The organism is Streptomyces sp. NPDC038200, assembly GCF_055600785.1.
On the sequence record NZ_JBVJYH010000007.1, the window covers coordinates 227,403 to 284,692 of the forward strand.

Genomic DNA, 57,290 nt, shown 5'->3' on the forward strand with positions numbered 1-57,290 from the left:
CGCGTTGGACTCCACGGACCGCAACAGGGCTGTGTGGTGGAGGCCGGCATGGAGACCAGCCAGAGCAACGAACCTTGTACGTCGCCGTCGTCGCCCGCGTCCGCGGCGGGTGACCCGGCATGCGACCTCGTGACGGTACCGGCCCGGCAAGGGCTGGAGGCGGTCGACATCCTGCGGCGGGGGGCCGCGGACGCGGTGGGGCCCGTGCTGCACGACGACGGCTGCGGCACCCTCCACTTCCTGGTGCCGGCCGGCACGGCCGCCTGCTGGGACGTGCCCGGCAGCACCTGCACCGAGACGGACGGCCGCGGGCTGCGGCTGAACCCCGAGCCGCCGGTGGAGGGCTCCGACTGGCTGCTGCCGCCGGGCGACGCCGACCTCGCCACCGATCCGGTGGTGCTGCGCCGGGCCCTGGGGGAGGCGGCCCGGCTGATCGAGGCGGCCGACAGCTGCCGCTGACGCGCGCCCCCGCGGCAGCTGCGAAAATGGGCGGATGGGCAGAACCAGGAACACCCGCCGCGGGTCGGCCGCCGCGGCCGTCGAGGAGCCGGTCGACGGCGGGCTCGCGCAGCTCGTCCCCGACCCGGACCGCGGCCGGGCCTGGACACTGCTGATCGACGGGGCACCCCAGTCGCACGTCGACCTCGACGACCCCGCGTACCTCTCCTTCGAGTACCAGCGCCGCCTCGGCCATGTCATCGACCTCGTCGCCCCGCCCGGCAGACCCCTGCACGCCGTGCACCTCGGCGGCGGCGCCTTCACCCTCGCCCGGTACGTCGCCGCCACCCGGCCCCGCTCCACCCAGCAGGTGATCGAACGCGACGCGAGCCTGGTCCGGCTGGTCCGCCGGGAACTGCCCCTGGACCCCGGCGCGCGGATCCGGGTGCGGGCGGTGGACGCCCGCGAGGGCCTGGCCAAGGTGCCGGACGGCTGGGCCGACCTGGTCGTCGCCGACGTGTTCAGCGGCGCCCGCACCCCGGCCCACCTCACCTCCACCGAGTTCCTGGACGAGGTCCGCCGCGCCCTGAAGCCGTCCGGTGTCTACACCGCCAACCTCGCCGACGGTCCGCCGCTCGCCCACCTGCGCGGCCAGATCGCCACCGCCGGCGCCCGGTTCGGCGAACTCGCGCTGATCGCCGACGCGGCCGTGCTGCGCGGCAAGCGCTTCGGCAACGCGATCCTGGCCGCCTCCGACCTCCCGCTGCCCCTCGCCGAACTCACCCGCCGTGCGGCCTCCGACCCGCATCCCGGCCGGGTCGAACACGGCAGGCGGCTCACGGACTTCGCGGGAGGCGCGGTCCCCGTGACGGACGAGGCCGCGGTGGCCTCCCCGGCGCCGCCGCCCTCGGTGTTCCGCTAGGGTCTTTCGTTTGGATCAGGCCGGATCAGGGAGCGGGGTCCGGTGCCGTGCATCGCAAGGCGGAGGAGGGCGCCATGGCAACCGACGACAACGCGGCGAGGCGCGGTGCCAGGGCCCGCGAGCCCGGCATGATCCAAACGAGAGGCCCTAGGACCCCGCTGCCGGCCGCGGACCCCTCACCGCCGGAACGACGCGCTCAGTAGGTCCCGACCTCGACCCGCGGCGGCCCGTCGTGCCAGGTGCAGAACACCGACACCCGGTCCGCGCCCCGGCTGAACTCCACCCGGATCCAGCTCTCCGTCTTCCACACCTGCATCGACCAGCCGGTGCCCGGGGTGGCCGAGACGAGCGTCGCATCGGCCGGCCCCAGGTCGAACACCGCCCGGCCGCCGTCGGTGTCGTAAGCCTTGACGTGACCGGAGGCGGCCGGGGCGGAGGTGGTGGGAGACGGGCCGGGGGCCGGCGGCCGGGAGGAGGCGGGGGCCGAGGGCCTGGAGGACGGGCTCCGCGACGGAGCCGGCCGGGGGGACGGCGGATCCGGCGGCTTCGAGCGCTGCGTGGCCGCGTCGGCGGCCCTGACCGGCAGGGCGCGCGGCGGGTCGTACGCCGTCCCCGCCATCACCGTGTGCACGCCCCACCACGACAGCGTGACCGCCGCTCCCGTCGCGAGCAGCCACGCCAGTACGTGTACGAGTCCTCTGCGCATCGGCGCCATACTGCCCCAGGGACACCCCGGTACGCACATGCCCCGAGTTGTCCACAGGCGCCCGCCCGGTGCCGTCCGCATGGCGTACGGTGCGGCGCATGGCAAGTGTGCTCGTGGTCGAGGACGACCAGTTCGTACGCTCGGCGCTCATCCGGCATCTGACCGACGCCGCACACACCGTGCGCAGTGTCGGTACGGCGCTGGAGGCGCTGCGCGAGGTCGCCCATTTCAGCTTCGACGTCGTCATCCTGGACCTCGGACTGCCCGATCTGGACGGCTCCGAGGCCCTGAAGATGCTCCGCGGCATCACCGACGTGCCTGTCATCGTCGCCACCGCCCGGGACGACGAGACGGAGGTCGTCCGGCTGCTGAACGCCGGGGCGGACGACTATCTCACCAAGCCGTTCTCCGTCGAGCACCTCTCCGCCCGGATCGCCGCCGTGCTGCGCCGGTCCCGTTCGGGCGGCGCGGAGACCCCGCCCTCGTCCGTGCTCCGCGTCGGCGGCCTCACCGTCGACCCGCTGCGCCGCCAGGCCGAACTGGACGGCGTCCGGCTCGACCTCACCCGCCGCGAGTTCGACCTGCTCGCCTTCCTGGCCGGCCGCCCCGGGGTGGTCGTCGCCCGCAAGGAACTCCTCGCCGAGGTCTGGCAGCAGTCCTACGGCGACGACCAGACCATCGACGTCCATCTGTCCTGGCTGCGCCGGAAGCTGGGGGAGACGGCCGCCCGGCCGCGCTATCTGCACACGCTCCGGGGCGTCGGCGTGAAGCTCGAACCCCCGCTGGACGGGGCGCCGCGATGAGATGGGCGCTGGTCAAGGTCTGTCTGGCGGTCACCACCATGGTCGTGGTCGCCTTCGCCGTGCCGCTCGGCCTGGTCGTCAAGGAGATGGCCCGCGACCGCGCCTTCGCGGGCGCCGAACGGCAGGCCGCCGCCGTCGCGCCCGCGCTGTCCATCACCACCGACCGCGACAAGCTGGAGCGGGTGGTGGCCTCGGCCGGCGCCGACGCCGGTATGGCGGTCCATCTGCCCGCCGCGGACGGCCGGGCCGCGCTCGACCTCGGCCGGCAGCGCGCCGCCGGCCGCGACATCCAGGCCGTCCGCGGACTCGGCCGCGCCTCCACCACCACCGTGCCCGGCGGCTCCACCCTGCTCCAGCCGGTCGCGCTCGGCTCCGGCGCGATCGCGGTGGTCGAGGTGTACGTCCCCGAGTCCGAGGTGACCAACGGCGTCGGCACGGCCTGGGCGGTGCTCGCGGCCGTCGGCCTCGCGCTGATCGTCGGCTCGGTCGCGGTCGCCGACCGGCTCGGGGTGCGCATGGTGCGCCCGGCACGGCGGCTGGTCGAGGGCGCGCACGAGCTGGGCGAGGGCAAGCTGGGCGCCCGGGTGCCGGAGGAGGGGCCCGACGAACTGCGGCTGGCCGCGGTCGCGTTCAACTCCATGGCCGACCAGGTGGTGCAACTCCTCGCCAACGAGCGCGAGCTGGCGGCCGACCTCTCGCACCGGCTGCGCACCCCGCTCACCGTCCTCCGGCTGAACACCGCCTCCCTCGGCGCCGGACCGGCCGCCGAGCAGACCCGGGCCGCCGTCGCCCAGCTGGAGCGCGAGGTCGACACCATCATCCGGACGGCCCGGGAGGCCAAGCCGCAGACGGCGCCCGCCGGACCCGGCGCCGGCTGCGACGCGGCGGAAGTGGTGCGCGAGCGCATGAAGTTCTGGTCCGCGCTCGCCGAGGACGAGGGCCGCACCTGGCGGGTGGCCGGCGTCGACCGGCCGGTGCGGCTGCCCGTGGCCCGCGCCGACCTGGCCGCCGGACTCGACGCGCTGCTCGGCAACGTCTTCCGGCACACCGCCGAGGGCACCGCCTTCGCGGTCGACGTGCACAACGCCGAGGACGCGGTGATCGTGCTGGTCTCCGACGCGGGCCCGGGCATACCCGACCCGGAGGCGGCGATGGCCCGCGGCCGGGGCTCCGGGACCACCGGCTCGACCGGCCTCGGCCTGGACATCGTCCGCAGACTCGCCGAGTCCACCGGCGGGGACGTCCGTATCGGCGCCTCGGTGCTGGGCGGCACGGAGGTGCGGATCTGGTTCCAGCTGGACGGCCGGGAGCCGGCCCGCCGGGGCCACCGGGGCGAGGTGCGCCGGCGCCGGCGCGGCAGACTGGTCTCGACCTTTAACCGATCCCGATCGCTTCCTTAAGCGCACCATAAGGTCTGCAACACCGGCCTCGAACGCGCCCTTTGTCCGAATCGGGCTCGCTAGCGTGCTGCCACACCCCACAGGACCCGGTACCCCTCCCGGAGATCCCTGTGCACCCCCAGTGAGCAGTGAAGGCAGGCACGCGCATGAGCACGCACCGGCGCAGGATCAGTGGCAGGAACAAGGCGATAGGCGGCCTGGTGGCCGCGGCCGTGGTCGGCGGCGCCGCGGTCCTGCTCACGGGCACGGCCAACGCGGCCGGTGTGAACGCCGCGTACACCAGGACCAGCGACTGGTCGACCGGCTACACCGCCCAGTACGTCGTCACCAACAACACCGGCCAGAGCGAGAAGACCTGGACGCTGGAGTTCGACCTCCCGGCCAACGCCCAGCTCAGCTCCCTGTGGAACGGCGAGTCGAGCGTCAGCGGCCGGCACGTCACCGTGAAGCCCGCCACCTGGGACACCGACGGCCTGGCCCCCGGCAAGTCGGTGACCGTGGGGTTCGTGGTGAGCGGCACCGGCGACCCGACGGGCTGTCGCATCGACGACGCCCAGTGCTCCGCGGACGGCGGTGCCACCCCCGAGCCGAGCGGCCGCCCGACCGAACCCCAGTCCCCGACGCCGACCCCCACCAAGACGTCCACCCCCACCCCCACCCCCACCAAGACGTCGTCCACCCCCACCCCCACCCCCACGCCCTCCCAGACCACCGGCAGCGGCACGACCGCCTCCGCCGGCTTCGCCCCCTATGTCGACACCAGCCTCTACCCGGCCTTCGACCTCCTCGGCGCGGCCGACGCGACCGGCGTGAAGAACTACAACCTCGCCTTCGTCACCGACGGCGGCGGCTGCACCCCCAAGTGGGGCGGCGTCACGGACCTCACCGCCGACGGCGTGGCCGCGCAGATCGGCTCGCTGCGCGCCAAGGGCGGTGACGTCCGGGTCTCCTTCGGCGGTGCCTCCGGCTCCGAACTGGCCACCACCTGCTCCTCCGCGGACGCGCTCGCGGCGGCGTACGGCAAGGCCGTCGACGCGTTCAAGCTGACCAAGGTCGACTTCGACGTCGAGGGCGGCGCGCTGCCGAACACGGCCGCCAACACCCGCCGTGCCCAGGCCATCGCCAAGCTCCAGGCACAGCACCCCGGCCTGGACGTCTCCTTCACCCTGCCGGTGATGCCCGAGGGCCTGACGCAGGACGGCGTGGGCCTCCTCGCCGACGCCAAGTCCAACGGCGTGAGGATCAACACCGTCAACATCATGGCGATGGACTACGGCGCCTCGTACAGCGGCGACATGGGCACCTACGCCGAGCAGGCCGCGACGGCCACCCAGGCCCAGGTCAAGGGCGTGCTGGGGCTGTCCGACCCCGCCGCCTGGAAGGCCGTGGCCGTCACCCCGATGATCGGCGTCAACGACGTCTCCTCCGAGGTGTTCAAGGTCGACGACGCCACCCAGCTGGTGAACTTCGCCAAGTCCAAGGGCCTCGGCTGGCTCTCCATGTGGTCCGCGACCCGCGACAAGCAGTGCGAGGGCGGCCCCAAGCCCACCGCCGACGCCACGTGCAGCTCGATCACCCAGGACAAGTCCGCGTTCTCGAAGGCGTTCGGCGCCTTCAACTGACCCGGGACCCCCACAGGGAACGGGGAACGAGCCCCGGCCGGTCCCGCCCCTCACCGGCCGGGGCTTGTAGCATCCGGGAACGGCACCGGACTCGGGGGGACGGATGATCGAACTGTCGGACATGATCCGCGAGTTGCGGCAGCAGCTGACCACGGCGGTGGCCGAGGGCACGGACGAGTCCGTGCGCTTCGAACTCGGCCCGGTCGAGATCGAGGCGACCGTCGCCGTCAGCCGCGAGGCGGGCGCGGACACCAAGGTCCGGCTCTGGGTGGTGGACGCCGGCGCGAACGGCAAGTACGCGCACGCCCAGACCCAGCGGATCACCCTCACCCTGAACCCCAGGCCCGCGGCCGGGGACGGAAGTCCCGCCCGCCCGCTCCTGATCGCGGGCGGCGAGGTTGACGGCGAGCGCTGAGCGAGGGCTGCGCCCCGAACGGGTCGCCGAGATCATCGCCGACCTGCCCGACGGCCGTCCCGGGCGGCGGGGCACGGGCTACCTCGTGGCGCCCCGCACCGTACTGACCGCCGCGCACGTCGTCGACGGCGCACGGACCGTCCGGGTCCGCTGCCGGGCCGACCGGCCCGGGGAACAGCAGACCCGGGCGACCGTCGCATGGCGGCACGAAGGCGTCGACGTCGCCGTGCTCACCGCGGACCGGGACCTGACCGACGGGCCACCGGTGGCGTTCGGCCGGGTCGGCGAGCAGGACACGGTCCTGCGCTGCACGGCGGCGGGCTTCCCCCGCTTCAAGCTCCGTACGGCGGCCGACGGTTCCCGCTTCCGGGACGTCGAGCACCTCGACGCGACCTGCGCCGTCCTCTCCAACCGGCGGGAGGGAACCCTGGACCTGCGGACGGCCGCGCCGCCGCCCGGCCCGCCGGCGCACGGCGCACCGACCGGGCCCGACCCCTGGGAAGGCATGTCCGGCGCGGCCGTCTTCGCCGGCGGCCTGCTGATCGGTGTCGTCGACCGCCGCCACCCCACCGACGGACTCCCGCGCCTGGCCGCTGGACGGGTCGACCGATGGGCCGAGGCCCTGTCGAGCACGGAACGATCCGCGCTGGAAGAGGCGTTGGGCCAGTCCCTGGACCCGCGCACCCTGCCCGACGCCGTCCCCGCCGACGGACACGACCTGGTCCAGCGGGTCCACCGGGCCCAGCTCGAAGAACTCTTCGCCCCCGAACGGCTGGAGGGCCGGGACACCGAACTCCGCGCACTCCTCGCGTTCTGCTCGGGCCCGGAACCCTATCTCCGGATCCAGGGACCCCCCTGGGCCGGGAAGACGTCACTGGCGGCCTGGTTCGCGCTGCATCCGCCCCGGGGCGTCGTCCCGGTCTGGTTCTTCGTCACCGCCCGCCGCGCCGGCCAGGCGGACGGCGACGCCTACACACAGGCGCTCGTGGAGCAGCTCGCCGCCCTCGCCGGGCGGGACCCGCTGCGCGGCGCACCGGGAGCGGTCCCCCCGGCCGAGGCCACCCTGCTGCTGCGAGAGGCCGCCGAGCGCGTGGCCCGCCAGGGGCGGACCCTGCTCCTCGTCGTGGACGGGCTCGACGAGGACCAGGCCCTGGCGGCCGACGGCAGCGCCACCAGCATCGCCGCCCTGCTGCCGCAGCGCCCCCCTCCCGGTGTACGCGTCCTGGTCACCAGCCGGACCGGCCCCGAACTTCCCCCGGACGTCAGAGGCGACCACCCGCTGCGCCACTGCCGGCTGCTGGAACTGACGGCCACCGCCGCGGCCCGGCACACCGAGCACGAGGCCCGGCACGACCTCGCCCGGGTGCTGTCCGGCGACACGTTGCAGCGCGACCTCGTGGGCCTGCTCGCCGCGGCACGAGGCACCCTCACCACTGCCGACCTGCGAGAACTGACCGGGGCCCGGCACTACGACCTCACCCGGAGGCTGGGCAGCGCGTTCGGCCGCGTCCTGCGGGTGCACGGCGGCGAGTCCCCCGAAGACGACGACACCCCCCATCTGTCCGGCCCCGGACACCTCTTCGCGCACGAGACCCTGCTCGCCACCGCCGTGCGCGTCCTCGGACCGGACGTGGACGCATACCGTCGGCGCCTGCACACCTGGGCCGAGAGCCACGCGCACCGCGGCTGGCCCGAGGACACCCCCGCCTACCTGCTCCAGCCCTACGGCCGCCTGGTGGCGCACCTGCGGGACCCGCAGCGGGCCACCGCCCTCGCGACGGACGACCGGCGCCGCGCCCGGCTGCGGCTCGCCACCGGCAGCGACGCCGCGTGCCTCGCCGAGATCGCGGCGGCCCGGCAGGTCGCGCGCGCCGCGGACCCGGACGACCTGGCCGCGCCCGCGATCCTCGCGGCCGTCGAGGATCTCGTGGCCCGGCGCAACGAGTCGCTGCACCCCGACATCCCGGCGGTCCACGCCCGCCTCGGCCGTGCCCGGCACGCCATCGGTCTGGCCCGCAGCGTCTTCGGCCCGCTGGACCGTGCCCGGGCGCTCGGCGCGGTGGCCGAGGTGCTCGCCGCACAGGGGGACCGGCGGGCCGTGGACCTGGCGGAGGAGGCGCTGCGGCTGACCCGGCAGGGGGTCGCGGAGGGCCGGCCGCACCGCGACTACGACATCACCGCCGCCCAGGGCCGGCTGGCCACCGTCCTCGCCCTGACCGGTCGTACCGAGGAGGCGCTGCGACGGATCGCGGAGCTGCCCAGGCCCGGCCTCACGCACGACGTTCCGGTGCTGGTGCGGGCGCTCGTCGCCACCGCCACGGCCGTCGAGGACCCCGAGGCGGCGACCGCCCTGCTGCGCCGCGCGGAAGAGGTCACGAGGACGCCGTACATCGAACTGCCGACGGCCGCCCGGGCCGTGGCACACGTCGCCGAGGGCTGGGCGGCCGTCGGCGATCCCGGCAACCGGGCGCGCCTGTACGACGCGCTGGCCGACAGCGCGTCCCGGCTGCCCCTTCGGGACGCGGAGACCTTCGCCGCGCTGAAGGACGTGCTGCGCCGGGCCCGCCCCGAAGCGGCGGAGCACGTCCGGCGGCTGGCCGAGGCCGACGCCCGGGAGCGGCTCGCCGGCCTCGGCCGCCATGACGAGGAGTGGCACGCGGCCTACGAGCTGGACGCCATCACGCTCGCCCTCGCCGTGGCCCGGCGGGACGAGGAGGCGGTCGAACGGATCGAGGCCGCGCGGGCCGCGGGAGCCGTGCGTATCGCCGGCATGTTCTCCCGCACGTGGACCGTCATCGCCGAACGGCGGGCCCGTGCCGGGCTGGCGGGCCCGGCCTGGACCGCGTTCCGGGCCGCCTGGCGGCACGGCGAGACTCCGCCCGAGGAGGAACGCCCGGCCGCCGCCCTGACGGCGCTGCTGGCCGGCGCCGGGGCAGCCGAAGAGAGCGAGACCCTGCTGCTCACGACCGAGGCCGACATCCCCGGCTGGGCCACGGCCGAGGCGCTCATCGCCCTCGCCGACCACCACGTCACCGGCGATCCGGAGCGTGCCCTGCGCCTGCTGCACCGGGCCGAGCGCGTCCCCGGGGCAGCCGGGGGCAAGACGCACGTCCACCCGCCGGCCCCCGCCGCGCTGGCGACGGCCCTGGCCGTGGCGGGACACCCGCACGAGGGCGAGGAACTCGCCGCCCTGCTCCCGCCGCGGCTGTTCAGCGGCCGGGGGCACGCCCTCGCGGTGATCGCCTTCACCGTCGCGGCCGAGGACCCCGACCGGGCGGTCCGGCTGGCCCTGCGGGTGGTCGACGAGGAACTGGCCGAGGGCGGACGGGACCCCGGCGCCCTGACGACGGCGGTGCGCGCGCTGGCCCACGCCGGAGCCGGGGAGCTGGTGCTGGAACTGCTCCGCGGACCCCTCGCCGGCGGGACGAGGCACCGGCTGGCCGGCTACGACGACCAGGAGGCGCGCGTCCTGGCCGCGGCCGGTCTGTGGCCGCACGCTCCCGACACCGCCCGGTACCTGGTCGACGTCGCGCTCGCCGGTCCCCGCGCAGGGGGAGTGCAGGGGCTCGTCGAACTGCTCGCCGCCATCGGCCCCCACGACGACGAGCGCGCCCGCCGCGTCCTGCGGGCGCTGCACCGGGCCGACGACCGGAACGTCCGCAACCCGTTCTCCGACGAACTGCTGAGGTGTCTGGTCACCGCGCTGGACGACCGGGAGGCGGCACGCCGGCGCCTGGACCGGGCCGTCGCCGCGGACCGGGAGCACTGGCCCACGCCGCCGGGGACGACACGGGCGCTCGTCCTCGCCGCGCTGGGCGACCACGCGGCGGCGAGCCGGATCGCCCAGGGGCGGGACACCGCGGCGGACCGTGCGCAGACCTACGCGGAACTCGCCGCGTACGCCGCCTGCGTCCCCGGTGCCGCCCAGTACACGGCCTCCTTCGAGCACGTCTGGTCCGGTCTGCCGACCGCCAGCCGTTTCCTGACCGCCCTCCTCCCGCCCCCCGGTGGTCCCGACCTCCCCCGGGCCCGGTCCCTCCTCGCCGAGGCCCTCACCCCGGAGGGCTGGCACCACGCCGTCCCGGTGCTCGCCGCGCTCGACCCGGGGGCCGTGCTCCGCGTCCGCGACGCGTTCCTGCGGTCCCCGGAGGGCGCGGCACTCCGCCCGGGTGCCGCGCCCGGCCCCCGCTAGGCGGTCTCCGTCGGCGCCAGCACCCCCGTCCGCGCCGTCTGCGCGTACCAGTGCGCGCTCGACTTCGGCGTCCGCTCCAGCGTCGCGTAGTCCACGTACACAGCGCCGAACCGCTTGCCGTAGCCGTAGGCCCACTCGAAGTTGTCCATCAGGGACCACAGGTAGTAGCCGCGCACGTCGGCACCGTCGGCGATGGCGCGGCGCACCTCCGCCAGGTGGCCGTGCAGATAGGCGATGCGCTCGGGGTCGTGGACGCGGCCCTCGGGGTCGGGCTTGTCGTCGTAGGCCGCGCCGTTCTCCGTCACGTACAGCGGCAGTCCCGGAGCCTCGCGCGCGTAGCGCATGAGCAGGTCGTACAGGCCCGTCGGGTCGATCGTCCAGCCCATCTCCGTGCGCTCGCCCGGGGTCTGGTGGAAGAGGACGTCGTCGGCGCCGGGCCAGGGGGAGTGGTCGCTGGCCCCGTGGCCGTCCGCCCGTGGGCCCCTGACCTCGCCGGAGACGGCCGAGACCAGCGCCGGCGTGTAGTAGTTCAGGCCCAGCGCGTCCAGCGGCGCGTTGATCGTACGGACGTCGCCGTCCCGGACGTAGGACCAGTCGGTCACCGAACGCGTGGCGTCGAACAGCGACGACGGGTAGGCGCCGTGCAGCATCGGCCCGTGGAAGACCCCGTTGGCCAGGTCGTCGATCCGGCGGGCCGCGTCCAGGTCGGCCGGGTCCTGGCTGAGGGGCCGTACGACCGAGGAGTTGAGGCTGATCGCGATCCGGTTGCGGGCCGGCATCGCCGTCCGGAGAGCCGAAGCGGCCAGTCCGTGCGCCAGGTTGAGGTGATGGGCGGCGCGCAGGGAGGCCGCCGGGTCGGTGCGGCCGGGCGCGTGCACCCCGGAGCCGTAGCCCAGGAAGGCGCTGCACCAGGGCTCGTTCAGGGTGATCCACTGCTCCACCCGGTCGCCCAGCGCCTCGCCGACCAGCTGTGCGTACTCGGCGAAGCGGTACGCGGTGTCCCGCTCAGGCCAGCCGCCCGCGTCCTCCAGCTCCTGCGGCAGATCCCAGTGGTAGAGGGTGAGCGCCGGCTTGATGCCGTGCGCCAGCAGCTCGTCGACCAGGCGGCGGTAGAAGTCCAGGCCCCGCTGGACCGCCGGCCCCCGGCCCGTCGGCTGCACCCGGGACCAGGAGACGGAGAACCGGTACGCGGTCAGGCCCAGCTCCGCCATCAGCGCCACGTCGTCGCGGTAGCGGTGGTAGTGGTCGACCGCGGTGTCCCCGGTCTCGCCGCCGGCCGTCCGGCCCGGCGTATGGCTGAAGGTGTCCCAGATCGAGGGGGTGCGGCCGTCCTCCCGCACCGCCCCCTCGATCTGGTACGCCGAGGTCGCGGCGCCCCAGAGGAAAGCGGGAGGAAAGGTCACGGACGAAACGGAGTCAGACATGGAAGCGCTCCCATGAACGGTCGGAACAACCGACGGACGGGTGGGGGAGAGAGGGAGAGGCAAGGGGAGAAGGGGCCGGGGCGGCGGTGACCCGGCCCCCGGGAAAGGGGGCGCGGCGGTGGGCCGGCCCCCTGGGAAGAGGCGGGCGGTCAGCCCTTGATCGCGCCCTGCATGATCCCGCCCACGATCTGCTTGCCGAACAGCAGGAAGGCGAGCAGCAGCGGCAGCGTGCCCAGCAGCGCGCCCGCCATGATCACCGCCTGGTCCGGGACATACCCGGTGCCGAGCGAGTTCAGTGCCACCTGCACGGTCGGGTTCTGCTGGTTCAGGGCGATGATCGGCCACAGGAAGTCGTTCCAGGCGAACACGAACGTCAGCAGGCCCAGCACCGCCATCGCGGGGCGCGCCGCAGGGAAGACCACGTGCCAGACGACCCGCAGACTGCTCGCCCCGTCCACCCGGGCCGCCTCGATCAGCTCGGTCGGCAGCGCCTGCACCAGGTACTGCCGCATGAAGAAGGTGCCGAACGCGGTCACCAGGCTCGGCAGCACCACCGTCTGCAGCTGGTTGGACCAGCCCAGGTCGGACATCCACAGGTACAGCGGTACGACGGCCAGCTGTGGCGGGATCATCATCGTGCCGATGGTCAGCAGCAACAGCAGGCCGGAGAACCGGAACCGCAGCTTGGCGAAGGCGAAGCCGGCCAGCGTGGAGAACAGCACCGTACTCACCGTGATGGTGCCCGCCACGATCACCGAGTTGAACATCGCGGTGCCGAGCCCGGCCTGGTCCCAGGCCGCCTGGAGGTTCTTGAACAGGTTGCCGCCGAACCACAGCGGCGGCGGGGTCTCGGCCAGCCGCCGGTCGGTCCGGGAGGCCGCGATCGCCGTCCACACCAGAGGTGCCAGCGAGACCAGCGCGAACACGGTCAGCACGACGTACGTCACCGGACCCGCGTGCAGCTGCCGGCCCGCGCCCGTACGGCCCCGGCGCCGCTGCTCCTTCCGCTCGGCCCGGGGAATGGTCAGTTGGGTCATTGGGACTTCCTCAGCCGTCGGGTGAGCAGCAGATTGACCGCGGCGATGATCAGCAGGATCAGGAACATCGACCAGGCGATCGCGGACGCCTTGCCGAGGTTGCCGATGATCCAGCCCTGGTCGTACATGTACAGGCCGAGCGTCTGGAACTGGTGCTCCGAGCCGCCCTTGGACCCGCTGACCCCGCCGAACAGCAGCGGCTCACCGAACAGCTGGGTCGCGCCGATGGTGGAGACGACCACCGTGAACAGGATCGTCGGCCGCAGCTGCGGCACGGTGACGTGCCGGAACTGCTGCCAGCGGTTGGCGCCGTCGAGCGCCGCCGACTCGTACAGATCGGTCGGGATCGCCTGCATCGCGGCCAGGTAGATCAACGCGTTGTACCCGGTCCACCGCCAGATCACGATGGACGACACCGCGAACTGCGAACCCCAGTCGGACTCCCGCCAGTTGACCGGATCCACCCCGAGGAAGTGCAGGATCCAGTTGACCATGCCGCCGTCCCACGAGTACAGCAGCGTGAACACCAGGGTCGCCGCGGCCACCGAGGTGGCGTAGGGGGTCAGCATCACGACCCGCCACATGGTCGAGCCGCGCAGCTTGTAGTTCAGCAGGTGCGCCAGCCCGAGCGCGGCCAGCAGCTGCGGCACGGTCGAGACGACACCGATGCTGAGGGTGTTCTTCAGGGCGTTCCAGAAGAAGTCCGAGGACCACAGGTTCTCGTAGTTGTCCAGGCCGGCCCAGGTCTGGTGGTCGAGGGACGACAGCTGCACGTCGTGCAGCGAGTACCAGGCCGTGTAGAGCAGCGGGACCAGCGTGAACGCACCGAAGAGGATGAAGAACGGGGAGACGAACGCGTACGGCGACGCCTTCATGTCCCAGCGGTACAGTCGGCTGCGCCAGGAGTCGGCGCCTGCCGGCGCACCGCGACCGTGAGCGCCCCGGGCCGCGCCCGGCGGGGTGCCGGGCGCGGCGTCGGCGCTCGACGCGGTGTGCGCGAGAGCCTCCTTGGGGCTGGTCACTGGCCGAGCACGTCCTTGATCTCGTTCTTCGCGGCGTCCCAGCCCTGCTCGGGCGACTTGCCCTTCTGCTCGACCTGGAGGATGCCGACGTCACTGATGGCGTTGTCGATCGGCTTGTCCTTGGGGCCGAGAGGCTGGGCGGGGATGGTCTTCGCCGAGTCGGAGAAGATCTGGGTGAGCGGCGCGTCGGAGAAGTACGCGGTGGTGTCGGCCTGCGGCTTCAGGCTCGCGTACACCGACGGGGTCGACGGGAAGCTGGCCTGCTTGGCGAAGACCTTCGCCTGCTGCTCCGGCGCGGTCAGCCACTTCGCCAGGGCGACGGCCTCCTTCTGGTGCTTGGTCGCGGTCGGCACCCCGAGGAAGGAGCCACCCCAGTTGGAGGCGGCCGGTGCCGCGGCCACGTCCCACTTGCCCTTGCCGGAGTCACCGGACTTCTGCTCGATGTAGCCGATCATCCAGGCCGGGCAGGCGACGGAGGCGAAGGTCCCGTTGGCGAAGCCCTGGTCCCACGTGGGGTCGAACTGCTTGAGTTTCGCCGACATGTCGCTGGTGGCGACGCTCATGGCGGCGTCCCAGGCCTTCTTCACCCCCTCGGACTTGTCCCAGACGACGTTGCCGTCCTTGTCGTAGTACCGCTCGCTCGCGCCGCCCACCGCCGCGTTGTAGACGGAGGAGGCCGAGTCCACGAACTTGGTGCCCTTGGGCGCCTTCTTCATGTACTGCTTGCCGACGTCGACGTACTTGGACCAGTCGCCCTTCCACATCTCGGCGAGCTTGGTCCGGTCGGTCGGCAGCCCGGCCTTCTGGAACAGGTCCTTGCGGTAACAGACCGCCATCGGCCCGGTGTCGGTGCCCAGCCCGATGAGCTTGCCGTCCTTGGTGGTGGCCTGGGCGTTCTTCCAGTCCAGCCACTGCGACTTGTCGACCTCCTTGCCGAGGTCCACGAACTTGTCGGCCTGGGTCTGCACGGCCTCGGTGATGTTGCCGATCTCGATGGCCTCGATGTCGTCCGTGCCCGCTCCGGCCTGGAGACGGGTGAGCACCTTCGGCCAGTACACGTCGGTACGGGTGGTGACGTTCTCCTTGATGGAGATGTCCTTGTGGAGCTTCATGTACTCGTCGTAGAGGCCGGCCTGCTTGTAGCCGAAGACGCCGAAGGTCCCGATGGTCAGCGTGATCTTGCCGTCGCCGCCACCGCCGCCGCCCGAGTTGTTCGACGAGTCGTCGTCCGAGTCGTTGGCGCAGCCGGCCAGCAGCCCCGTGGTCAGCGCGGCGACGGCCGCGAGGGCCATCAGTCGCTGGGACCGTCGGATGCTCGTGCGCATTGCGTCCTCCTGTTGCCTGACGTGCCGACCCCCCGGCCAACTGCATGGATCGGGCCCGTTCGTATTCGCTGCGGCTCGGGCGGGGAACGTGCGGGATGTGTAGGTGTCAGGTACTGTGGGAGCGCTCCCACCAGTGATGTGTTGAAGAGTCGTCGGTTCCCGGCGGGGTGTCAAGGGAGCGGACCGGGGTAAGTGCGTTCAGTTATCTGCCTGTTAACTGCCCTCGCGGACACCTTGGTACCGCTCGTCGTGCCGGTCGGGACTGTTAGATTCCAGCCAGAACAGGACACGGCGAGAAAGGCGGAGCCCATGGCAAGCCACGGAGGGCGGGGCCGGAGCGGAGGGCGGCCCACCCTCGAAGAGGTCGCCGCCCGGGCCGGGGTCGGGCGGGGCACGGTCTCCCGCGTGATCAACGGCTCGCCCCGGGTCAGCGACGCCACCCGCGCCGCCGTCGAGGCCGCCGTCGCCGAACTCGGCTACGTCCCCAACACCGCGGCCCGCGCCCTCGCCGCCAACCGCACCGACGCCATCGCCCTGGTGGTCCCCGAGCCCGAGACCCGCTTCTTCGCCGAGCCGTACTTCTCCGACATGCTGCGCGGGGTCGGAGCCGAACTGTCCGACACCGAGATGCAGCTGCTGCTGATCTTCGCCGGCAGCGACCGGGAACGGCAGCGCCTCGCCCAGTACCTGGCGGCCCACCGCGTCGACGGTGTCCTCCTGGTCTCCGTCCACGCCGACGACCCCCTGCCCGATCTCCTGACCCAGCTGGAGATCCCGGCCGTGATCAGCGGCCCGCGCTCGGCGGCCGAGTCGCTCACCTCGGTCGACTCGGACAACTACGGCGGCGGCCGCTCGGCGGTGGAGCACCTGCTGGGCCGGGGCCGCAGCCGGATCGCGCACATCACCGGCCGCCTGGACGTCTACGGCGCCCAGCGCCGCGTCGCCGGCTACCGCGACGCCCTGCGCGACGCGGGCCACCCGGTGGACGAACTCCTGATCGAGCCGGGGGACTTCACCGAGGAGGGGGGCCGCCGCGCGATGACGACCCTGCTGTCCCGCCATCCCGGTCTGGACGCGGTCTTCGCCGGCTCGGACGTGATGGCGGCCGGCGCCCGGCAGGTGCTGCGCGAGGCGGGCCGCCGCATCCCCGACGACGTCGCGCTGGTCGGCTACGACGACTCGGCCATCGCCCGCCACATGGACCCCCCGCTCACCAGCGTCCGCCAGCCGATCGAGGAGATGGGGCGCGCGATGATCGACCTGCTCCTGACCGAGATCGCCGACCGCCGCCCGGCGGCCTCGCGCGGCCTGGACCCCCGCAGGGCGGTCCTGCCGGCGGAACTGGTGGTACGGGCGTCGTCGTGACGGCGGGAGCGGGGCGGGCGCGAGCCCGCCCCGGGCCCCCGGGGGGTCCGGCTCGCCCCCGGCGGCGCGGAGGGAGTCGAAGCCCCGGCGCAGCGGCAGGTCACCGCGAGGGGACCGGGGAACTCGGGGGAACGCACCTGCCGGTCCCCGCCGCCCACCAGCGGAAACGCCATCAGCCGGTGACCCCGTCTTGCGACGGAGTCACCGGCTGATGACACAGGGTGAGTGACGGGACTCGAACCCGCGGCATCCTGGACCACAACCAGGTGCTCTACCAGCTGAGCTACACCCACCATGACCGGCGGTGGAACTTGTCGTTTCCCCGACCGGCCGAGAAGAAGTCTACAGGGTCCGAAGGGGTGCTCGCGCACACGTTTTCGCGCGGGCCGCGGAGCGGGCTCCGGAGAGCCCGCGTGAACGGCTACTGCGCGGGCAGGACGTGCTTGGCGGCGATCGCCTTCGCCGTGTCGGAGTCCGGGCCGGGCTGCGGCACGAAGACGGCCTCCCGGTAGTAGCGCAGCTCGGCGATCGACTCGCGGATGTCGGCGAGGGCCCGGTGGTTGCCGTTCTTCTCCGGACTGTTGAAGTACGCCCGCGGGTACCAGCGGCGGGCCAGCTCCTTGATCGAGGACACGTCGACGATCCGGTAGTGGAGGTAGTCCTCCAGGGTCGGCATGTCCCGCAGCAGGAAGCCCCGGTCGGTGCCCACGGAGTTGCCGCACAGCGGGGCCTTGCCGGGCTCCTTGACGTGCTCCTTCACATAGGCCAGCACCTGCTCCTCGGCGTCCTGGAGGGTCGTGCCGTTCTCCAGCTCGGCGAGCAGCCCGGACGCGGTGTGCATCTGACGCACCACCTCCGGCATCGTCTCCAGGGCCCGGGCGGGCGGGCGGACGACGATGTCGACTCCTTCGCCGAGTACGTTCAGCTCGGAGTCGGTGACGAGGGCGGCCACCTCGATGAGCGCGTCGTCGGACAGCGAGAGGCCGGTCATCTCGCAGTCGATCCACACCATGCGATCGTTCATGCGACCACCCTAAAGCGGGCCTGGGCTTTTGGGTGCCCCCGTGCCCGTGCCGGGCTCGCCGGAGGCCGCCGGCCCGTACGGAAAGAGGGGGCGAGCAGTCGCTCGCCCCCTCTTTCTCAGTTACCGCTCCGTGGTCCCGGCAGCAGCCCCACCGCGCCGGCCGCCGCACGACGGCTCTGCATCGGTACGCCGCTGTCCCGGTCCGGGTGCAGCACGGCGGGTGTGTGACCCACCGGCGCGGGGCCGGGCAGGCCCAGCGAAGGGCCCGGCTGACCGGACGCGGGCACCGGTGGTTCCGCCTCGCCCGGTTTGTCTCCCTGCGGCCGGCGGGCCCGGTAGGCGGCCCGGTAGGCGGCGGGGGACGAGCCGAGCTGGCGGCGGAAGTGCCCGCGCAGCGCGACGGGGGAGCGGAAGCCGCAGCGGCCCGCCACCTCGTCCACGGAGTAGTCCGACGTCTCCAGCAGTCGCTGCGCCTGCAGCACGCGCTGGGTGATCAGCCACTGCAGCGGTGCGCTGCCGGTCAGCGAGCGGAACCGGCGGTCGAACGTACGGCGGCTCATGTAGGCGCGTGCCGCCAGTGTCTCCACGTCGAACTGCTCGTGGAGGTGTTCCAGCGCCCAGGCGACGACCTCGGCCAGCGGGTCGGCGCCGATCTCCTCGGGTAAAGACCTGTCGAGATAGCGCTCCTGTCCGCCCGACCGGCGCGGTGGCACCACCAGGCGCCGGGCGAGCGCGCCGGCCGCCTCGTTGCCGTGGTCCGTCCGCACGATGTGCAGACAGAGATCGATTCCGGCCGCCGTACCCGCCGAGGTGAGCACGTCGCCGTCGTCGACGAACAGCTCCCTCGGATCGACGTGCACCGACGGATAGCGCTTGGCCAGCGTCGGCGCGTACATCCAGTGGGTGGTCGCCGGGCGGCCGTCCAGCAGTCCGGCCGCCGCGAGCACGAACGCGCCCGTGCACAGCCCGACGATGCGGGCGCCTTCCTCGTGTGCCCGGCGCAGCGCGTCGAGTGCTTCCTCCGGCGGTGGTGAGGTGATCGAACGCCAGGCCGGTACGACGACCGTCCCGGCGCGTGAGATCGCCTCCAGCCCATGTGGTGCGGTGAGTTCCAGGCCCCCTGTGGTCCGCAGCGGGCCTTCCTCGCCGGCACACACCAGCAGGCGGTAGCGCGGCACTCCGGCGTCCTGGCGGTCGATCCCGAACACCGACAGCGGAATGGAACTCTCGAAGATGGGGCCGCCGCTGAACAGCAGCACCGCGACGATCTCCTTGCGCCGTCGCCCGGAGAGTTTCCGGACAGCGGCCTCCTGCGCGGCAGTGGAGTCGTGGCTCATACTGCTAAGCCCCCCTCGGTGGTCGCGGCTCCTCGGTTGTGTCGCTCCTGCACGTTTCCCCTCGGTCCTGCACGAGTCCCCCGCCGTAAGACAGTTCAAGATCGAAATCTACTGGCTCCCGCGATGGCGCGGTGACCAGTTCCGCACGCGGCACATTGTCGACATGACAACTTGGCGTGAAGCATTCGATCACGAAGCGTTGCACTCGGGAGCCGTGCAGGGAAGTGCGCCTTGTCGCAGTGGCCAAACCGCGTAGGGTGCGCAGCGGTCCGTAGACCCTTTCCGTGCAGGTGGAACGGGGGTTGAGGGGAGGTTCGGACCCCTCCTGGGCGATATCCAGAAGTTGGCTGAAAAGCAGCGTTCAGAGGCGCGGAAACAGGTCAGTCGACCGGTGTCTGTCCCCGGGTGTGACGTCCACCTCTTTGCGTGGCGCAACGCTCGGCGCACCGCTCGGAGTGGCGCAGCAGCACCCGGCAGGCCGCGGTGACGGCGGCGAGGCCCAGGGCGGTGCCCGCGGCGCCGGCCAGCGAGGTGCCGTACCAGAGCAGGACCACGGGGACGAGCACGCAGCTGAAGGCGGCCCATCGGATCACATCGCTCGCCGTGTCCGGTGCGGGGCGCGGCTCGCTGCTGGATCGGGGTCCGGGCATCTCGTACTCCCTGTGGCGGTGGCTCACCCCGGTTCAACGTCCGTCCGACCGGTCGGTCACCGGCCGCGCATCTGTGAATCCCGTGCAAACCGCCTGTACGGGGCAGCAACCATTGCGTTACGGGCGCGGCTCGTGCATGCTCCGGTGAACCCCCACGGACGTCGGGGGACCGCTCACGGAGCGTGCGCGGTATCTGGGCTCAGGAGGCGTGCCGCCGTACCCTTGGGGGTATGGGCTTGGGAAGATGTTTCCCGGACACAGCTCCGCCGCACAATGTCGTCCCACCCATAAAGGATCACAACGCCGAGACAGCCATGGCCGGTCACGAATTCTTCGATCCAGCGGACCGCAAGCGGCCGGTCGCCGACCCCACGGCGGCCGATCCCCTGGCGGCGGAAGACCCACGCCCTTCCTGCGACCCCGCCTTCCGGCACGGAGTCGTCGTCGGCTTCGACGGCTCCACCTCCAGCGAGCGCGCCCTCGCGTACGCGATCGGCATGGCCCACCGCTCCCACTCCGGTCTGATCATCGTGCATGTCGCCAACCGGCTGCCCACCACCGTGTGGGCCGGCTGTGAGCCGCCCGTCTTCGTCGACGTGCCGGACCACCGCACCGAGGTCCTGGGGCTGGAGCTGGCCTGTGCGGACTATCTGGCCGAGGTGCCGTGGATCCTGGTCGAGCGGGGCGGGGACATCTGCCACGAACTCGAAGAGGTGGGACGGGAGTACGAGGCGGACGCGATCGTCGTCGGCTCCACGCACGGCATCGTCGGCCGGATCTTCGGATCCGTCGCGGGGCGGCTCGCCAAGCGGGCGCAGCGGCCCGTGATCGTCATTCCCTGACGGCCTTCGGCTCTCTTTGCGCAACGCGAAACCACTCGCGCGTAGAGGTGGTTCGTGCCCTCGTGAAGGGCATATAGCGGTCACCAGCACGGCACGAAGGGAGGCCGCCGTGGACGACGAAGTCTCCGCGGGAAGCGGAAGCATCACCGCCGCCGGCCGACTCCCCCTGGCGACAACCCTGTTGGCGGTCGGGCTCGCCGCGACCGGTGCCATCGACGGCGTCGCCGCGTCCGACGCCGTCCCAGTCGGCCCCTGCACGGGCGGAGTTGCCCCGCTCCTGGCGATGCCGGTGCCGACCGTGTTTCCTCGGCGTGCCGCCGGCCGGGGGGTGACGGCCACCGGCTGACACTCAGCGGCACGGGAAGGACCCCTACGTGTTCGGTGGCACACGTGGGGGTCCGTTCCGTTGTCGCGCCTGTGCGGGTGCGGCGTGGTCGCTCGCGCGGTTCCCGCGCCCCGGCAGGGGTGTCCTACTCCACCGTCACCGACTTCGCGAGGTTCCGCGGCTTGTCGATGTCCCGGCCCAGGGCCTTCGCCGTGTGGTACGCCAGCAGCTGGAGCGGGATGCCCATCAGGATCGGGTCCAGTTCGTCCTCGTTCTTCGGGACGACGATCGTCTGGTCCGCCTTCTCCTGCTGCTGGTGGGCCACGGCCAGGATCTTGCCCTCGCGGGCCTTGATCTCCTCCAGGGCCGCGCGGTTCTTCTCCAGCAGGTCGTCGTCGGGGACGATCGCGACCGTCGGCAGGGCCGGCTCGATGAGGGCCAGCGGGCCGTGCTTCAGCTCGGAGGCGGGGTAGGCCTCGGCGTGGATGTAGGAGACCTCCTTGAGCTTGAGGGAGGCCTCGCGCGCCACCGGGTAGCCCCGGACACGGCCGATGAAGAGCATCGAGCGGGCGTCGGCGTACTGCTCCGCCAGCTCCTTGACGGTCTCCTCCTGCTTGAGGATCTCGGTGATCTGCTCCGGCAGCTTGCGCAGGCCCTCGATGATCCGCTTGCCGTCGCGGACGGAGAGGTCCCGGGTGCGGCCCAGGTGCAGGGCGAGCAGGGCGAAGGCGACCGTGGTGTTGGTGAAGCACTTGGTCGAGACGACGCAGACCTCGGGGCCGGCGTGCACGTAGATGCCGCCGTCGGCCTCGCGGGCGATCGCCGAGCCCACCACGTTCACCACGCCGAGGACCCGCGCGCCCTTGCGCTTCAGCTCCTGGACGGCGGCCAGGACGTCGTAGGTCTCACCGGACTGGGAGACCGCGATGTAGAGGGTGTCGGGGTCGACCACCGGGTTGCGGTAGCGGAACTCGGAGGCCGGCTCGGCGTCGGCGGGGATGCGGGCCAGCTCCTCGATCATCTGGGCGCCGATCATGCCCGCGTGGTACGAGGTGCCGCAGCCGAGGATCTTCACGCGGCGGATCTGCCGGGCCTCGCGGGCGTCCAGGTTGAGGCCGCCGAGGTGCACGGTGGAGAACCGGTCGTCGATGCGGCCGCGCAGCACGCGGTCCACGGCGTCGGCCTGCTCGTGGATCTCCTTGTGCATGTAGGTGTCGTGGCCGCCCATGTCGTACGACTCGGCCTCCCACTCCACCGTGGTGGGCTCGGCCGTCGTGCGGGTGCCCTCGGTGGTGTAGGTGCGGAAGTCGTCGGCCTTGAGGGTGGCCATCTCGCCGTCGTCGAGGGTCACTATCTGCCGGGTGTGGGTGACCAGCGCGGCGATGTCCGATGCGACGAACATCTCCTTCTCGCCGATGCCGAGGACGACCGGGGAGCCGTTGCGGGCCACGACGATCCGGTCCGGGTGGTCGGCGTGCAGGACGGCGATGCCGTAGGTGCCCTCGATCACCCGGACGGCCTGGCGGACCTTGTCCTCCAGCTTCTCGGCGGTGGAGCGGGCGATGAGGTGGGTGAGGACCTCGGTGTCGGTCTCGGAGAGGAACTCGACGCCGTCCGCCTCCAGCTTGCGGCGCAGGTCGCCGGCGTTGTCGATGATGCCGTTGTGGACGACCGCGACCTTCTGGTCGGCCGACATGTGCGGGTGGGCGTTCGCGTCGGAGGGGGCGCCGTGGGTGGCCCAGCGGGTGTGGGCGATGCCGGTGGTGCCCTTGAAGCGCGCCGGGACCTTGGCCTCCAGGTCGCGCACCCGGCCCTTGGCCTTGACCATCTTCAGGCCGGGCGCCTTCGGGGAGGTGACGACGATGCCCGCGGAGTCGTAGCCGCGGTACTCCAGCCGCTGCAGGCCCTCCAGGAGGAGAGGGGCGACGTCACGCTTCCCGATGTAACCGACAATTCCGCACATATACAGAGGTATCCCTTGGCTGTCGCTGGTCCGGACCGGCTGGTTCTCAGCCGTAGACCATGCGGCGCAGCTGCCTGAGCGTCAGCTCCGGCGGCGCCACCGCCCGGTATTTCAAGTCCGCCTCGATCCGTTCGAAGATCTCCGTGTTCACCAGGCCGTGGGCCTGGAGTTCGCGGTGGCGGCGACGGACGAAGTCCTGGGTCGTCTCGTCGAAGTAGGCGAGCACGTCCTGGACCACACGCAGCGCCTCGCCCCGGCTCAGGGGCGTGGAACGCGTCAGGTGATCAACAAGTTCGTCGTGCACCCGGTAGATCCTGGGGTACCGGCGCTCGTTTCGCAAGAATCGTGCCCGATTTCGGGCAGACCCCTGTTGAAACTCTTATGGATCTTTGTTCGCACCCTGTCCATCCTGTGTCTTGCGTCGCGTTGCCCGCACGCACGAGTTTCAGACGCCATGGACATTCCTCGTATGGGCGTACCCGAGAAGCTGGCCGAGCGCATGAGCATGGCCGAGCAGCATGAGTACCTGCGCGCCAGATTCTCGCGGCGCACCATGATCAGGGGCGGCGCCGTCACGCTGGGCGCCGTCGCGGGCGGTGCGTTCGTGCCGGGCGCCACCGCCCAGGCGGCCGTGCCGACGCAGCGCACCGCCGCCGCCGAGTCGGTCGACGGCTCCCTCGTCGCCCCCTTCGGTCGCCACCTGGCCTGGGGCAACGACCCACGCACCGAGATCACCGTCTCCTGGCAGGTCCCGGTCGCGGTGAAGAAGCCGTTCCTCCGCATCGGCGCCCACCCCTGGGACCTCTCCCGCAGGATCGAGGCCGAGGTGCGCACCCTCTACACCCCGGCCGGCGTCGGTGCGAGCGGCGACCACACCCAGTACTACATCCACGCCAAGCTCACCCACCTGCGCCCCGGCAGGACGTACTACTACGGCGTCGGCCACCAGGGCTTCGACCCGGCCGAGCCGCACCTGCTGGGCACCCTCGGCACCTTCACCACCGCCCCGGCCCACAAGGCGCCGTTCACCTTCACCGCGTTCGGCGACGAGGGCGTCGGCTACCACGGCCTGGCCAACAACAGCCTGCTCCTCGGTCAGAACCCGGCCTTCCACCTGCACGCCGGTGACATCGCGTACGCCGACCCGTCCGGCGCCGGCAAGACCACCGACACCGGGTTCGACTCGCGCACCTGGGACTCCTTCCTCGCCCAGACCGAGTCGGTCGCCAAGCAGGTCCCGTGGATGCCGGCGTACGGCAACCACGACATGGAGGCCTGGTACTCGCCCAACGGCTACGGCGGCGAGGAGGCCCGCTGGAACCTCCCGGACAACGGCCCCGACCGGGCGAACCTGCCGGGCGTCTACTCCTTCGTCTACGGCAACACGGCGGTCATCTCGCTCGACGCCAACGACATCTCCTTCGAGATCCCGGCGAACCTGGGCATATCCGGCGGAACCCAGACCAAGTGGCTGGAAACCCAGCTCAAGAAGTACCGGGCGTCGACGGACGTCGACTTCATCGTGGTCTTCTTCCACCACTGCGCCTACTGCACCTCCACCGCGCACGCCTCGGAGGGTGGCGTGCGCCAGGAGTGGGTGCCGCTGTTCGAGAAGTACACGGTGGACCTGGTCATCAACGGCCACAACCACCAGTACGAGCGCACCGACGTCATCAAGGGCGACAAGGTCACCAAGAAGCTGCCGATCGGCGGCACGGCCTACCCCGAGACCGAGGGCGTGGTGTACGTCACCGCGGGCGCGGCGGGCCGCAGCCTGTACGCCTTCTCCGCTCCCGACTCCTACGAGGGGCACGAGCACGAGACCGACTCCGTCGCCTCGTTCGTCAACACCAAGGACGGCAAGGTCGACGAGACCGTCGCCTGGTCCCGGGTGCGCTACCTCAACTACTCCTTCCTGCGGGTGGACGTCACGCCCGCGCCGAAGGGCCGGCAGGCCACGCTGACCGTGTCGGGCATCGCCGAGACCGGCGACCGCATCGACCACTTCACGGTCTCCCGCCGGGCCAAGTAGGCATCCAGGCGAGCGGGCGGTCCGCGCGGCGCTCACAGCCGCCTGAGGACCGCCTGCTTGGCCAGCGTGAACTCCTCGTCCGTCAACACCCCGTCGCGGCGCAACTCGCCCAGCTCGCGCAGCCGGCGCAGCAAGGCGTCGTGGTCGTCCCCGGCCCGTTCCCCGGCCGGCTGCACCGGGACCTTCGGCACGTCCGGCTCCGCCGCGGGGTGCGGCAGGCGGACCTGCACCGCCGCCGCGACCAGGGCCATCAGCGGGTCCTTCCTGAAGCCCCACAGCTCGACGGCGTTCGGGTCGTACGCGGGCGGCGCTCCGCCCGGGGTGTCGCGCACGAGGAACCGCAGATGCCCCTTCTCCAGGCCGACCGCCGGCTGCCACTGGACGCCGGTCACGTCCGCGAGGGGGATCGTGCGCGGACCGGCCGCGGCCTTGGCGTCCTCCGTCTTCCAGTTCCACTCCAGCCGCACCCGCTTGCCGTCGAAGGCCGCCGTGCCGTCCCCGGCCGAGGCGGACACCGGCAACGACGGGCCCGGCAGCAGGTACCGGTCGGCCGGGGCCGCGGAAATCCCCTCCAGCAGCAGGGCGTTGCGCACCTCGTCGGCCATGTACTCGGCGACGCCGTACCGGTCCGGCTCCACGGCGAGCTGATACGGGTCGTGCGTCTCGGCGAGCCGGCCGCCGGTGGCCTGGAGCAGCGGGTCGGCGCCGTCGCGCAGCCGCAGCCCTAGCCGCCCCGACTTCCGGCCCTGTGCGAAGGAGACGCCGGCCAACGCGTCCAGCGGCACGAGGAGTTCGCCCAGTTCGCGGCGGAGCGGACTCACGCTCTTGTCCCGGCCCGGGGTGATGCGCACGGCGGTGCCGTCGAAGGTCCAGGCGCCGTCCCTCTGGATGATTTCCGCCATGCGGGGATTGTTCCACCCGATCTGCGGGACAGTGGTCTCGACCACGTCGAGGAACAGTCGCGTCCGACGGCCGGTCACATCCGAAGGGAGCGCATGTGAGACAGCACCACGGCACGACTCCCCGAACACCCCGCATCCTCGGTTCGCTGCTGCTCCTCGCGGCGGCCGGCGCCACCACGCTCGGCGCGGCCCCCGAGGCGCGGGCCGCCGCCCCGACCCCGCTGGGCCGGGTGATCCCGGCACCCGCCTCGGTCGCGCCGGGCGGCACGCCGTACCGCATCACGCGCACGACCGGCGTCCATGTCGACGCCTCCGCCGAGGTGCGCCGCATCGGCACCTACCTGGCCGGGCTGCTCCGCCCCGCCACCGGCTACCCGCTGCCGGTCACCGACCACGGCACCGGAGGCATCCGGCTGCATCTGGCCGACGGCGACTTCGGTGCCGAGGGCTACCGGCTGCACAGCGGCGCCGGCGGCGTGACCCTCACCGCGCGCACGCCCGCCGGGCTCTTCCACGGTGTGCAGACGCTGCGTCAGCTCCTCCCGGCATCCGTCGAGAAGAAGACCGTCCAGCGCGGCCCCTGGCAGATCGCGGGCGGCACCGTGCGGGACCGCCCCCGCTACGCCTACCGGGGCGCCATGCTGGACGTCTCCCGGCACTTCTTCACCGTCGCCCAGGTGAAGCGCTACATCGACCAGCTGGCCCTCTACAAGATCAACGAGCTGCATCTGCACCTCAGCGACGACCAGGGCTGGCGCATCGCGATCGACTCGTGGCCGCGCCTGGCCTCCTACGGCGGCTCCACGCAGGTCGGCGGCGGCCCGGGCGGCCACTACACCAAGGCCGACTACCGGGAGATCGTCCGGTACGCGGCCTCCCGCCATCTGGAGGTCGTGCCGGAGATCGACATGCCGGGTCACACCAACGCGGCCCTCGCCTCCTACGCGCGGCTCGACTGCGACGGCGTGGCACCCCCGCTGTACACCGGCACCCAGGTCGGCTTCAGCTCGCTGTGCGTGCCCAAGGCGGTCACCTACGACTTCGTGGACGACGTGGTCCGGGAACTGGCCGCCCTCACCCCGGGCCGTTATCTGCACATCGGCGGCGACGAGGCGCATTCCACCCCGCACGGCGACTACGTGACCTTCATGGACCGCGTGCAGCCGGTCGTCGCCCGGTACGGCAAGACGGTCATCGGCTGGCACCAGCTCACCGGCGCGCACCCGGCCGAGGGCGCCCTCGCCCAGTACTGGGGCCTGGACGGCACCGGCGCGGCGGAGAAGGACCAGGTGGCCCGGGCGGCCCGGAACGGCACCGGGCTGATCCTGTCCCCGGCCGACCGGGTCTACCTGGACATGAAGTACACGAAGGACACCAGGCTGGGCACCCGGTGGGCGGGCCTGGTGGAGGTGAAGCGGTCCTACGACTGGAATCCGGGCGCGTATCTCCCCGGGGTGCCCGCCGCGGCGGTCCGGGGGGTCGAGGCGCCGCTGTGGTCGGAGACCGTGAAGAAGTCCGCCGACCTCGAGTACATGGCGTTCCCGCGGCTCGCGGGCGCGGCCGAGCTGGGCTGGTCGCCGGCGGCCACGCACGGCTGGAACGGCTACCGGGTGCGGCTGGCCGCGCAGGGCCCGCGGTGGGACGCCCTCGGCATCCACTACTACCAGTCCCCGCAGGTGCCCTGGCCGGCGCGCTGAGCAGGGGCCGCCGGCGCCGGGCACGGGCCGGGCGCCGGGGCGGAGGCCGGCGGGCCCCCCGGAGGACCGTACTCCGGGGGGCCCGCCCGTCCGTGCCGCCGTCAGAACCCGGCGAGGGGGTTCTTCAGGTCGCCGACCAGCTGGAGCGCGCCGGACGGGTCGGCGAGGTCCACCATCTGCCTGTTGTTGCGCAGCTGGAGCCGGTTGAGGCAGGACAGCGCGAACTCGGGGGCGAACAGGTCGTACTGGCGGAACTTGTCGGCCAGTTCGGGGTTCGCCTCCTGGTACTCGCGGGTGACCTCGGCGACCGTGCGCCAGAAGCCGTCCTCCTCCAGGATGCCCTCGGCCGCGAGGTGGGCGGCGAGGAAGCGGAAGAAGCAGTCGAAGACGTCGGTGAAGATCGACAGGAGCTTCTTGTCCTCGGGGACCTCCACGCGGATCCGCCGCACCTCGGGCGGCAGGGCCGCGTCCGGGTCCATGACGGCGATCTCCTCGGCGATGTCCTTGTAGACCGCCCGCCGCACCACGCCGTCCTCCAGGACCAGGATCACGTTCTCGCCGTGCGGCATGAACACCAGGTCGTAGGCGTAGAAGCTGTGCAGCAGCGGGGTGTAGTAGGCCCGGAGGTAGCCGCGCAGCCACTCGGCGGGCGTCAGGCCCGAGCGGGCGATCAGCGCGCCGGCGAAGGAGGCGCCCTCGTGGTCCACGTGCAGCAGGGAGGCCATGGTGGCGAGGGTCTCGCCGTCCCGCAGCGAGGGCACCGGGCTCTCCCGCCACAGCGCGGCCAGCATCTTGCGGTACGGCGAGTAGCGGTCGGTGGCCCGCTCGTACTCCAGGTGCCGGTAGCCGACGGCGGCCCGCTCCCGGATGATCGTGAGGCCGGTCGCCTTCAGCACCGGGTCGCTCTCGACGAGCTGGGCCAGCCAGTCGTTGATGGCCGGGGTCGCCTCCATGTAGGCGGCCGACAGACCCCGCATGAAGCCCATGTTGAGGACGGACAGGGCCGTCTTCACATAGTGCTTGTGCGGGCTGGTGGCGTTGAAGAAGGTGCGGATGGACTGCTGGGCCAGGTACTCGTCGTCGCCCTCGCCGAGGCAGACGAGGTGGCGCCGGGCCACCTCGGCGGCGAAGGTGACGCTGAGCTTGTTCCACCACTGCCAGGGGTGGACCGGGATGAACAGGTAGTCGGCGGGGTCGAGGCCCTGGCCAAAGAGGGTGGCGCGGAACCGCTCCACCGTGCTCCCGCCCAGCTCCTGGCGCAGGAAGGACTCGTACTCGATCCCCGCGCCCGCCGTGAACGCGGCCCGCGAGCGGTGCGCGGCGAGCCACACCAGCCGGACCGGGCTCGCCGTCTCGGGCGCGTACGACAGGTACTCGTGGACGCCGAAGCCGAGCCGCCCGTTGTTCGCGACGAAGCAGGGGTGGCCCTCGGTCATCCCGGTCTCGATCGCCTGGAAGCCGCTCACCGCCAGCTCCGCGGAGGTGACGCGGGGCTTGGTGAGCTTGTAGCAGGTGCCCGAGAGGGTGGAGGAGATCTCCTCCAGGTAGACCGGCAGGATCTCGTCGCTCAGCCCCAGGGACTCCTTCAGCTCGATGAAGAAGTCCAGCGCGGCGAGGGGGAGTTCGTCGCCGTCGCGGTGCCGGGTGAGCGAGCCGGGGTCGATCTCCCAGTGGTCCAGGGCCCGTCGCACGGCGCTGAACCGGTAGGAGGTGAGTCCGTCGTCGCTGCGGACGACGTACCGGTCGCCGTCCTCCTCGGGCGTGATCAGCCGCTCGTGCGCGAACTCGGCGAGCGCCTTGCGCAGCAGCAGCCGGTTGGCGGTCGCCCAGCGCTCGGGGGACAGATGGGCCACGGTGTCGGCGAGGGTCATGCGGTCACCGCCTTCTCGAACTGTTCACGGGTGCAGAAGCTCAGCAGGGCCCGCTTCTCCGGCTTGTCGATCTCCTGCTCGGCCACGAAGCCGACGGCCTCGTTCAGGGCGTGCACGGCCTTGTTGCGGACGTCCGGCTCGACGACGACGCGCTCGACGGCCGGGTCCTCGAAGAGACGGGACAGCACGGCGGTGATCACGGACCGGGTGAACCCGTGCACGGGGGTGTCCGTCGCCGGGGTCAGGAAGTGCATGCCGACGTCCCCGGGCCGTGGGTCGTAGAGCCCCACCAGCTCCCGGTGCGCGGGGTCGTACTGCTCCATCAGGAAGACGGGCGTGCCGTGCCGGAGTCCGAGCAGCGCGTGGTGGTGCTCGTCCGCCGCGATCTCCATGTAGGCGCGCTCGACGTCCTCCAGCCTGGCGTCCTGCATCATCCAGAAGGCGGCCTTGGGGTGGGTGACCCAGGAGTGCAGGAGTTCGCCGTCCTTCAGCGGATCGACGGTACGGAAGGTGAAGGTCATACGGCGAACTCCTGGAACGCGATGGTCTTCTCGACCGGGTAGTACTCCGTGCCGAGCAGCTCACGGACGATGTACGCGTTCCGGTACGCGCCCATGCCCAGGTCGGGGCTGGTGATGCTGTGCGTGTGGACGCCGGCGTTCTGGAGGAAGACGCCGCGGCCCGTCACGTCGATGGCGTAGTTGCGGGCGACGTCGTAGCGGCCGTGGCCGTCGAAGCGGAGGCGGTCCTGGACCGGGGCGAGAAACGCCGGCGGCGTGTAGTGGTAGCCGGTGGCCAGGACCAGGCCCTCGGAGCGGATCTCGAAGTCCTTGCCCTGCTCGTCCTGGTGGAAGCCGAGGGTGTAGGCGCCGTCCTGGTACGCCGCCGTGCGCAGCGTGGAGTTGGTGAGCAGCCGGGTGGGCACCGGGCGGCCGCCGCTCTCCACGTTCTTCTGGTACAGCAGGTCGAAGATCGAGTCGATCAGGTCCGAGTTGATGCCCTTGAACAGGCCCTTCTGTTGCTTCTCCAGCCGGTACCGGGTCTCCTCGGGCAGCGCCCGGAAGTAGTCGATGTAGTCCGGGGAGGTCATCTCCAGGGTCAGCTTGGTGTACTCCAGGGGGAAGAACCGCGGGGAGCGGGTGACCCAGTTGAGCTGGTAGCCGTGGACATCCGTCTCGGCGAGCAGCTCGTGATAGATCTCGGCCGCGCTCTGGCCGCTGCCGACGATCGTGATGGACTTCTTGCGCTGCAGCTCCGCCTTGCGGTGCATGTACTGGGAGGTGTGCAGGAAGTCGCCGTCCAGCCCCTGGCAGGCGGGCGGGACGTAGGGGGCGGTGCCGGTGCCGAGGACCAGGTGGCGGGCGCGGTAGGTGGTGCCGGTCGTGGTGCGGACGACGTACAGCTCGTCCTCGTAGGTCACCTCGGTGACGGTGGTGCCGAAGCGGACGCTGCTCAGTTTCCCGGCGGCCCAGCGGCAGTAGTCGTCGTACTCGACGCGCAGCGGGTAGAAGTTCTCGCGGATGTAGAACGAGTACAGTCTGCCCTTCTCCTTGAGGTAGTTCAGGAAGGAGTACGGCGAGGTCGGGTCGGCCAGGGTGACCAGGTCCGACATGAACGGGGTCTGGAGGTGGGCGCCGTCCAGGAACATGCCGGCGTGCCACGCGAAGTCGGGCTTGGACTCCAGGAAGACGCCGTCCAGTTCGGCGATCGGCTCGGTGAGGCAGGCGAGGCCGAGGTTGAAGGGGCCGAGCCCGATCCCCACGAAGTCGTGGGTGGTGGTGTGGGCTTCAGGACGCGCGGTCAAGGGACTCTCCCAGGTACTGCTCGGCGTGGCCGGCGATCAGATCGAGGACGGCGGCGATGTCGGCCGCCCGGGTCTCGGGGTTGAGCAGGGTGAACTTCAGGTAGTGGCGGCCGCCGACCTTGGTGCCCGCGACGACGGCGTCGCCGGAGGCGAACAGGGCCTTGCGGGCGTAGAGGTTGGCGCGGTCGATCTCGGCCGGGTCGGTGACGGCCGCCGGGATGTAGCGGAAGACGAGGGTGGACAGGGTGGGCTGGACAACGACGTCGTAGCGGGGGTCGGCCGCCAGCAGCCGCCAGCCCTCCTGGGCCAGATCGCAGACCTCGTCGAAGAGCTGCCCGATGCCGTCGGCGCCCATCGTGCGCAGGGTCAGCCACAGTTTGAGGGCGTCGAAGCGGCGGGTGGTCTGGAGCGACTTGTCCACCTGGTTGGGGATACGTTCCTGCACCATGCGGCGCGGGTTGAGGTACTCCGCGTGGTAGGTGGCGTGCCGCAGGGTGGCCGCGTCCCGGACCAGTACGGCGGAGGAACTCACCGGCTGGAAGAAGGACTTGTGGTAGTCGACGGTGACCGAGTCGGCGCGCTCGATGCCGTCGATCCGGTCCCGGTACTTCAGGGAGGCGAGCAGTCCGCAGCCGTAGGCCGCGTCGACGTGCATCCAGACGCCGTACTGGGCGCACAGCTCGGCGATCTCCGGCAGCGGGTCGACGGAGCCGAAGTCGGTGGTGCCGGCGGTGGCCACGACGGCCATGGGGACCAGGCCCTCCTCGGCGCAGCGCTCCAGCTCGCGGGCGAGGGCGACGGTCTGCATGCGCTTGTCGTGGTCGACCGGGACGGTCACCACGGCGTCCGGCCCGAGGCCGAGCAGTTTCGCGGACTTCTTGACGCTGAAGTGGCTCACCTCGGAGGCGAAGACGCGCAGCCGGGCGAGGGAGTCGGTCTTGCTCTCCTCCCTCGCCAGCAGCAGCGCCTGGAGGTTGGACTGGGAGCCGCCGGAGGTGAAGACCCCGTCGGCGTTCTCGCCGAGGCCGATGCGGGCGGTCGTCCAGTCGATGAGCTTGCGCTCGATGAGGGTGCCGCCGGCCGACTGGTCCCAGGTGTCGAGCGAGGAGTTGACCGCGGAGAGCACGGCCTCGCCGAGCACCGCCGGGATGACGACCGGGCAGTTGAGGTGGGCGAGGTAGCGGGGGTGGTGGAAGTAGACCGCGTCCCGCAGGTAGACGTCCTCCAGTTCGTCCAGGACGGCGCCGGTGTCGCCGAGCGGACGGTCGAGGTCGATCGCGTCGATGCGGGGGGCGAGGGCGTCCACGGTGACGCCGGTGAACGGACGGTCGGTGGTGGCGAGTTTGGCCGCCACCCGCTCGACTCCTTCGGTCACGGAGCGGCGGTAGTGCTCCGCGGTGAGGCCATTGAGCAGGTGCGAGCGCATGTGGGGGTCCTCCGAGGGACGGTCCGTGCGGGGATCAACTTAGGTTAGCCTAACCTAAGTTTCACGGCGTCAGGGCGTACTTGTCCAGTGGCCGGAGACACTTCGCCGCGAGCGGGCTACTCCGCGGCCCGGAGCTGCTCCTCCGTCATCCCCTGCCGCCAGTAGCCGACGAAGGTGACGCGCCGCCGGTCCACCCCGCGCTCGCTCACGAAGTGCCGCCGCAACGCCTTGACCTGACCGGACTCGCCCGCGATCCAGACGTACGGCCGTTCGGCGTCCGGCAGCCGGGCGGCTCGCACGGCATCGACGGCCATGGGGGACCCGTCGTGCCGCACGAGCCACGTGATCTCCGCGTCCGCCTCCGTGCGCACGTCCTGGACGTCACCGGCGTGCGGCACCTCCAGCCAGGCGCGGGCGCGGGTCCCGGCGGGGAGGGATTCGAGGATCGCGGTCGCGGCGGGTACGGCCGTCTCGTCGGCGCACAGGACGACGAGACCGGTGTCCTCGGGCGGGCGGAAGCGGATCGCGCGGTTGTCGGCCACGGCCGGGCCGAGCAGCAGAACCCGGTCGCCGGCGGTGGCGCGCGCGGCCCAGCGGGAGGCCGGGCCGGCGGGGGTGGGCGCACCGGGCTCGATGCCGTGCAGGGCGAAGTCGATGTCTATCCCGGTCGTGTGGCCCTGGGCGTCCCGCCGCAGGGCGCGCAGGGTGTACGAGCGCATCACCGCCCGCACGTCGTCCGGCAGTTCCCGCCAGCCCTGCCACCAGCCGTCGCCCAGCTCCAGCGGGACGACCGGCTCGGGCTGGCCCGGATGCGGCAGGAACAGGGACAGGGACTGGTCGCGGCCGTGGGAGTGGAAGGCGTGCAGATCCGGGCCGGCGAAGCCGATCCGGACCAGGGACGGGCCGAGCCGCCTCGTCCGTACGACCTGAAGGGAGAAGAAACGGAACGGGGCGGCTACGGCCGTCGTCATCGGTGGCTCCTGAGTCTGTTTCAGGGGGCTGGGGACCGCGCCCCGGGAGGGCGCGGGGAACCGGCCGGCCAGCCACGAACGGCCGGCGGTTCACCTGCTGCGAGGGCCTCCACGGCGCTGCCCGGCCCTCGCGGTGGAGCGCCTAGGCGACCTTCTTGGCCTTCTCCAGGGCCTCGGCCAGATGCGTGAGCAGCGGCACGCACTTGTCGTACGACAGGATCGGCTCGGGGGACCGGGCGATGACCTGCCCCGCCTTCACGGCGGGCAGCTTCTTCCAGGTCGCCTTGGTGATGTCGGCCGGCTGGATCGCCGAGGTGCGGTCGTCCAGCATGATGATGTCGGCCTGGTACTTGTCGACGTTCTCCCAGCTGAGCGACTCGTACCAGCCGCCGCCCTGCTTCTTGGCGCTCTCGGGGGGTTCCACGAAGTTCACGCCGAGCGCCTTGAAGTACTCCAGGTCGATGGAGAGGTTGGTGCCGGAGACGTAGAACAGCTGGTCGCTCGCGGAACCGGCCATCACCTTGATGTCGGGCTTGGCCTTCGCAGCGGCGCGCAGCCGCGCGGCGGCGTCCTCGAACCGCTTCTTGGCGTCGGTGACCTTGGCGGCCTTCATGTCCGCGCCGAGCGACTCCGCCAGCTCCCACATGCGCTGCAGGGGCTGGGTGAGCTGGCGGTCGTAGACGGAGACGCCGACGCTGGGGGCGAGCTGGGCGATCTTCTTCTTCGACTCGTCCGGGACGTACCAGAGGGTGCCGGCGTCGTCGAACATCGTGGAGATGAGCACGTCCGGCGCGAGGGACGCGTACTTCTCGATGTTGAACTGGCCCCAGGCGTTGCCGAGGACCGTCACCTTGCTGATGTCCATGTCGCCGGCCTGGACGTCGGGCTTGCCGGCGGTGGTCTTCGTCGGCCCGAAGACGCCCTTGACCTGGATGCCGTAGTCGTACAGCGCGGCGCCGACACCGGTGAACGCGACGATGTTCGCGGGCGCCTTGTCCAGCTTCACGGTCGTACCGCGGTCGTCCTTGAAGCTCCAGGGGCCGGACGTGCCCGCCCGGGTGGCCTTGCCGGAGTCGCCGTCCTCGCCCTTGTCGTCCCCGCAGGCGGCGAGCGCGGCGCCGAGCGCGAGGGCACCGCCGGCGGCGAGCAGGCCGCGGCGGGAAGGTGAGGGTGTCGGACGGGTGTTGGGCATGGCTCGGCTGCTTTCGAACAGGGCGGGCGGACCCACCGGACTGATGCGAAGGTCAGGTTAGCCTAACCTCAGTACCTGTCCAGAGGGTGAGTCCCCCCTCCCCGCCCCGTCGCGGTGCCGCGCGGGTCTCAGCTCACCAGGCCGAGCTCCCGTGCGATCAGCATGCGCTGGACCTCGCTCGTGCCCTCGCCGATCTCCAGGATCTTGGAGTCGCGCCACATGCGGGCCACCGGGTACTCGTTCATGAAGCCGTAGCCGCCGTGGATCTGGGTGGCCTCGCGGGCGTTGTCCACGGCGACCGTGGAGGAGTACAGCTTGGCCAGGGCCGCCTCCTTCTTGAACGGCTCACCGGCCACCAGGCGGGAGGCCGCGTCGCGCCAGGCCAGACGGGCCGTGTGCGCCTTCATCTCCATGTCCGCGATCTTGAACTGGATGGCCTGGTTGGCGCCGATGGGCCTGCCGAAGGCGTGCCGTTCCTTCGCGTACTTCACCGACTCGTCGACGCAGCCCTGCGCCAGCCCCGTCCCGAGCGCGGCGATGGCGATGCGGCCCTCGTCCAGGATGCGCAGGAACTGGGCGTAGCCGCGGCCCTCCTCGCCGAGCAGGTTGGCGGCGGGCACCCGGACGTCCTGGAAGGCGAGTTCGCGGGTGTCGGAGGCGTTCCAGCCGACCTTGGAGTAGGGCGCCGCGACCGTGAAGCCCGGCGTGCCGGACGGCACGATGATCGCCGAGATCTCCGGGCGGCCGTCCGGCTTGCGGCCGGTGACCGCCGTGACGGTGACCAGACCGGTGATGTCCGTACCCGAGTTGGTGATGAAGCACTTCGTGCCGTTGATCACCCATTCGTCCGTGTCCGGGTCCAGGCGGGCCGTGGTGCGGGTGGCCCCCGCGTCCGAGCCGCCGTCCGGCTCGGTCAGGCCGAACGCGCCCAGGATCTCACCCGCGCAGAGCCGGGGGAGCCACTCGCGCTTCTGCTCCTCCGTGCCGAAGAGGTGGAGCGGCATGGCGCCCAGGGAGACGCCCGCCTCCAGCGTGATCGCCACCGAGGAGTCCACCCGGGCCAGCTCCTCCAGGGCGATGCCGAGGGCCAGGTAGTCGCCGCCCATCCCGCCGTACTCCTCCGGGAACGGCAGCCCGAACAGGCCCATGCGGCCCATCTCGCGGACGATCTCGTACGGGAACTCGTGCCGCTCGTAGAAGTCGCCGATCTTCGGCGCCACGACGTCGTGCGCGAACTCCTCCACCGTGCGGCGGAGTTCCTCCAGCTCGGGGCTGAGACGGTGGTCCATGCTGATCACTGGTCCTTGTGGGAGAGGGCGCGGACGGTACGGGACGGGCTGGGCCGGTCCAGATGGGCGGCCATCCACACGCTCGTGGCGGTCAGACGGCCGAGGTCGACCCCGGTCTCGATGCCGAGTCCGTGCAGCATCCATACGAGGTCTTCGGTGGCGAGGTTGCCGGTGGCGGACTTGGCGTACGGGCAGCCGCCGAGGCCGCCCGCGGAGGCGTCCACCGTGGTCACGCCGTGCTGGAGGGCGGCCAGGGTGTTGGCGAGCGCCTGGCCGTAGGTGTCGTGGAAGTGCACGCCGATCGTGTTCGTCGGCACGCCCTCCTCGTTGAGCAGGGAGAGCAGTTCGAGGACATGGCCGGGGGTGGCGACCCCGATCGTGTCGCCGAGGCTCAGCTCGTCGCAGCCCATGTCCCGCAGGGCCGTGCAGACCCGCGCCACCTGGTGGAGCGGCACCGCGCCCTCCCAGGGGTCGCCGAAGCACATGGACACATAGCCGCGCACCTGCACGTCCGCGTCCTTGGCGCGCCGCACCACCGGCTCGAACACCGCGAGTGACTCGTCCAGCGTGCGGTTGAGGTTGGCCTTCGCGAAGGACTCGGTGGCGCTGGCGAACACGGCGACGCGCTCGGCACCGAGGGCGAGGGCCCGGTCCAGGCCCCGCTGGTTGGGCACCAGCACGGGCAGCTCGACACCGAGACCGCTGACGAGCGGGAACAGCTCCTCGGCGTCGGCCAGTTGGGGCACCCACTGGGGATGCACGAAACTGGTGGCCTCGATCGTCGTGAGGCCGGCGTCGGCCAGCCGGCGGATGAACTCCGCCTTGATCTCCGTCGGGACGGCCGACTTCTCGTTCTGCAGCCCGTCGCGCGCGCCGACCTCGTGGATCCGCACCCGCGCGGGCAGATCCTGGGCCGGTACGACCATGGGCAGTCCTTCGGCGCTCACTCCGCCTCCTCCTTCGGGGCGATGACGGCCAGCACCTGGTCCATGGCGACCGTCGCGCCCGGGGCCACGTCCAGCTCGGCGACCGTGCCGGCGTGCGGGGCGGAGATGACGTGCTCCATCTTCATCGCCTCGACCACCAGCAGGCTCTGTCCCGCGCTCACCTCGTCGCCCACGGCGACCTTCACCACGGTCACCGTGCCGGGCATGGGGGCGGTCAGCGAGTCGGCGCCCGCGTGGGACGCGCGGTTCAGCGACGCCGCCACCGGGTCGTGGTCGCGCACCTGCCAGGCGTCACCCTCGCGGCCCAGCCAGTCGCCGACCCGGCGGAAGGTGTGCCGGACACCGTCGAGAGCGACGGTCACCCGGTCGCCGGTGACGGTGTGGCTGCCCCGGGGGGTGTACGTCACCGGGTCCTGGACCCGGAGCGGGAAGGCGGGCGGCTTCGGAGTGCCGCCCAGGCGCCAGCCGCTCGGCACCGAGAACGGGTCGGTCCAGCCCTCCGCGCGCGGGGCGAGCGCCGCCAGCCGCACGGCCGCCGCCGCCTCGTACACCTCCTCGGGCACGTCCGCGGGGACCAGTTCGTCCACCACCCGCTCCACCAGCCCGGTGTCCAGCTCGCCCGACACCACCGCCGGATGGGCCAGCAGCCGGCGCAGGAACCCCGCGTTGGTCTGCACGCCCAGCGTGACGGTCTCCGCGAGCGCCGCCCGCAGCTTCCTGAGCGCGGTCGCCCGGTCGGGGCCGTAGGCGATCACCTTGGACAGCATCGGGTCGTACAGGCTGCCCACCTCGGTGCCCTCGCTGAGCCCGGAGTCGGTGCGCAGGCCGTCGCCCTCCGGCTCGGCCAGCAGGAGCACCGTGCCGCCGGACGGGAGGAAGCCGCGCGCGGGGTCCTCCGCGCAGATGCGGGCCTCCACCGCGTGCCCGGTCAGGGTCACGTCGTCCTGCCCGAAGCCCAGCGGCTCACCGGCCGCGACCCGCAGCTGCCACTCCACCAGGTCCAGGCCCGTGACCAGCTCGGTGACCGGGTGCTCCACCTGGAGGCGGGTGTTCATCTCCATGAAGTAGTACTGCGAGGGGTCCCCGCCCGGCACGATGAACTCCACCGTGCCCGCGCCCCGGTACCCGCAGCTGCGCGCCGCCTGCACGGCCGCCTCGCCCATCGCCGCCCGGGTCCGCTCGTCGAGGAGCACACTCGGCGCCTCCTCGACGATCTTCTGGTGGCGCCGCTGGAGCGAGCACTCGCGCTCGCCGAGGTGGACCACGTTCCCGTGGCCGTCGGCCAGCACCTGGATCTCGATGTGCCGGGGCCGGTCGATCCACCGCTCCACCAGCAGGGTGTCGTCGCCGAAGGAGGCGCGGGCCTCGCGGCGGGCGGCGGCGATCTCCTCCTCCAGGACGGAGATGTCCCGCACCAGCCGCATGCCCTTGCCGCCGCCGCCCGCGGACGGCTTCAGCAGCACCGGCGCGCCCAGCTCGCGGGCCGCCCGCGCCAGTTCGGGGTCCCGGCCGCCGGGGACCACCGGCACCCCGGCCGCCTCCACCGTCTCCTTGGCCCGGATCTTGTCGCCCATCAAGGCGATGGCGTCCGCCGACGGGCCGATGAAGACCAGCCCCGCCTTCTCGCACGCGCGCGCGAAGCCCGCGTTCTCCGCGAGGAAGCCGTAGCCCGGGTGGACGGCCTGGGCGCCGGTGCGGGCGGCGGCCTCCAGCAGCCGCTCCACCGACAGATAGCTCTCGGCGGCCGGCGCCGGGCCGATCCGTACCGCCGTGTCGGCCTCCCGGACGTGCCGCGCGTCCGCGTCGGCGTCGGAGAAGACCGCCACCGAGCGCACGCCCAGCGAGCGGAGCGTACGGATGACGCGTACGGCGATCTCGCCCCGGTTGGCCACCAGCACTGTGTCGAACACGGTTCCCCTCCTCACATCCGGAAGACGCCGAACTGGGGGTCTCCCAGGGGCGCGTTGGCGCAGGCCGTCAGGGCGAGGCCCAGCACCTGACGGGTCTCCAGCGGGTCGATCACGCCGTCGTCCCAGAGCCGGGCGGTGGCGTAGTAGGCGTTGCCCTGGCGCTCGTACTGCGCGCGGACGGGCGCCTTGAACCTCTCCTCGTCCTCGGCGGGCCACTCCTCGCCGCGCGCCTGGAGCTGGTCCCGCTTGACGGTCGCGAGGACGGAGGCGGCCTGCTCGCCGCCCATGACCGAGATCTTGGCGTTGGGCCACATCCACAGGAAACGGGGGGAGTAGGCCCGGCCGCACATCGAGTAGTTGCCCGCGCCGTAGGAGCCGCCGACCACCACCGTCAGCTTCGGCACGCGCGTGCAGGCGACCGCCGTCACCATCTTGGCGCCGTGCTTGGCGATGCCGCCGGCCTCGTAGTCCTTGCCGACCATGAAGCCCGAGATGTTCTGCAGGAACACCAGCGGGATGCCGCGCTGGTCGCACAGCTCGATGAAGTGGGCGCCCTTCTGGGCGGACTCGGAGAACAGGATGCCGTTGTTGGCGACGATGCCCACCGGGTGGCCGTGGATCCGTGCGAAGCCGGTGACCAGGGTCTGCCCGAACTCGGCCTTGAACTCGGCGAACCGGGAGCCGTCGACGACGCGCGCGATGATCTCGCGGACGTCGTACGGCGTGCGGGAGTCGACCGGGACCGCGCCGTAGAGCCCGTACGGATCCACCTTCGGCTCGACCGACGGCTGCACCTCCCAGGGCAGGGACCGCCGGGCCGGGAGCGTGGCCACGATGTTCCGGACGGTCCGCAGGGCGTGCGCGTCGTCCTCGGCGAGATGGTCGGTGACCCCGGAGACCCGGGAGTGCACCTCGCCGCCGCCCAGTTCCTCCGCCGTGACGACCTCGCCGGTGGCCGCCTTCACCAGCGGCGGACCACCGAGGAAGATCGTGCCCTGACCGCGGACGATCACGGCCTCGTCGCTCATCGCCGGGACGTACGCGCCGCCGGCCGTGCAGGAACCGAGGACCGCCGCGATCTGCGGGATGCCCGCGCCGGACATCCGGGCCTGGTTGTAGAAGATCCGGCCGAAGTGGTCCCGGTCGGGGAAGACCTCGTCCTGCATGGGCAGGAAGGCGCCGCCGGAGTCGACCAGGTAGACGCAGGGCAGCCGGTTGTCCAGGGCCACCTCCTGCGCGCGCAGGTGCTTCTTCACCGTCATCGGGTAGTACGTGCCGCCCTTGACCGTGGCGTCGTTCGCGACGATCACGCACTCGCGCCCGCTGACCCGACCGATCCCGGCGATCACCCCCGCGGCCGGGGCCTGCCCCTCGTACATCCCGTCGGCCGCGAGCGGGGCCAGCTCCAGGAAGGGCGAGCCCGCGTCGAGCAGCGTGTCCACCCTGTCCCTCGGCAGCAGCTTGCCGCGCGCGGTGTGCCGGGCCCGCGCCTTCTCGCCCCCGCCGAGGGCCGCCGCGGCCAGCTTGGCGCGCAGCTCCTCCACGAGCGCGAGATGAGCCTGTTCATTGGCCCGCCAGGCCTCCGACGCGGGATCTGCCGCGCTCCGGAGCTCCGGTGCCTCCTGCATCCTGCGGTCCCCTCACCCGGTGATCGAACCAGTTAATGAGCGTTAACCATCGCCACCAGGTTAACGACCGCTAACCTCGCTGTCTAGAATTGTTCGCATGGTCACCAGAACCGACGCCCCGACCCGCCGCGAGCAGATCCTGAAGGAGGCCGCCCGGCTCTTCGCCGAGCGCGGCTTCCACGGCGTCGGCGTCGACGAGATAGGCGCCGCGGTCGGCATCAGCGGCCCCGGTCTGTACCGCCACTTCCCGGGCAAGGACGCGATGCTCGCCGAGCTGCTGGTCGGCATCAGCGGGCAGCTGCTCACCGGGGCCAAGCGGCGGCTGGCGGAGGCCGACGGAGTGCCCGCGGGCCGGACCCTGGACTCCCTCATCGAGGGCCACATCGACTTCGCCCTGGACGACCGCCCGCTGATCACCCTGCACGACCGGGAGCTGGACCGGCTGCGTGACAGCGACCGCAAGCTGGTGCGCCAGCTCCAGCGGCAGTACGTGGAGCTGTGGGTGGAGGTGGTCCGCGAGGTGTACCCCGCGCTGACCGAGCCGGCCGCCCGCTCGGCCGTCCACTCCGTCTTCGGCCTGCTCAACTCCACCCCCCACCTCGGCCGCGCCGGCACGCTCCCCGGCCGGGGCACGACGGCGGCCCTGCTGCACCGGATGGCGCGGGGGGCGTTCGAGGCGGCCGGCGCGCGGTAAGCCCCCCCGCCGCGTGTGCCGGCCGCCCGAGGGCGGCCGGGCGTGACGAGCATTACGGCGGTGCCCCCCTGGACGGGATTCCGTACTCGCCGGTACGGTTGAGTGAGCAAGCGCTTAGACATGCCGAAGTCATGCCGAGGTACGTGGAGGTGGCGGCGTGCGCCGTACGGTGTTCAACGAGGATCACGAGGCGTTCCGGGAGACCCTTCGCGCCTTCATCGAGGCAGAGGTCGTCCCGGTCTACGACGAGTGGTTCGCCGCCGGCCAGGCGCCGCGCGACTTCTACTACAAGCTCGGTGAGCTGGGCCTCTTCGGCATCAGCGTGCCGGAGGAGTTCGGCGGCGCGGGCCTGGACACCCACAAGTTCGAGGCCGTCGTCTACGAGGAGACCGCCCGCGCGGGCGTGGCCTTCGGCGGCTCCGGCGTGCACGTGCTGCTCGCCCTGCCGTACATCAAGATGCTGGCCACCGACGAGCAGAAGAAGCGTTACCTGCCGAAGTTCGTCACCGGCGAGGAGATGTGGGCCATCGCGATGACCGAGCCGGGCACCGGTTCGGACCTCGCGGGCATGAAGACCACCGCCAAGCTCTCCGAGGACGGCACCCACTACGTCCTCAACGGCGCCAAGACCTTCATCACCGGCGGTGTGCACGCCGACAAGGTGATCGTCTGCGCCCGCACCGCCGCGCCGACCGCCGAGGACCGCCGCCACGGCATCTCGCTGTTCGCCGTCGACACCAAGTCCGAGGGCTACTCCGTCGGCCGCAAGCTGGACAAGCTCGGCCTGAAGACCTCCGACACCGCCGAGCTGGCGTTCGTCGACGTCAAGGTGCCGGCCGAGGACCTGCTCGGCGAGGAGAACAAGGGCTTCTCCTACCTCGGCCACAACCTGGCCTCCGAGCGCTGGGGCATCGCCTTCGGTGCCTACGCGCAGGCCAAGGCCGCCGTCCGGTTCGCCAAGCAGTACGTGCAGGAGCGCACCGTCTTCGGCAAGCCGGTCGCCCACTTCCAGAACACCAAGTTCGAGCTGGCCGCCTGCCAGGCCGAGGTGGACGCCGCCGAGGCGGTCGCCGACCGCGCGACGGAGGCCCTGGACGCCGGCGAGCTGACCCCCGCCGAGGCCGCCTCCGCGAAGCTGTTCTGCACCGAGGTCGCGCACCGAGTGATCGACCGCTGCCTCCAGCTGCACGGCGGCTACGGCTACATGAACGAGTACCCGATCGCCCGCCTGTACGCGGACAACCGTGTCAACCGCATCTACGGCGGCACCAGCGAGATCATGAAGACGATCATCGCCAAGGACATGGGTCTGTAAGGCCCACGCCATCACTGGCCGGTACAACTGACGCCATGAGCCAGGCACTCCAGGATCTCCTCGATCTGCTCGACCTCGAGCAGATCGAGGAGGACATCTTCCGCGGCCAGTCCCGCTCCGCCGTCGTACCCCGCGTCTTCGGCGGGCAGGTCGCGGCGCAGGCGCTGGTCGCCGCCGGGCGGACGGTCCCCGCGGACCGCCCGGCCCACTCCCTGCACGCCTACTTCCTGCGCCCCGGCGATCCGGGCGCGCCGATCGTCTACACCGTGGACCGGATCCGCGACGGCCGGTCCTTCACCACCCGCCGGGTGGTCGCCGTCCAGCACGGCAAGCCGATCTTCCATCTCTCGGCGTCGTTCCAGACGTACGAGGAGGGGCTGGAGCACCAGGCGCCCATGCCCGTCTCGCCCGACCCGGCGACCCTGCCCACCTCCCAGGAGCGGCTGCGCGGCTACGGCCACCTCGCCCCCGAGGTGGTCGAGAGGTTCCTCGAGGCCCGCGAGGCGATCGACCTCAGGTACGTGGACGAGCCGCCGTACGGGCAGTACGGCGCGCCGCGCGAACCGCACTCCCAGGTGTGGTTCCGCACCAACGGCAAGCTCGAAGGCGCCATCGACGAAGCGCTGTTGCACGTCGTCCTCGCCACCTACGTCTCCGACATGACCCTGCTCGACTCCGTGCTGCTGGCCCACGGGCGCGGCGGCTGGGCCGTCGGGGACGTCGTGGGCGCGTCCCTGGACCACGCGATGTGGTTCCACCGGCCCTTCCGGGCCGACGAATGGCTGCTGTACGACCAGGAGTCGCCGTCCGCGCACGGCGGCCGCGGCCTCGGCCAGGCCCGTATCTACACCCAGGACGGGCGGCTCGCCATCTCGGTCATCCAGGAGGGCGTGGTCCGCGTCCCGAGGTGACTGTGACAGGGGTGCCGTTCGAGATGACGTGTGACGCAAGCGGGACTAGGCTCTTGGAGTGAAAGCCGCAGCGAACGGCATGCCCGGCACGCAGGGTCTTCCGGAATCCCGGGGCCTTCGCCGCAGCACCTGATGGCGCGATCACGCGCGGGTCGACTGTGGGTGCCGGCGAGCGTCGCCGTTCTCGAACACGGCTGCGGTGACACCTGAAGACCGCGCCGCATTTCCGCATGTGCAGCGGCGACGGCCATCCACCTCGCGCCTTCCCTCGGGAGCCGTGAGAGACGATGGAGATGGAAGGTATTCCCATGCGATCACAGCGCACGAGGCGCCTTGTCGCGATTTCCGCGTCCGGCCTGCTGCTGGCCGGCGGAGCCGCGCTCGGCACGGCCGGAACCGCCTTCGCCTCGGACCACAGCGATCATGGTTCCTACAGCAGGGACTATGGGGACGACCACGGCGGTGGCGGCTGGGGCGACGACGACGATGACGACTACGGCTACGGTGGCGACCACGATGGCTACGGTGGCGACCACGGTGGCTACGGCGGCGACCACGGCGGCGGCGGCTACGGCGGCGACCACGGTGGCGGCGGCTACGGCGGCGGTGGCGGTCACGGCGGCGGCGGTGGCGGCGGCCACGGCGGCGGCGGTGGCGGCGGTCACGGCGGCGGCGGAGGAGGTGGCGGTCACTGACCCGACCGCGAACTGAACACGATGTGCGGCTCCTTCGGTGGGGCCGCACATCGCGCCTTGCCGGTCCGGGGGCGGGTGTGCCGCCGGTCCGTCAGGTCAGGTTCGCCTCGGCGAGCAGATAGGCCGTCATCGGGTCGTAGTAGCGCGGGCTCACCACGTGGTCGTCGAGCGGGACGACCACCTGCACGGTTCCCTCGGCCTCGGCGAGGAACAGCGCGGGGTCGTTGCTGTCGGCGTACCCGACGGAGTCGACGCCGTGCCGGCCCGCGTACCCGGCCCAGCCGTGGTCGGCGACCACCAGGTCCGGCAACGGGCGCCCCGCGCGCTCGAGTCCGGTCAGAATGGCCCGCATCGGCTCCCCGGAGTGGGTGTGCCACAGCGTCGCCCCGTGCTCCAGCACGGCCACGTCCGCGAACTGCATGACGTACCCCTCGTCCGTCTGCAGCCCGTCCGGGATGACGACGATCTCACAGCCGGCGGCGCGCAGCGCGGCGGCCGTGGCACGGTGCACGTCCAGCAGGCCGCCCGGGTGTCCGGTCGCGAACAGCACCCGCTGGCGCCCCTCGGCCGCCTTGCGCAGCCGCGCCGCCATCCGGTCCAGCGCGTCCACCGTCAGGTCGGGGTCGATGGTGTCCTGCCCGTACCGGTACTCCGGGTCGTCGTTGACACCCACCCGCTCCGCCATCACCGCGAGCACGTCCTGCTCGTCGGTCCAGCGGTCGCCCAGCTCCAGACCGAACCAGAAGTTGCGGACACCATTGGCGAGCTGACGGTAGTGGGAGAGGTTGTTCTCGCGGGGCGTGGCGACGTCCCCCGCGATACGGGTGCGCACCAGGTGGTCGACGAGCTGGGCGCGGCTGGGTGTCCCGGGTATCGGCATGCCTTCATTGTGAGGCAGCGGGCCGTGGGAGTCCTCGGCATATCGCCCGCTGGGACGGGCGTCACTCGGCCGCCGGATCAGCCCCGCGCAGCGCGAACCACAGCTCCATGCGCACGTCCGGGTCGTCCAGGTCGGCGGCGAGCAGGGCCGTGCAGCGGGTGATCCGCTGCCGCACGGTGTTGCGGTGCACGCCCAGCGCCACCGCCGTGCGGTCCCAACTGCCGTGCAGCGACAGCCAGGTGCGCAGGGTCTCGGCGAGCGCGGACTGGCCGGAGAGGGGGGCGAGCAGGGTGCGGGCGTGCGTCTCGGCGTCCGTGCGCGGCACCAGGTCCGCCAGCGCGGGCCGGGCGGGGTGCCGGAGCAGGGGGGTGCGGGTGGCGCGGGCCCGGGCGAGGGCGCGGGCGGCCTGGGTGTCGGCGGCCGGCCACTCCGGCGGCCCGGCCGGCGCACTCACCCCGAGCGTCCAGCCGGGCTGCGGCTCCGGCTCCCGGTCCGCCGGGACCAGCACCCGTACGACGTCCCGGGCGAGGTCGACCAGCGGCGACCCCAGGGCGGCGCCGAGCGCGGAGGCGGCGACCGCGTCCGGGGCCTGGGCCTCCGGCCGCGCGTGCACGACGAGCCACCGCCCGGTGCCCAGCAGCGGGGCCACCTCCTCGGGCGGGGCGCCCAGCAGCAGCCGTACGAGCGCGGAGGACCGGGCGGCCCCGGCCCCGCTCTGGTGCTCGCCGGTCAGCAGGGCCAGCAGTACGGCGGCGACGGAGGCGATGGTGTGATCACCGGGCTCGCGCCGGGGCGTGGCCACCCCGAGCACGAAGCCCTCGCCGGCGCCCAGGGCGTACACGGCGAGATGGGTGGCCCCGAGGGTGTCCGTGGCGGAGGTGGGCTGCGGGGCGGTCGTCCTGGCCGTCGGCCTGACCACCGCGGACAGCGCGGCCAGCGCCGAGCGCACGCTGCCCGGTGCCTCCCGCCCCGCCCCCGCGACCTCCGTGCCGTCGGGCCCGTACAGCACGGCCCGGCCGCCCAGGCGCTGGGCCAGCTGACGCAGCACCGAGGGGACCGGATCCGGCCGGGACGCGGCCGCCGCGAGGCTCTGCTGGGCCTCCGTGACCCGCCGCAGCTCGGCCATCCGGGCCTGGGCCATCAGCTGCCAGACCGCGCGGGCCACGCCGGAGAAGGTGGTCTGCGGCGGCACCTCCAGCAGCGGCAGGCCGTGGTGGTCGCAGGCGGCGACCAGGGCCCGCGGGACCGTGTCGTGCACCGGGACCAGCCCGAAGCCCAGGGCCGCGCCGCCCGCCTCGACGATCCGGGAGACGTAGTCGTCGAAGTAGGTGCCGCTGCCGGCCGCCTCCGGGACGTGCACCCCGGCCGTCAGCAGCAGCTCGCCGCCCAGCAGGTACGGATAGGGGTCGGCCATCTCCGAGGTGTGCGCCCAGTGGACGACGACGTCCGGGTCCGCGGGGCCCGCGATCTGCCGCAGGCCCAGGTCCTCCCGGGCCAGCAGGGCCGTCAGCGGTACCGGTGGGGTCGGTGGGACGGCTGGGGTGATCGTCTCCGGCATGATGTGCGTTTCCTCCATCCCGCCCCGTTCATATGGATGAAACGTACTCTTCGCAGTCGCTTTCCGGCCACCTAAGGTCAACACGGAACGGCAGCCGCGGGTACGGGCGGATGTCCCCGCGATCCGCTGCCGTCACACCCCACGTCTTTGCACGACACGCCACCGACAGTGCGCGAAGGAGGGCCCATGGCCGTCGACTACACAGTGATCGTCCTCTACTTGGCCGGCATGCTGGCCATGGGCTGGTGGGGCATGCGCCGCGCCAAGTCGAAGAGCGAGTTCCTGGTGGCGGGCCGCCGTCTCGGACCCGCCATGTACTCCGGCACCATGGCGGCGATCGTCCTGGGCGGCGCCTCCACCATCGGCGGGGTGGGCCTGGGCTACCAGTACGGTCTCTCCGGCGCCTGGATGGTCTTCACCATCGGCCTCGGCCTGCTGGCCCTCTCCGTCTTCTTCTCCGCCCGCATCGCCCGGCTGAAGGTCTACACCGTCTCCGAGATGCTCGACCTGCGCTACGGCGGCCGGGCCGGTGTGATCTCGGGCGTGGTCATGTGGGCGTACACCCTGATGCTCGCGGTGACCTCCACCATCGCCTACGCCACGATCTTCGATGTCCTGTTCGACATGAACCGGACCGTCGCGATCGTCCTCGGCGGCTCGATCGTCGTCGCCTACTCCACCCTCGGCGGCATGTGGTCGATCACCCTCACCGACATGGTGCAGTTCGTGGTCAAGACGATCGGCGTGCTGCTCCTGCTGCTGCCGATCGCGGTCGTCAAGGCCGGCGGCTTCTCCGAGATGAAGGCCAAGCTCCCGACCTCCTACTTCGACCCGCTGGGCATCGGCGGCGAGACGATCTTCACCTATGTGCTGATCTACACCTTCGGCATGCTGATCGGCCAGGACATCTGGCAGCGCGTGTTCACCGCCCGCGGCGACAGGACCGCCAAGTGGGGCGGCACCGTGGCCGGCACCTACTGCCTGGTCTACGCCCTCGCCGGCGCGGTGATCGGCACCGCCGCCAAGGTGCTCTACCCCGAGCTGGGCAGCCCCGACGACGCCTTCGCCACCATCGTCAAGGACGAACTCCCCGTCGGGGTGCGCGGGCTCGTGCTGGCCGCCGCCCTGGCCGCCGTGATGTCGACCTCCTCCGGCGCCCTGATCGCCTGCGCCACCGTCGCCAACAACGACATCTGGTCGCGGCTGCGCGGGCTCGTGCGGCGCGACGGCGAGCAGCACGACGAGGTCGCGGGCAACCGCGCCTTCATCCTCGTCATGGGCCTGGCCGTGATCGGCACGGCGATCGCGCTGAACAACGTGGTCGAGGCGCTCACCGTGGCCTACAACCTGCTCGTCGGCGGCCTGCTCGTCCCCATCCTCGGCGGACTGCTGTGGAAGCGCGGCACGGTCCAGGGCGCGCTGGCCTCCGTGATCGTCGGCGGCCTCGCCGTCATCGGCCTGATGGCCGGCTACGGCATCCTCGCCAACGAGCCCGTCTACTACGGCCTGCTCGCCTCCCTCGTGGTCTACCTCGCCGTCTCCCTGGCGACGAAGCCCACCGACGAGGCGGTCCTCGCCACCTGGCGGGAGCGCCTCGCCGGGCGGTCCCCCGAACTCGCGTCCGAACCGGTCCCGGCTCACCAGTAGAGTCGTAGGGAAAGCAGTACATGCGCGATGAAGCGCAAGAAAGAAGGCAATTCACCATGAGCAGCAACGAGACGCCCCGCGGCCCTGTCGACTCCTCCCGCATCCCGCGGTACGCCGGCCCCGCGACCTTCGCCCGGCTGCCCCGCCTCGACGAGGTCGGCACCGCCGACGTCGCCGTCGTGGGCGTGCCGTTCGACTCCGGCGTCTCGTACCGGCCGGGCGCCCGCTTCGGCGGCAACGCCATCCGTGAGGCGTCCCGGCTGCTGCGCCCGTACAACCCGGCGCAGGACGCCTCGCCCTTCGCCCTCGCCCAGGTCGCGGACGGCGGCGACATCGCCGTGAACCCGTTCAACATCAACGAGGCCGTGGAGACCGTCGAGGCCGCCGCCGACGACCTGCTCGGCACCGGCGCCCGCCTGATGACCCTCGGCGGCGACCACACCATCGCCCTGCCCCTCCTCCGCTCGGTCGCGAAGAAGCACGGCCCGGTGGCCCTGCTCCACTTCGACGCCCACCTGGACACCTGGGACACCTACTTCGGCGCCGAGTACACCCACGGCACCCCGTTCCGCCGCGCGGTGGAGGAGGGCATCCTCGACACCGAGGCGCTCTCCCACGTCGGCACCCGCGGCCCGCTGTACGGCAAGCAGGACCTGACCGACGACGAGAAGATGGGCTTCGGCATCGTCACCTCCGCGGACATCTACCGCCGGGGCGCCGACGAGGTGGCCGACCAGCTCCGCCAGCGCATCGGCGACCGCCCGCTGTACATCTCCATCGACATCGACTGCCTCGACCCGGCCCACGCGCCCGGCACCGGCACCCCGGAGGCCGGCGGCATGACCTCCCGCGAGCTGCTGGAGATCCTGCGCGGGCTGGCCTCCTGCAACCTGGTCTCCGCGGACGTCGTCGAGGTCGCCCCCGCGTACGACCACGCGGAGATCACCTCGGTGGCCGCCTCCCACACGGCCTACGAACTGACCACCATCATGAGCCGCCAGATCGCGGCGGCCCGGAAGGACGCGGAAGCGAAGTGACCCACGACCACGACCTGGTACTCCGCCCGACGCCGGCGCAGATCACCGCCGCCCTGAACCCTCCCCCGGGGCGCAACGGCGGAGACCTGGTCGTGGAGACACTGGCCGGGCTCGGCGCGACCACGGTCTTCGGCCTGCCCGGCCAGCACGCGCTCGGCATGTTCGACGCCCTGCGCCGCTCCTCGCTCCGCTACGTCGGCCTGCGGGTGGAGAACAACGCGGGCTTCGCCGCCGACGCGTACGGCAGGATCACCGGCGAGGCGGCCCCGCTCCTCCTCTCCACCGGCCCGGGCGCCCTGACCTCCCTCGCGGCCCTCCAGGAGGCGGCGGCCGCCTCCGCCCCCGTCCTGGCGATCAGCAGCCAGATCCCCACCGCGGGCCTCGGCGGCGGCCGGCACGGCTACCTCCACGAACTCCCGGACCAGGCGGCCTCGTTCCGGGGCGTCGTCAAGTCGGTCCACACCGTCCGCACCCCGTCCCAGATCCCGTCCGCCATCGCGGCGGCCTGGCAGTCGTCCCTGACGGCCCCGCACGGCCCGGTGTGGGTGGAGATCCCGCAGGACGTCCTCCTGGCCGAGACCGCCCTGCCCGTGGTGACGGCGATGGACGCGGCCCCGGACGACCTGGTCCCGCGCCCCGAGCTGACGGCGGTCGCCGCCGACCTGCTGTCGAACGCGGCCCGTCCGGCGATCATCGCGGGCGGCGGGGTCGTGCGCTCCGACGCCTCCGGCAAGCTGCTCCAGCTCGCCGAGAAGCTGGACGCGCCCGTGGTGACGACGTTCGGCGGCAAGGGCGCCTTCCCCTGGGAGCACCCGCTGTCGATGCGGTCCTGGCTGGAGGACCGCCACACCACGGACTTCCTGGAGGACGCGGACGTACTCCTGGTGGTCGGCTCGGGCCTGGGCGAACTGTCCTCCAACTACCACACGTTCAAGCCCCGCGGCCGAGTGATCCAGATCGAGGCGGACCTCGGCAAGCTGGAGTCCAACCACCCGGCCCTCGGTATCCACGCGGACGCCCGCCTCGCGCTCCAGGCCCTGCTGGAGACGGTGGAGGAGCGGACGGACGAGACGGCACCGCGGCGGGTACGGGAGCTGCTCGCGAAGGTCGCCGACCGCATCTCCGGCCAGGAACTCACCCTGGAGCAGGACGTGCTGGCGTCGGTCCGCCGCGCCCTGCCCGCCGACTCCCCGTCCTTCTGGGACATGACGATCCTGGCGTACTGGGCCTGGTCGGCGTTCGACCCGCGGGGCGCGAACACCATGCACTCGGCCCAGGGCGCGGGCGGCCTCGGCTACGGCTTCCCGGCGGCCCTCGGCGCGGCGGCGGCGGACCCGACCCGGCCCGTGCTGGCGGTGTCCGGCGACGGAGGCGCCCTCTACTCGATCGCCGAACTCGCCACGGCGCGGCAGTACGACCTCCCGGTCACCTGGCTGATCGTCGACGACGGCGGCTACGGCATCCTCCGCGAGTACATGACGGACGCCTTCGGCCAGGCCACGGCGACGGAACTGACCCGCCCCGACTACGTGGCCCTGGCGGAGTCCTTCGGGGTGCCGGGGGTGCGCACGACTCCGGAGACGCTGGCGGAGGACCTGACGAAGGCGCTGTCCGCGCCCGGTCCCTCGGTGGTCGTACTCCCGGCGGTGCTGCGGATGTTCGCGCCGACGCATCTGGGCTGACCAAGGGGCGGAAGCGGCAGCTCCGCCCGACCGTCTTGCCGATGCGGCGCGCGCCGAGGGCCACCGGAGGCTCTCGGCGCGCGCCGCGTGGTCCGTCGCGGTGACCGGGCTCAGCCCACGTCCGACGGGTCCAGGCGGTAGACCGTGGACCGGCTCGTGGCATCCGCGGCACTCGCCGACGAGGAGTCCGAGGACGCGTCCGACGGCTTCGAGGGCGCGGACGAGTCCGGCTTCGAGGACGACGCAGAGGACGCGTCCGACGCCGAACTGCTGCCGTACGCGCTCTCCTCCACCGCCGTCCCGTGCTTCTGCACCCACGCCGTGACCTCGGAGCTGACGCTGTCGCCCTCGCCCCCCGTGCCCCCGCCCATGCCGCCGCCGAGCTGGACGTAGTGCAGCTCGCCCTTCTTCACCAGCTCCTTCAGCCTGGCCAGGGTCATCGCCTTGTCCGTGCCCGACCAGCCCCACATGGAGATCACCGGTTCGCGGCTGTCGAGGATCAGCTGGGCCGCGCTCTGTGAACCCGACACCGCGAGCAGCCACTTCGCGCCGTCCTGGTGCTTCTCGAGATACGCGATCAGCTCGCCGCTCGCGCCGCCCGTGCCCATGCCGCCGCCCATGCGGCCGGTTCCGCCCGTGCCCCCGGGTGCCGTACCGCCCGAGGTGCCCTCGGCGCCAGGGAGTTCGCCGTTCGGGAGTTCGCCGTCCGGGGGTTCGCCGTTCGGGCCCCCGCCCGGGAAGCCACCGGCCTGCTGCCCGCCGCCGGGCAGCTCACCGCCGCCGGGCACGGTCCCGCCCGGGAAGCCGGCGCCCGCTTCGGCGTTCCCTGCGCCCGCCTCGGCGTTCCCGCCGCTCCGGCCGCCCTGCCGCGGCAGCTCTCCGCCACCGGGGAACCCGCCCCGGCCGCCACCGCCGCCCGGTCCGCCGCCGAAGCCGCCCCCCGTCGACGGGCCGGCCGTGGGGTTCGTACCGCCCATGCCGCCGCCGGAGCCCGACGGCACGGACCAGGCGTAGGCCGCCGGGCCCGCCAGCGCGGCGAGCACGGCCGCCGCCAGGGACGCGGCCAGCAGCCGTACCCGGGTGCCGGTGCGGAAGAGGAGCAGACCGGTGATCGCCGCCGCCATGACCACACCGACGGCCGGCCACAGCCAGGTGTGCCAGCCGGAGGCCCGGCGCAGCAGCACGACCGCCCACAGACCCGTCACGGCGAGGGCCGCCGGCAGCACCCAGGCCCCTCGCCGGTGCGCGCGAAAGGCCCGCCACAGCATCACGCCACCGCCGCCGCACAGCGCGGCGATGCCCGGCGCCAGAGCGGTCGTGTAGTACGGGTGCATGGTGCCCTCGGCCAGCGCGAACGTCAGGTAGTGCAGGGCCGTCCAGCCGCCCCACAGCACCAGCGCGGCCCGGGTGAGATCGGTGCGCGGTGCCCGGCCGCACAGGACCAGGCCGGCGACCAGGGCCACGGCCGAGAAGGGCAGCAGCCAGGAGATCTGGCCGCCGAGGACGTCGTTGAAGAGCCGGCCGATGCCCGCCGTGCCGGAGAAGCCGCCGCCCCCGCCCCCGCCGCCCATGTTGCCGTCGCCGCCGAGGACCCGGCCGAGGCCGTTGTAGCCCGTGATCAGGTTCCAGGCGGTGCCGTCCGCCGAGCCGCCGATGTACGGGCGCTCGGAGGCGGGCACCAGCGAGACGGCCGCCGCCCACCAGAAGCTCGACACCGCCAACGCCACGGCGGCCGCGGCCAGGTTGAGGATCCGCTTCGCGAGCGGGAGCCGGGTCGCGCACAGGTACACCGCGAAGACGGCGGGCAGCGCGATCCAGCCCTGGAGCATCTTGGTGTTGAAGGCCAGACCGAAGCAGACCGCCGAGCCGGCGAGCGGCAGCAGCCGGCCGTTCGTCACCGCGCGCAGGCCCAGGGCCGCGCCGCCGGTCATCAGCAGGACCAGCAGGGTGTCGGGGTTGTTGTCCCGGTTGATGGCGACCGTGATGGGGGTCAGCGCCAGCACCAGGGCGGCCGACGCGGCGGCCCCGTGGCCCCAGACGCGCTTCACCGTGGCGTGCAGGATCCAGATCGTGGCCAGCGCGGCCACGATCATCGGCGCCATCATCTGCCAGGTGCCGAAGCCGAAGAGACGGCAGGACAGGCCCATGACCATGAGGGCGAGCGGCGGTTTGTCGACGGTGAGGAAGTTCCCCGCGTCCAGGGAGCCGAAGAACCACGCCTTCCAGCTCTCGGTGCCGCTCAGCACGGCCGCGCTGTAGAAGCTGTTGAGGCCGGATCCGGAGAGGTTCCAGGCGTAGAGCACCGCCGCGAGCGGCAGGATCGCGAGCAGTGCGGGGAGCGACCGGCGGGGCGCCGGATCGCGTGGCGCGGCGGGGGACGGCGGCCCGGGGGCGGGCGCGGTCGTCGCGCGGGGGAGGGGATCGGTGGCAGATGTCACCAGGGCACCGTGCCGACCGGCGATGGGTGCGCGCTGTGGTCCACCTGGGCGGAGCCTGTGGGTCGGTGAGAGCCGGGTGGGGACGCCCGCCCCGGTCGGGGACCGTGAACCCCGGTCCTGCGAACACGCGTACAACTTTCGACCGCCCTGGCGAGTCCACTCAGACAGCGCACGGGTGCGCTCAACGGCGTTCAGGGGGACGCCCGTACGACGTTCAAGGGGAACTTCTCATGACTTACCGGACATCCGGCCGGGCCGGCGTGCTCGCCGCCGCCGTCAGTGCCGCGCTGCTCATACCGGCCGCCGTCGCCGCCACCCCGGCGGCAGCGGCCGCGCCCGCGGTGACCTGCACGTCCGCCAAGGCCGGCCTGGCCGCCACCCTGAAGAAGGACATCACGGCCGCCCTCGCGAACCGCAAGGGAACCGTTGCGATCGGCCTGTACGACCGCAGCACCAAGACGACCTGCACCCTGCGTGCCACCAGCGCCTACGACTCGGCCAGCACCGTCAAGGTCACCGTGCTCGCCACGCTGCTGTGGGACGCCAAGAAGCACAACCGGTATCTGACGAGCACCGAGCAGTCGCTCGCCAAGGCCATGATCACCAAGTCCGACAACGACGCGACCAGCAAGCTGTGGAAGCAGCTGGGCATGACGAAGATCAAGGGCTTCCTGTCCGCCGCCGGCATGACGAAGACTGTGCCGGGCTCGGGCGGTTACTGGGGCCTGACGCAGGAGAACGTCACCGACGAGCAGAAGCTCCTCAAGCTCGTCACCGCCAAGAACAGCGTGCTGAGCGACAACTCCCGCGCCTACATCCTCAAGCTGATGGGACAGGTCGTCTCCTCGCAGCGCTGGGGGACCCCGGCCGGCGCGCCGTCCTCCGTCGCGGTGCACGTCAAGAACGGCTGGCTGCAGCGCTCCACGCACGGCTGGCGGGTGCACAGCCTGGGCACCTTCAACGGCGCCGGGCACGACTACACGATCACCGTGCTGACGCAGGACAACAGCACCATGAACTACGGCGTGACCACCATCCAGAACGTCGCCAAGGCGATCCACAAGGACCTGGTGCCCACCACCGCCGGTGCCACCCGCTACGCCCCGACCGGCCAGCCGCGCGAGGCGTTCGTCGCGGTGCCGCCGCAGGGCTGACGGACGGCACGTCCCCGGCGGCCGCTGCCGCCGGGGACACCCCGGGCCGCGACGGCGCCGCGCCCACCCCACCGGCCGCTCGCCCCGCCCGCCGCCCGGTCCGGCCTGCGGGCCCGCGTCCCGCGGCCATCCCCCCGGTTCGCCCGAACTCCCGCCCTGCGAACATGCGTACAGCCGTCGTCCGTCCCCGGCTGCCGCGGCAGGCGAGGCGGGGGCACGTCCGACGGCGTCCAAGGAACGCCCGTACGACGTTCAAGGGGGAAGCTCTTCATGACCCATCGGATATCCGGCCGAGCCGGGGCACTCACGACCGCCCTCGCCGCCGCCCTGCTCGTCTCGGCCACCGCCGCCCTCCCGGCCGCGGCGGCACCCACGCCCACCGTCGGCTGCACGTCCGCCAAGGCGGGTCTCGCCGCCAAGCTGCAGAAGGACATCACGGCCGCTCTCGCGAACCGCAAGGGAACCGTCGCGATCGGCCTGTACGACCGCTCCACCGACACCACCTGCACGCTGAACGCCGCCACCGCCTTCGACTCGGCCAGCACCGTCAAGGTCACCGTGCTCGCCGCGCTGCTGTGGGACGCGAAGAAGAGCAACCGGTACCTGACCGACACCGAGGCCGACCTCGCCACGGCCATGATCACCCAGTCGGACAACGACGCGACCAGCAAGCTGTGGAAGCAGCTGGGCATGACGAAGATCCAGGGCTTCCTGACCGCGGCCGGGATGACGAAGACCGTGCCGGGCGCGGACGGTTACTGGGGCCTGACGCAGGAGAACGTCACCGACGAGCAGAAGCTCCTCAAGCTCGTCACCGCCAAGAACAGCGTGCTCAGTGACAACTCCCGTGCCTACATCCTGAAGTTGATGGGGCAGGTCGTCGCGGACCAGCGCTGGGGGACCCCGGCCGGTGCGCCGTCCTCCGTCGCGGTGCACGTCAAGAACGGCTGGCTGCAGCGCTCCACGCACGGCTGGCGCGTGCACAGCCTGGGCACCTTCAACGGCGCCGGGCACGACTACATGATCACCGTGCTGACGCAGGACGACAGCACCATGGAGTACGGCGTCGCCACCATCCAGAACGTCGCCGAGGCGATCCACAAGGACCTGGTGCCCACCGGTGCCGGTGCCACCCGCTACGCCCCGACCAGCCGGCCGCGCGAGGCGTTCGTCGCGGTGCCGCCGCGGGGCTGACGCTTCACGAGGCGGTCGCCCGTAGGTCACCGGCCCGTTCTACGGTGACGGCCATGCGCCTGAGAACCGTACTCGCCACCCTCACCGCCGGTCTGGCGGCGGCCACCTCGTCGGCCGCCGCCGGGCCCGCCGGTGCCCACCCGCAAGCGTCCGCGGCCTGTTCGGCCACCGTGTCGATCGACCGCTTCTCCGACGCGCTCGACAAGACGACGTACGACGGCACCTTCGTCGGCAACTTCTCCGCCCTCGCCGTGGACCGGGACGGCTCGCTCGCGGCTCTGGGGGACCGCTCGTCCCTGTTCCGTCTGGACGCCCGTACCCTCCGACCGAAGGAGGTCGTCCGGCTCGCCGACGAGAAGGGCGCCGACCTCGACTCCGAGGGCCTGGTCGTGGACGGCGACGGCACCCGGCTCGTCACCTCCGAGACCGAGCCGTCCGTCCGCCGCTACTCCCGCGACGGGACGATCCTCGACCGGCTGCCGGTGCCGTCGGCCCTCCAGGTCGCCCCGGCCGGCCGCGCCACCGCCAACCAGACCTTCGAGGGCCTGACCCTGCTGCCCGGCGGCCGCACCCTGCTGGCCTCCATGGAGTACGCGCTCGCCGGCGACACCGCCGGGACCGTCCGCTTCCAGACCTGGCGGCGGACGAGGGACGGCCACTTCCGGCTCGCCGCCCAGTACGCCTACCGCACCGACGCCGGCCTCGGCGTCCCCGAGGTCCGGGCCACCCCCGACGGCCGCCTCCTCGTCCTGGAGCGCGGCTTCACCGCGGGCGTCGGCAACACGGTCCGCCTCTACCTGGCCGACCCGCGGCACGCCACGGACACCGGCGGCATCGAGAACCTGACGGGCCAGGACGGGGTCCGGCCGATCAGCAAGACGCTCCTGGCGGACATGTCCGCCTGCCCCTCCCTGGGCGCCACGGCGAGGCAGCCCCAGCCGAACCCGCTGCTGGACAACATCGAGGGCATGACGGTCACGGGGCGTGACCGCACCGGCCGCCTGCGGGTGCTCCTGGTGAGCGACGACAACCAGAACGCGGCCCAGACGACGAGGTTCTACTACCTGCGGATACGCGCGTGAGTCCGGGGCGGCGGCCGGCCAGGGACGCGGGGAACCGCGCGCCCCGCCCCGCACGCGCCCGCGGCCGCCCCACGACGACATCCCGTCGCCATTGTTGCGGCGGGATGAAATCGCCCGCCTCGGGTGTTGGAGTCTTCCGGTAGAGCAGGCCGAAAATCTGGAGGGCACCGGCGTGGCAGCGCAACGGGGATGGGCGAAACGACTGGCGGGGTACGCCTGGCGTTACCCCAAGGACGTGATCCTCGCCCTCGGCTCCTCGCTGGCCGGCATGGCCGTGACGGCCGTCGTCCCGCTGATCACCAAGGTGATCATCGACGATGTGATCGGCGGCCACAGCCGGGCCATGGCCCCCTGGGCCGGCGCCCTCGTCGGCGCGGCCGTCCTCGTCTACGTCCTCACCTACGTCCGCCGTTTCTACGGCGGCCGGCTCGCCCTGGACGTCCAGCACGACCTGCGGACCGAGATGTACGGCACGATCACCCGGCTGGACGGCCGCCGCCAGGACGAGCTGTCCACCGGGCA

46 protein-coding genes and 1 tRNA gene (1 of these 47 only partly in view) are annotated in these 57,290 nt (G+C 72.2%); 21 read left to right on the plus strand and 26 right to left on the minus strand.

What is annotated here, in order from left to right; translation table 11 throughout:
* Positions 1-48 precede the first annotated feature (48 nt).
* Together ACZ7KF_RS17620 and ACZ7KF_RS17625 are read left to right on the plus strand one after the other, a co-directional pair.
* Entirely contained in the window at positions 49-459 is a 411-nt protein-coding gene (locus ACZ7KF_RS17620) for a hypothetical protein (RefSeq protein WP_471075054.1), read from the plus strand.
* A gap of 34 nt (positions 460-493) precedes the next feature.
* Entirely contained in the window at positions 494-1,360 is an 867-nt protein-coding gene (locus ACZ7KF_RS17625) for a spermidine synthase (protein WP_471075057.1), read from the plus strand.
* Positions 1,361-1,556: 196 nt separating this feature from the next.
* On the opposite strand, the gene ACZ7KF_RS17630 is transcribed toward ACZ7KF_RS17625, so the two are convergent.
* Positions 1,557-2,066, minus strand: coding sequence for a hypothetical protein (locus tag ACZ7KF_RS17630; protein WP_471075060.1), 510 nt, complete (start codon positions 2,064-2,066; stop codon positions 1,557-1,559).
* A 98-nt stretch (positions 2,067-2,164) separates the two neighbouring features.
* On the opposite strand from ACZ7KF_RS17630, the gene ACZ7KF_RS17635 reads away from it, so the two are divergent.
* The 5 genes from ACZ7KF_RS17635 (at position 2,165) to ACZ7KF_RS17655 (ending at position 10,498) form a co-directional block, all read left to right on the plus strand.
* Entirely contained in the window at positions 2,165-2,869 is a 705-nt protein-coding gene (locus ACZ7KF_RS17635; protein ID WP_471075063.1) for a response regulator transcription factor, read from the plus strand.
* Positions 2,866-4,269, plus strand: a complete 1,404-nt coding sequence (locus ACZ7KF_RS17640) for a sensor histidine kinase (RefSeq protein WP_471075066.1) — start codon at positions 2,866-2,868, stop codon at positions 4,267-4,269. The genes ACZ7KF_RS17635 and ACZ7KF_RS17640 overlap by 4 nt, the downstream gene beginning before the upstream one ends.
* 146 nt (positions 4,270-4,415) lie before the next feature.
* Entirely contained in the window at positions 4,416-5,891 is a 1,476-nt protein-coding gene (locus tag ACZ7KF_RS17645; RefSeq protein WP_471075069.1) for a glycoside hydrolase family 18 protein, read from the plus strand.
* 103 nt (positions 5,892-5,994) lie between these two features.
* Positions 5,995-6,306 carry a trypco2 family protein gene (locus ACZ7KF_RS17650; RefSeq protein ID WP_471075072.1) on the plus strand — a complete coding sequence of 104 codons (312 nt, stop codon included), beginning with the start codon at positions 5,995-5,997 and terminating at the stop codon, positions 6,304-6,306.
* On the plus strand, positions 6,290-10,498 hold the full coding sequence (locus tag ACZ7KF_RS17655) for a trypsin-like peptidase domain-containing protein (RefSeq protein ID WP_471075075.1): 4,209 nt from the start codon (positions 6,290-6,292) through the stop codon (positions 10,496-10,498). The genes ACZ7KF_RS17650 and ACZ7KF_RS17655 overlap by 17 nt, the downstream gene beginning before the upstream one ends.
* Here ACZ7KF_RS17655 and ACZ7KF_RS17660 read toward each other — a convergent pair.
* The 4 genes from ACZ7KF_RS17660 to ACZ7KF_RS17675 all read right to left on the minus strand — a co-directional run bounded on the left by ACZ7KF_RS17660 (position 10,495) and on the right by ACZ7KF_RS17675 (position 15,306).
* Positions 10,495-11,922, minus strand: a complete 1,428-nt coding sequence (locus ACZ7KF_RS17660; protein ID WP_471075078.1) for a GH1 family beta-glucosidase — start codon at positions 11,920-11,922, stop codon at positions 10,495-10,497. The genes ACZ7KF_RS17655 and ACZ7KF_RS17660 overlap by 4 nt on opposite strands.
* Positions 11,923-12,071: 149 nt before the next feature.
* Positions 12,072-12,959, minus strand: coding sequence for a carbohydrate ABC transporter permease (locus ACZ7KF_RS17665; protein ID WP_471075081.1), 888 nt, complete (start codon positions 12,957-12,959; stop codon positions 12,072-12,074).
* Complete coding sequence (locus ACZ7KF_RS17670; protein WP_471075084.1) at positions 12,956-13,981, minus strand: carbohydrate ABC transporter permease; 1,026 nt, start codon at positions 13,979-13,981, stop codon at positions 12,956-12,958. The genes ACZ7KF_RS17665 and ACZ7KF_RS17670 overlap by 4 nt, the downstream gene beginning before the upstream one ends.
* A complete protein-coding gene (locus ACZ7KF_RS17675; protein ID WP_471075087.1) occupies positions 13,978-15,306 on the minus strand; it encodes an ABC transporter substrate-binding protein in 1,329 nt (442 codons plus the stop codon). The genes ACZ7KF_RS17670 and ACZ7KF_RS17675 overlap by 4 nt, the downstream gene beginning before the upstream one ends.
* A 309-nt stretch (positions 15,307-15,615) precedes the next feature.
* Between ACZ7KF_RS17675 and ACZ7KF_RS17680 the strand changes: the two genes are divergently transcribed.
* Positions 15,616-16,671, plus strand: a complete 1,056-nt coding sequence (locus tag ACZ7KF_RS17680; RefSeq protein ID WP_471075090.1) for a LacI family DNA-binding transcriptional regulator — start codon at positions 15,616-15,618, stop codon at positions 16,669-16,671.
* 220 nt (positions 16,672-16,891) lie between these two features.
* On the opposite strand, the gene ACZ7KF_RS17685 is transcribed toward ACZ7KF_RS17680, so the two are convergent.
* From ACZ7KF_RS17685 to ACZ7KF_RS17700, 4 genes are all read right to left on the minus strand, one after another.
* A tRNA-His gene (locus tag ACZ7KF_RS17685) sits at positions 16,892-16,964 on the minus strand.
* A 128-nt stretch (positions 16,965-17,092) separates the two neighbouring features.
* Entirely contained in the window at positions 17,093-17,695 is a 603-nt protein-coding gene (orn, locus tag ACZ7KF_RS17690; RefSeq protein ID WP_471075092.1) for an oligoribonuclease, read from the minus strand.
* A 116-nt stretch (positions 17,696-17,811) separates the two neighbouring features.
* On the minus strand, positions 17,812-19,032 hold the full coding sequence (locus ACZ7KF_RS17695) for a helix-turn-helix domain-containing protein (RefSeq protein WP_471075095.1): 1,221 nt from the start codon (positions 19,030-19,032) through the stop codon (positions 17,812-17,814).
* A gap of 380 nt (positions 19,033-19,412) precedes the next feature.
* Complete coding sequence (locus ACZ7KF_RS17700) at positions 19,413-19,682, minus strand: hypothetical protein (RefSeq protein WP_471075098.1); 270 nt, start codon at positions 19,680-19,682, stop codon at positions 19,413-19,415.
* 314 nt (positions 19,683-19,996) lie between these two features.
* Between ACZ7KF_RS17700 and ACZ7KF_RS17705 the strand changes: the two genes are divergently transcribed.
* Positions 19,997-20,524 (plus strand): universal stress protein, encoded by a 528-nt coding sequence (locus ACZ7KF_RS17705; RefSeq protein WP_225822785.1) that lies wholly within the window; start codon positions 19,997-19,999, stop codon positions 20,522-20,524.
* A 470-nt stretch (positions 20,525-20,994) separates the two neighbouring features.
* Here ACZ7KF_RS17705 and glmS read toward each other — a convergent pair whose 3' ends face one another.
* Together glmS and ACZ7KF_RS17715 are read right to left on the minus strand one after the other, a co-directional pair.
* On the minus strand, positions 20,995-22,812 hold the full coding sequence (gene glmS / locus ACZ7KF_RS17710; protein ID WP_471075102.1) for a glutamine--fructose-6-phosphate transaminase (isomerizing): 1,818 nt from the start codon (positions 22,810-22,812) through the stop codon (positions 20,995-20,997).
* Between the two features lie 46 nt (positions 22,813-22,858).
* Complete coding sequence (locus ACZ7KF_RS17715) at positions 22,859-23,116, minus strand: hypothetical protein (RefSeq protein WP_471075105.1); 258 nt, start codon at positions 23,114-23,116, stop codon at positions 22,859-22,861.
* A 165-nt stretch (positions 23,117-23,281) separates the two neighbouring features.
* Here ACZ7KF_RS17715 and ACZ7KF_RS17720 point away from each other — a divergent pair, with 165 nt between their 5' ends.
* Positions 23,282-24,844 (plus strand): purple acid phosphatase family protein, encoded by a 1,563-nt coding sequence (locus ACZ7KF_RS17720; RefSeq protein WP_471075108.1) that lies wholly within the window; start codon positions 23,282-23,284, stop codon positions 24,842-24,844.
* Positions 24,845-24,876: 32 nt separating this feature from the next.
* On the opposite strand, the gene ACZ7KF_RS17725 is transcribed toward ACZ7KF_RS17720, so the two are convergent.
* Entirely contained in the window at positions 24,877-25,746 is an 870-nt protein-coding gene (locus ACZ7KF_RS17725; protein WP_471075111.1) for a DUF4429 domain-containing protein, read from the minus strand.
* 95 nt (positions 25,747-25,841) lie between these two features.
* On the opposite strand from ACZ7KF_RS17725, the gene ACZ7KF_RS17730 reads away from it, so the two are divergent.
* On the plus strand, positions 25,842-27,443 hold the full coding sequence (locus ACZ7KF_RS17730) for a beta-N-acetylhexosaminidase (protein WP_471075114.1): 1,602 nt from the start codon (positions 25,842-25,844) through the stop codon (positions 27,441-27,443).
* A 101-nt stretch (positions 27,444-27,544) separates the two neighbouring features.
* Here ACZ7KF_RS17730 and ACZ7KF_RS17735 read toward each other — a convergent pair whose 3' ends face one another.
* The 10 genes from ACZ7KF_RS17735 to ACZ7KF_RS17780 all read right to left on the minus strand — a co-directional run bounded on the left by ACZ7KF_RS17735 (position 27,545) and on the right by ACZ7KF_RS17780 (position 40,481).
* Positions 27,545-29,314, minus strand: a complete 1,770-nt coding sequence (locus ACZ7KF_RS17735; protein ID WP_471075117.1) for an IucA/IucC family protein — start codon at positions 29,312-29,314, stop codon at positions 27,545-27,547.
* The gene (locus ACZ7KF_RS17740; RefSeq protein WP_471075120.1) at positions 29,311-29,835 is read right to left on the minus strand and encodes a GNAT family N-acetyltransferase; all 525 of its coding nucleotides are present in this window, start codon (positions 29,833-29,835) and stop codon (positions 29,311-29,313) included. Before ACZ7KF_RS17740 ends, ACZ7KF_RS17735 begins: the two co-directional genes overlap by 4 nt.
* Positions 29,832-31,118: a lysine N(6)-hydroxylase/L-ornithine N(5)-oxygenase family protein gene (locus ACZ7KF_RS17745; protein WP_471075123.1), complete on the minus strand. Its 1,287-nt coding sequence runs from the start codon at positions 31,116-31,118 to the stop codon at positions 29,832-29,834. Before ACZ7KF_RS17745 ends, ACZ7KF_RS17740 begins: the two co-directional genes overlap by 4 nt.
* Positions 31,102-32,544, minus strand: a complete 1,443-nt coding sequence (gene desA, locus ACZ7KF_RS17750; protein ID WP_471075126.1) for a lysine decarboxylase DesA — start codon at positions 32,542-32,544, stop codon at positions 31,102-31,104. Before desA ends, ACZ7KF_RS17745 begins: the two co-directional genes overlap by 17 nt.
* Positions 32,545-32,660: 116 nt before the next feature.
* The gene (locus ACZ7KF_RS17755) at positions 32,661-33,515 is read right to left on the minus strand and encodes a siderophore-interacting protein (protein WP_471075129.1); all 855 of its coding nucleotides are present in this window, start codon (positions 33,513-33,515) and stop codon (positions 32,661-32,663) included.
* Positions 33,516-33,657: 142 nt separating this feature from the next.
* On the minus strand, positions 33,658-34,707 hold the full coding sequence (locus ACZ7KF_RS17760) for an ABC transporter substrate-binding protein (RefSeq protein WP_471075132.1): 1,050 nt from the start codon (positions 34,705-34,707) through the stop codon (positions 33,658-33,660).
* 128 nt (positions 34,708-34,835) lie between these two features.
* Positions 34,836-35,996: an acyl-CoA dehydrogenase family protein gene (locus ACZ7KF_RS17765; RefSeq protein WP_471075135.1), complete on the minus strand. Its 1,161-nt coding sequence runs from the start codon at positions 35,994-35,996 to the stop codon at positions 34,836-34,838.
* A 5-nt stretch (positions 35,997-36,001) separates the two neighbouring features.
* On the minus strand, positions 36,002-36,922 hold the full coding sequence (locus tag ACZ7KF_RS17770; protein ID WP_471075465.1) for a hydroxymethylglutaryl-CoA lyase: 921 nt from the start codon (positions 36,920-36,922) through the stop codon (positions 36,002-36,004).
* Between the two features lie 17 nt (positions 36,923-36,939).
* Positions 36,940-38,853, minus strand: a complete 1,914-nt coding sequence (locus tag ACZ7KF_RS17775) for an acetyl/propionyl/methylcrotonyl-CoA carboxylase subunit alpha (protein WP_471075138.1) — start codon at positions 38,851-38,853, stop codon at positions 36,940-36,942.
* An 11-nt stretch (positions 38,854-38,864) separates the two neighbouring features.
* Positions 38,865-40,481, minus strand: coding sequence for a carboxyl transferase domain-containing protein (locus tag ACZ7KF_RS17780; RefSeq protein ID WP_471075141.1), 1,617 nt, complete (start codon positions 40,479-40,481; stop codon positions 38,865-38,867).
* A 97-nt stretch (positions 40,482-40,578) separates the two neighbouring features.
* Between ACZ7KF_RS17780 and ACZ7KF_RS17785 the strand changes: the two genes are divergently transcribed.
* The 3 genes from ACZ7KF_RS17785 (at position 40,579) to ACZ7KF_RS17795 (ending at position 43,401) form a co-directional block, all read left to right on the plus strand.
* Positions 40,579-41,175: an SACE_7040 family transcriptional regulator gene (locus ACZ7KF_RS17785; RefSeq protein ID WP_471075144.1), complete on the plus strand. Its 597-nt coding sequence runs from the start codon at positions 40,579-40,581 to the stop codon at positions 41,173-41,175.
* 157 nt (positions 41,176-41,332) lie between these two features.
* Positions 41,333-42,490 (plus strand): acyl-CoA dehydrogenase family protein, encoded by a 1,158-nt coding sequence (locus ACZ7KF_RS17790; RefSeq protein WP_471075146.1) that lies wholly within the window; start codon positions 41,333-41,335, stop codon positions 42,488-42,490.
* Between the two features lie 35 nt (positions 42,491-42,525).
* The gene (locus tag ACZ7KF_RS17795; protein WP_471075149.1) at positions 42,526-43,401 is read left to right on the plus strand and encodes an acyl-CoA thioesterase; all 876 of its coding nucleotides are present in this window, start codon (positions 42,526-42,528) and stop codon (positions 43,399-43,401) included.
* Positions 43,402-43,715: 314 nt separating this feature from the next.
* Here ACZ7KF_RS17795 and ACZ7KF_RS17800 read toward each other — a convergent pair whose 3' ends face one another.
* From ACZ7KF_RS17800 to ACZ7KF_RS17810, 3 genes are all read right to left on the minus strand, one after another.
* Positions 43,716-44,093 (minus strand): hypothetical protein, encoded by a 378-nt coding sequence (locus ACZ7KF_RS17800; RefSeq protein WP_471075152.1) that lies wholly within the window; start codon positions 44,091-44,093, stop codon positions 43,716-43,718.
* A gap of 94 nt (positions 44,094-44,187) precedes the next feature.
* Positions 44,188-44,976, minus strand: a complete 789-nt coding sequence (locus tag ACZ7KF_RS17805; protein ID WP_471075154.1) for a phosphatase — start codon at positions 44,974-44,976, stop codon at positions 44,188-44,190.
* 61 nt (positions 44,977-45,037) lie between these two features.
* A complete protein-coding gene (locus ACZ7KF_RS17810; RefSeq protein WP_471075157.1) occupies positions 45,038-46,552 on the minus strand; it encodes a PucR family transcriptional regulator ligand-binding domain-containing protein in 1,515 nt (504 codons plus the stop codon).
* Positions 46,553-46,720: 168 nt separating this feature from the next.
* Between ACZ7KF_RS17810 and ACZ7KF_RS17815 the strand changes: the two genes are divergently transcribed.
* The 3 genes from ACZ7KF_RS17815 to ACZ7KF_RS17825 are packed head-to-tail and all read left to right on the plus strand — an operon-like array spanning position 46,721 to position 50,900.
* Positions 46,721-48,181: a sodium:solute symporter family protein gene (locus ACZ7KF_RS17815; protein ID WP_471075160.1), complete on the plus strand. Its 1,461-nt coding sequence runs from the start codon at positions 46,721-46,723 to the stop codon at positions 48,179-48,181.
* Between the two features lie 56 nt (positions 48,182-48,237).
* A complete protein-coding gene (speB, locus tag ACZ7KF_RS17820) occupies positions 48,238-49,218 on the plus strand; it encodes an agmatinase (protein WP_471075163.1) in 981 nt (326 codons plus the stop codon).
* On the plus strand, positions 49,215-50,900 hold the full coding sequence (locus ACZ7KF_RS17825) for a thiamine pyrophosphate-binding protein (RefSeq protein ID WP_471075166.1): 1,686 nt from the start codon (positions 49,215-49,217) through the stop codon (positions 50,898-50,900). Before speB ends, ACZ7KF_RS17825 begins: the two co-directional genes overlap by 4 nt.
* Positions 50,901-51,010: 110 nt before the next feature.
* Here ACZ7KF_RS17825 and ACZ7KF_RS17830 read toward each other — a convergent pair whose 3' ends face one another.
* Positions 51,011-53,338, minus strand: coding sequence for an ArnT family glycosyltransferase (locus ACZ7KF_RS17830; RefSeq protein WP_471075169.1), 2,328 nt, complete (start codon positions 53,336-53,338; stop codon positions 51,011-51,013).
* 230 nt (positions 53,339-53,568) lie between these two features.
* Here ACZ7KF_RS17830 and ACZ7KF_RS17835 point away from each other — a divergent pair, with 230 nt between their 5' ends.
* The 4 genes from ACZ7KF_RS17835 to ACZ7KF_RS17850 all read left to right on the plus strand — a co-directional run.
* On the plus strand, positions 53,569-54,492 hold the full coding sequence (locus ACZ7KF_RS17835) for a serine hydrolase (RefSeq protein ID WP_471075172.1): 924 nt from the start codon (positions 53,569-53,571) through the stop codon (positions 54,490-54,492).
* 270 nt (positions 54,493-54,762) lie between these two features.
* Positions 54,763-55,686: a serine hydrolase gene (locus ACZ7KF_RS17840; protein WP_471075175.1), complete on the plus strand. Its 924-nt coding sequence runs from the start codon at positions 54,763-54,765 to the stop codon at positions 55,684-55,686.
* 53 nt (positions 55,687-55,739) lie between these two features.
* Positions 55,740-56,768 carry an esterase-like activity of phytase family protein gene (locus ACZ7KF_RS17845; RefSeq protein ID WP_471075178.1) on the plus strand — a complete coding sequence of 343 codons (1,029 nt, stop codon included), beginning with the start codon at positions 55,740-55,742 and terminating at the stop codon, positions 56,766-56,768.
* A 172-nt stretch (positions 56,769-56,940) separates the two neighbouring features.
* Positions 56,941-57,290, plus strand: partial view of an ABC transporter ATP-binding protein gene (locus ACZ7KF_RS17850; protein ID WP_471075181.1) — the start only. Its footprint extends 3,382 nt past the window's final position; 350 of the gene's 3,732 nt are visible here — the first part of the coding sequence; its start codon is at positions 56,941-56,943; its stop codon lies off the right edge, out of view.

Bases quoted from the DNA above. Each gene is read 5' to 3' on its own strand.
- ACZ7KF_RS17620 (WP_471075054.1), top strand. From the start codon at position 49: ATGGAGACCAGCCAGAGCAACGAACCTTGTACGTCGCCGTCGTCGCCC.
- ACZ7KF_RS17625 (WP_471075057.1), top strand. From the start codon at position 494: ATGGGCAGAACCAGGAACACCCGCCGCGGGTCGGCCGCCGCGGCCGTC.
- ACZ7KF_RS17630 (WP_471075060.1), bottom strand. From the start codon at position 2,066: ATGCGCAGAGGACTCGTACACGTACTGGCGTGGCTGCTCGCGACGGGA.
- ACZ7KF_RS17635 (WP_471075063.1), top strand. From the start codon at position 2,165: ATGGCAAGTGTGCTCGTGGTCGAGGACGACCAGTTCGTACGCTCGGCG.
- ACZ7KF_RS17640 (WP_471075066.1), top strand. From the start codon at position 2,866: ATGAGATGGGCGCTGGTCAAGGTCTGTCTGGCGGTCACCACCATGGTC.
- ACZ7KF_RS17645 (WP_471075069.1), top strand. From the start codon at position 4,416: ATGAGCACGCACCGGCGCAGGATCAGTGGCAGGAACAAGGCGATAGGC.
- ACZ7KF_RS17650 (WP_471075072.1), top strand. From the start codon at position 5,995: ATGATCGAACTGTCGGACATGATCCGCGAGTTGCGGCAGCAGCTGACC.
- ACZ7KF_RS17660 (WP_471075078.1), bottom strand. From the start codon at position 11,922: ATGTCTGACTCCGTTTCGTCCGTGACCTTTCCTCCCGCTTTCCTCTGG.
- ACZ7KF_RS17665 (WP_471075081.1), bottom strand. From the start codon at position 12,959: ATGACCCAACTGACCATTCCCCGGGCCGAGCGGAAGGAGCAGCGGCGC.
- ACZ7KF_RS17675 (WP_471075087.1), bottom strand. From the start codon at position 15,306: ATGCGCACGAGCATCCGACGGTCCCAGCGACTGATGGCCCTCGCGGCC.
- ACZ7KF_RS17680 (WP_471075090.1), top strand. From the start codon at position 15,616: ATGGCAAGCCACGGAGGGCGGGGCCGGAGCGGAGGGCGGCCCACCCTC.
- orn (WP_471075092.1), bottom strand. From the start codon at position 17,695: ATGAACGATCGCATGGTGTGGATCGACTGCGAGATGACCGGCCTCTCG.
- ACZ7KF_RS17695 (WP_471075095.1), bottom strand. From the start codon at position 19,032: ATGAGCCACGACTCCACTGCCGCGCAGGAGGCCGCTGTCCGGAAACTC.
- ACZ7KF_RS17700 (WP_471075098.1), bottom strand. From the start codon at position 19,682: ATGCCCGGACCCCGATCCAGCAGCGAGCCGCGCCCCGCACCGGACACG.
- ACZ7KF_RS17705 (WP_225822785.1), top strand. From the start codon at position 19,997: ATGGCCGGTCACGAATTCTTCGATCCAGCGGACCGCAAGCGGCCGGTC.
- glmS (WP_471075102.1), bottom strand. From the start codon at position 22,812: ATGTGCGGAATTGTCGGTTACATCGGGAAGCGTGACGTCGCCCCTCTC.
- ACZ7KF_RS17720 (WP_471075108.1), top strand. From the start codon at position 23,282: ATGGGCGTACCCGAGAAGCTGGCCGAGCGCATGAGCATGGCCGAGCAG.
- ACZ7KF_RS17725 (WP_471075111.1), bottom strand. From the start codon at position 25,746: ATGGCGGAAATCATCCAGAGGGACGGCGCCTGGACCTTCGACGGCACC.
- ACZ7KF_RS17735 (WP_471075117.1), bottom strand. From the start codon at position 29,314: ATGACCCTCGCCGACACCGTGGCCCATCTGTCCCCCGAGCGCTGGGCG.
- ACZ7KF_RS17740 (WP_471075120.1), bottom strand. From the start codon at position 29,835: ATGACCTTCACCTTCCGTACCGTCGATCCGCTGAAGGACGGCGAACTC.
- desA (WP_471075126.1), bottom strand. From the start codon at position 32,544: ATGCGCTCGCACCTGCTCAATGGCCTCACCGCGGAGCACTACCGCCGC.
- ACZ7KF_RS17755 (WP_471075129.1), bottom strand. From the start codon at position 33,515: ATGACGACGGCCGTAGCCGCCCCGTTCCGTTTCTTCTCCCTTCAGGTC.
- ACZ7KF_RS17760 (WP_471075132.1), bottom strand. From the start codon at position 34,707: ATGCCCAACACCCGTCCGACACCCTCACCTTCCCGCCGCGGCCTGCTC.
- ACZ7KF_RS17765 (WP_471075135.1), bottom strand. From the start codon at position 35,996: ATGGACCACCGTCTCAGCCCCGAGCTGGAGGAACTCCGCCGCACGGTG.
- ACZ7KF_RS17770 (WP_471075465.1), bottom strand. From the start codon at position 36,922: ATGGTCGTACCGGCCCAGGATCTGCCCGCGCGGGTGCGGATCCACGAG.
- ACZ7KF_RS17780 (WP_471075141.1), bottom strand. From the start codon at position 40,481: ATGCAGGAGGCACCGGAGCTCCGGAGCGCGGCAGATCCCGCGTCGGAG.
- ACZ7KF_RS17785 (WP_471075144.1), top strand. From the start codon at position 40,579: ATGGTCACCAGAACCGACGCCCCGACCCGCCGCGAGCAGATCCTGAAG.
- ACZ7KF_RS17795 (WP_471075149.1), top strand. From the start codon at position 42,526: ATGAGCCAGGCACTCCAGGATCTCCTCGATCTGCTCGACCTCGAGCAG.
- ACZ7KF_RS17805 (WP_471075154.1), bottom strand. From the start codon at position 44,976: ATGCCGATACCCGGGACACCCAGCCGCGCCCAGCTCGTCGACCACCTG.
- ACZ7KF_RS17810 (WP_471075157.1), bottom strand. From the start codon at position 46,552: ATGGAGGAAACGCACATCATGCCGGAGACGATCACCCCAGCCGTCCCA.
- ACZ7KF_RS17815 (WP_471075160.1), top strand. From the start codon at position 46,721: ATGGCCGTCGACTACACAGTGATCGTCCTCTACTTGGCCGGCATGCTG.
- speB (WP_471075163.1), top strand. From the start codon at position 48,238: ATGAGCAGCAACGAGACGCCCCGCGGCCCTGTCGACTCCTCCCGCATC.
- ACZ7KF_RS17835 (WP_471075172.1), top strand. From the start codon at position 53,569: ATGACTTACCGGACATCCGGCCGGGCCGGCGTGCTCGCCGCCGCCGTC.
- ACZ7KF_RS17840 (WP_471075175.1), top strand. From the start codon at position 54,763: ATGACCCATCGGATATCCGGCCGAGCCGGGGCACTCACGACCGCCCTC.
- ACZ7KF_RS17845 (WP_471075178.1), top strand. From the start codon at position 55,740: ATGCGCCTGAGAACCGTACTCGCCACCCTCACCGCCGGTCTGGCGGCG.